Source organism: Streptomyces sp. NPDC024698 (genome assembly GCF_055559015.1).
The window spans coordinates 564,790-622,460 of sequence record NZ_JBVHLK010000002.1 but is presented as its reverse complement, the minus strand read 5'-3'; the positions used below and the strand labels follow the sequence as shown (position 1 = coordinate 622,460).

Here is a 57,671-nt window from a genome sequence, read left to right as displayed (position 1 = left end):
GAGCCGGAGCGAAGAGGAGCGGGACGTGAGCGAGACCAGCGCGGAGGCCGTCGTGAGCGCGGCCTCGGCCGCCGCCTCCGCCGGGAACTGGCGCAAGGCCTCGGTCGCCGGGGCCGCGATAGGCGTGGTCGCGGCGGGCGCCGCGGCCGGGGTCGCGATCGAGCGGCTCACGGTCGGACGGGGCATGCGCAAGAAGGCGCGGCTCGCCCTCGACTCGACCGGCCCGTACGGCACGCTGCGCGGGACGCCCGGCAAGGCGTACGCGGACGACGGCACCGAGCTGTACTACGAGGTGGACGAGGCCGAGCCGGAGTCCGCGCTCGCCCCGCGCCGGCGCCGGCTCTTCGGCCGCAAGGCCCCCGCCCCCGTGACCGTCGTCTTCAGCCACGGCTACTGCCTCAACCAGGACTCCTGGCACTTCCAGCGCGCCGCGCTGCGCGGTGTCGTGCGCACGGTGCACTGGGACCAGCGCAGCCACGGACGGTCCGGACGCGGGGTGGCCCAGCTGGAGGACCACAAGCCGGTCACGATCGACCAGCTCGGCCGCGACCTGCTCGCCGTCATCGAGGCGGCGGTGCCCGAAGGACCGATCGTGCTCGTGGGGCACTCCATGGGCGGCATGACCGTCATGGCGCTCGCCGACCACTTCCCCGAGCTGATCCGCGACCGGGTCGTCGGCGTCGCCCTGGTCGGTACGTCCTCGGGGCGGCTCGGCGAGGTCAACTTCGGGCTGCCCGTCGCGGGCGTCGCCGCCGTGCGGCGCGTGCTTCCCGGGGTGCTGAAGGCGCTCGGGCAGCAGGCGGCCCTGGTGGAGCGGGGGCGGCGGGCCACGGCGGATCTGTTCGCCGGGGTCATCAAGCGGTACTCGTTCGCGAGCCGGGACGTCGATCCGGCCGTGGAGCGGTTCGCCGAACGGATGATCGAGGGCACGCCGATCGACGTGGTCGCCGAGTTCTACCCGGCGTTCACCGAGCACGACAAGACCGCGGCACTGGCCCGTTTCGCCGGGCTCCCGGTCCTCGTCCTCGCCGGGGTCAAGGACCTGGTGACGCCGAGCGAGCACAGCGAGGCCATCGCGGACCTGCTGCCGGACGCCGAGCTGGTGCTCGTCCCCGACGCCGGACATCTGGTCATGCTGGAGCATCCCGAGGTCGTCATAGACCGCCTCGCCGACCTTCTCGTGCGCGCCGGGGCCGTGCCGGCAGGGGCTACCGTGGGCCCTTATGGAAGCACCAGCAGCAGCGCACAGCCCGGCTGAGCCCGCCCAGGACGGCGTCGGCGCGCAGATCACCGTCAACTCTCCCGGACAGATGAAGGAGTTGGGCCGCAGACTGGCCGAACTGCTGCGCGCGGGCGACCTCGTGATGCTGAACGGCGAGCTCGGCGCGGGCAAGACCACGCTGACCCGCGGACTCGGCGAGGGGCTCGGCGTGCGCGGAGCCGTCACCTCGCCGACCTTCGTCATCGCCCGCGTCCATCCCTCCCTCGGCGACGGACCGCCGCTCGTGCACGTGGACGCGTACCGCCTCGGCGGCGGGCTCGACGAGATGGAGGACCTCGATCTCGACGTCTCGCTGTCCGACTCCGTGATCGTCGTGGAGTGGGGCGAGGGCAAGGTCGAGGAGCTGACCGACGACCGGCTGCACGTGGTCGTCCACCGGGCCGTCGGCGACACCACCGACGAGGTGCGGCACGTGAGCGTCACGGGCCTCGGGCGGCGCTGGGCCGCCGTCGATCTGACGGTGCTCGCGGTCTGAGCGGGGCGGGCCGCCCTCGCCGCCGCTCTTGGGCGGGACGGGTGTCCTTCGCTCGTACATTCGGCCAACGTTTCCGACAGGTCGTCGGCAAAATATTGCGTTCCGCGTCCCCGCCGTGGTCACATGGACATCAGTACGTAGTTAGGTCTACCTAACCACGCTTGCCCCCGAAGCTCGAGGAGGCGTCCATGTCGGCAGCAGAGTCGGCTGAAGTGCCGGCTTCAGAACGTGACGTGACGGCCGCGCCGCGCACGGCGGCCGGGGTGTCGATGCGGGATCTGCTGGCGGCGTGCGCGATGGCGGAGGCCGTGTCCAGGCCGCCCGCCCCGCCCCTGGCCGAACCGGCCGCCGTCGAACACCCCCGCAGGGCCGCCTGAGCCCGAGCGGGGCCGGCGTGGCGCCCGCCGGGATCGCGGCGAGGTCAGGGCAGCGGCCGTCGGGGCCGCGGCGGGGAACCGTGGGTCACTTGATGACGACGACCTTGGCGCCCACGGTCGCGAACGCCCACATCGCGTCGCCGTCGGGGCGCGCGGTACGGATGCCGCCGAGCTTCTTCTCGGGGTCCGGCGCGTCCGTGGAGCCGTTCACGGCCGCGCTGAAGCCGATGGCGACACCGTTGACCAGGGTGAACCGCACGACGTGCTCGATCTGCGTCCCGTCGGACCCGGTGACCGCGCCCGCCCGTGTCGAGACCGCGTAGGTGCCGACCGCCGGGTCGACCGTGCCCGGGGTGACCTGGAAGGTGCGCTTCACCTTGTCGCCCGCGCCGACGAGCCACACCCGGTCGGTGCCGAGCGAGTAGACGACCCGCGCACCGGCGCCGGACGAGGCCGGCAGCGCGTTCGGGTCCTTCTTGGCCGTCTTGGACGTCTTGGGGGCGGAGGTCTTGACGGAAACGGTTCCGCTCGGCTTGCCCAGGGTGTCCGGAACGTTCGCCTGTGCCTGGAAGGCGAGGAAGCCGACTGCCGCGAGCGCCGCCACGGTGAGCCCGGCCACGATTCCCGAGCTGCTCCTAGCCACCTTGTGTGCCCACCTCTCGACCTTCGTACGTCCTTGCGTTGACGGTAGCAGCCGAGGGACGGGAGTCCCGGGCGGCCTTGCTCCGGGCTCCGGCGCCGTAGGCTGTTTGCGTGCTCTTGCTCGCTCTGGATACCGCCACCCCCGCCGTGACCGTCGCCCTGCACGACGGCACGTCCGTCATCGCCTCGTCGAGCCAGGTGGACGCGCGCCGGCACGGAGAGCTGCTGCTGCCGGCAGTCGACCGGGTGCTCACCGAGGCAGGCCTCAGGCTGGACGCCGTCACCGGCATCGTCGTGGGCGTCGGCCCCGGCCCCTACACGGGGCTGCGCGTCGGCCTCATGACCGCCGACACGTTCGCGGTCGCGCTCGGCGTGCCCGTGTACGGCGTGTGCACCCTCGACGGGCTCGCCTACGCGGCCGACGTGGAGGGACCGTTCGTCGTCGCCACGGACGCCCGGCGCAAGGAGGTCTACTGGGCGCGCTACGCCGACCGCCGCACCCGGCTCTCGGAGCCCGCTGTGGACCGCCCCGCCGAGATCGACGAGGCGATCGCCGCGCTGCCCGCCGTCGGCGCGGGCGCCGTCCTGTACCCCGACACGTTCAAGGACGCCCGCGCACCCGAGAACGTCTCGGCCGCGGCCCTCGCCTCCCTGGCCGCCGAGAGGCTGGCCGCGGGCGGGGAACTGGAGCCGCCCAGGCCGCTGTATCTGCGCCGCCCGGACGCCCAGGTGCCCAAGAACTACAAGGTGGTCACCCCCAAGTGACCGTCGTGCTGCGCGAGATGCGCTGGTGGGACATCGATCCCGTCCTGGAGCTGGAGAAGGAACTGTTCCCCGTGGACGCCTGGTCCCGGGGCATGTTCTGGTCCGAACTGGCCCATGCCCGCGGCCCGGAGGCGACCCGGCGCTATCTGGTCGCCTGCGACGGCGACCTGCTCGTCGGCTACGCCGGGCTCGCCGCCTCGGGAGACCTGGGCGACGTGCAGACCATCGCGGTGCGCCAGGACCAGTGGGGCACCGGCCTCGGCGGCCGGCTGCTCACCGAACTGCTGCGCGCCGCGAGCGACTTCGACTGCGCCGAGGTGATGCTCGAATGCCGCGTGGACAACGTGCGCGCGCAGAAGCTGTACGAGCGCTTCGGCTTCGAGCCGATCGGCTTCCGGCGCGGCTACTACCAGCCGGGGAACATCGACGCCCTGGTGATGCGGCTGCACGACCCATCGACCTCCGTACAAGGAACAGAGACCCATGGCTGACGAACCTCTCGTCCTCGGCATCGAGACCTCCTGCGACGAGACCGGTGTCGGCATCGTCCGCGGGCACACGCTGCTCGCGGACGCGATCGCGTCGAGCGTCGACGAGCACGCGCGCTTCGGCGGGGTCGTTCCCGAGGTCGCGTCCCGGGCGCACCTGGAGGCGATGGTCCCGACCATCCAGCGGGCGCTGAAGGAGGCGGGGGTGTCGGCCAGGGACCTGGACGGCATCGCGGTCACCGCCGGACCCGGTCTCGCCGGGGCGCTGCTCGTCGGGGTCTCGGCCGCGAAGGCGTACGCCTACGCGCTCGGCAAGCCGCTGTACGGCGTCAACCACCTCGCCTCCCACATCTGCGTGGACCAGCTGGAGCACGGCGCGCTGCCGGAGCCGACGATGGCCCTGCTGGTGTCCGGCGGCCACTCCTCGCTGCTGCTGTCCACCGACATCACCTCCGACGTACGGCCGATGGGCGCGACCATCGACGACGCGGCCGGCGAGGCCTTCGACAAGATCGCCCGGGTGCTGAACCTCGGCTTCCCCGGCGGCCCGGTCATCGACCGGTACGCGAAGGAGGGCGACCCGAAGGCCATCACGTTCCCGCGCGGCCTCACCGGCCCGCGCGATCCCGCCTACGACTTCTCCTTCTCCGGTCTGAAGACCGCCGTGGCCCGCTGGATCGAGGCGAAGCGGGCGGCGGGGGAGGAGGTGCCGGTGCGCGACGTGGCCGCGTCCTTCCAGGAGGCCGTGGTGGACGTGCTCACCCGCAAGGCCGTCCGCGCGTGCAAGGACGAGGGCGTCGACCACCTGATGATCGGCGGTGGCGTGGCCGCGAACTCACGGCTGCGCGTGCTCGCCCAGGAGCGGTGCGAGGCGGCAGGGATCCGGCTGCGGGTGCCGCGCCCCAAGCTGTGCACGGACAACGGCGCGATGGTCGCCGCGCTGGGCGCCGAGATGGTCGCCCGCAACCGGGCCGCCTCCGACTGGGACCTGTCGGCGGACTCCTCGCTGCCGGTCACGGACCCGCACGTGCCGGGGCGCGGGCACACGCACACGCACGATCACGTGCACGAGGTCGCCAAGGAGAACCTGTACCCGTGACCGTCGCCGTGATGTGGGAGGCCAGGGCGGCCGCCGGCCGGGGCGAGGACCTGCTCGCCTGGGTGCGGGCGCACAAGATCCCCGGGGAGCCGGTGCGCCAGGAGATCCTCCGCGCCCCCCAGGACCGGGTCCTCGTCATCACCTGGTGGGACGCCGAGTACCACGCCGAGCTTCCCGAACTGTCGGACCCTGACGATGAGTTGGTCTCCCGGGCGGTGCACAGGTGGCGTTTCGAGTCGGTGGGCTGACGGGCGGGCGTCCGGCCGATGGGTCCCGTGCGGGCACGGGGCCCCGCGCCGGAGATCACGGCCGGACGCGTCACCCGCGCGCTCCGGGGGCCGGTCGCCTCCCCTCACTCGGCGGCCGGCCCCCCGCGGCGGTCCCTCCGCCGGGTCAGGACACCTGGGCGACCTCGGTCTCGCAGCGCATGCGCCGGTCCGTGCCCAACCGCCGTACCGGACCGGTCAGGTTCAGCCGGGCCGTGTGGCGTGTGTCCGCGCTGGAGGCGGCGAGCCGCAGTTCCAGGGCCCCGGGCTCGACGATCCGGGTGCCGGTGCGGTCGGTGAACGCCGAGAGGTCCGCGTGGAAGCGGAAGGTCACCCGGCGGGCCTCGCCCGGTGCCAGTTCCAGCCGCCGGTAGCCGATCAGCCGCACGTCCGGGCGGGTCACCGAGGCCACCGGGTCGTGCAGATACAGCTGGACGACCTCGGCGCCCGCGCGCTCACCGGTGTTGCGGACGGTCACCGACACGTCGTACGAACCGTCGGTGGCGATCTCGGCCCCGGGCGTCTCGTCCGGCTCCCAGGCGAACGACGTGTAAGCGAGGCCGTGGCCGAACGGGTAGAGCGGCGTCGGGTCCAGGTTGCTGACCTCGCCCTTCAGGCCCAGCGGCGGCTGGAGGTACGTCCACGGCTGGCCGCCCGGATCGCGCGGCACGCTCACCGGCAGCCTGCCCGACGGGCCGACCCGGCCGGACAGCACGCCCGCCACCGCGGGCCCGCCCTCCTCGCCGGGGAAGAACGCCTGGACCACGCCGCCGAGACTCTCCTGCCAGCGGCCCAGCGCGTAGGGGCGGCCGGTGAGCAGTACCAGGACCACCGGCACCCCCGTGGCGACCAGGGCGTCCAGCAACTCGCCCTGCACACCCGGCAGTCCGAGGTCGGCCACGTCGCAGCCCTCGCCCGAGGTGCCCCGGCCGAACAGTCCGGCCCGGTCGCCGAGCACCGCCACGCACACATCGGCTTCGGCGGCCCGTGCCACCGCCTCCTCGAATCCGGACCGGTCCGGCTCCGAGACCCCGCAGCCCTGCGCGAACGTCACCTTGGCGTCCGGCAGTTCGGCGCGCAGCGCGTCGAGCACGGTCGGGATGTCCACGCCGGCCGGCACCTCGGGGTGGTGCGTGAGGACGTGCGAGGGGAACGAGTAGCAGCCGAGCATGGCCAGGGGGTCGTCCGCGCGCGGGCCGATCACCGCGATCCGGGTGTCCGGGGCGAGTGGCAGCACGCCGTCGACGTTGTCCAGCAGGATCACCGACTCCTCGGCGAGCCTGCGGGCGAGCGCCCGGTTGCCCGCGGAGTCCAGGTCGACGGGGTGGCCGCTCTCCGGCCGCCAGTCCTCGTCCAGCAGGCCCAGTTCGCACTTCTGGAGCAGCACCCGGCGGGCCGCCCGGTCGATCAGGGACTCGGGGACGGTGCCCGCGCGGACGGCGTCCACCAGCGGCTCGCCGTAGCACTTCAGGGTGGGCAGCTCGACGTCGATGCCGGCCTCCAGTGCCTTGTGCGCCGCCTCGGCCTCGCTGCCGGCCACCCGGTGCAGGCTCTGGAGGAAGCCGACACCGAAGTAGTCCGAGACCACCGTGCCGGTGAAGCCCCACTGGTCGCGGAGCAGTGCGGTCAGCAGATACGGGTCGGCCGAGGCAGGGACGCCGTCCGTGTCGTTGTAGGCGGCCATCACCGAACGGGCCCCGCCCTCGCGCAGCGCCATCTCGAACGGCGGCAGCGTGATGTCGGAGAGCTCGCGCACCCCCGCACGCACCGGCGCCAGGTTCCGGGCGCCGGCCGAGGCCGCGTACCCGGCGAAGTGCTTGAGCGTGGCCACGATCCCGGCCGACTCCAGGCCCCGCACATAGGCGGTGGCGACGGTGCCGACCAGGTACGGGTCCTCGCCGATCGTCTCCTCCACCCGGCCCCAGCGCAGGTCGCGGACGACGTCCAGGACCGGGGCGAGGCCCTGGTGGACGCCGACCGAGCGCAGGTCGTCGCCGATGCGCCGGCCCAGCTCCTCCACGAGCGCCGGGTCGAAGGTGGCGCCCCAGGACAGCGGGACCGGGTACGCCGTCGCCTGCCAGGCGGTGAAGCCCGCCAGGCACTCCTCGTGGGCGACCGCCGGGATGCCGAAGCGGCCCGCCTCGGCTATCCGGCGCTGGGCGCGGGCAAGGGCCTGCGCGCCCAGCGCCGGGTCCACGGGGGCGGTGCCGAAGGAGCGGGTGAGCTGGCCCAGCCCGCGGGTGATCAGCTCGTCCCAGTCGTACGAGGAGGACATCTCGCTCTGGAGCGGGGCGACTCCGCCGCCGTCCGTGGCGGCGCCCACCCATACGCCGTACAGCTGGGCGGTCTTCTCCTCCAGGGTCATCCGGGAGAGCAGGTCGTCGACGCGGTGCGCGGCGGGCAGGGCGGGGTCGCGCCAGGGAGCGGTGGTCATGGAACTCCTGTCGGGGAAGGGGGGATTCGACCGCCCCTGGTCGTACGCGTTCACTTGCCGCCCACACCCATGAGGCCGCCGACCAGCGCGCGGCGGGCCACCAGGTACACGATGAAGATCGGGACACCGGAGAGGACGACCGAGGCGAGGATCGCGGGAATGTTCACGCCGAACTCGCTCACGTAGTCGAAGAGGCCGAGGGTCAGCACCCGTGGCCCGTCGGACTGGGTGAAGATCAGCGGGAAGAGGAAGCCGTTCCAGGCCTGGAGCGCCGAGAAGATGACGACGGTGCTGATGCCGCCCTTGGCCATCGGGATGACGAGCTGGAACAGCATCCGGGTGGTGGACGCGCCGTCCAGCGCCATCGCCTCGTACATCTCCTCCGAGATGTCCCGCAGTGTGCCGGTGAGGATCAGCACCGACACCGGCATGGCGAACGCGGCCGTGGGCAGGACGATCGCGAGCAGGCTGTCGTAGAGGTTCAGCTTGGCGATCATCAGGTAGAGCGGCACCACGACGGCCTGCGCCGGGATCGCCACACCGAGGAGGAACAGCCGGAAGGCGGCCCCCGACCAGACGCTGCGGGTCCGCACGGCCACGTAGGACAGCGGGACGCACAGCACCAGGACGATCAGGACGACCCCGGCCGCCGCTAGCACGGTGTTCCACAGCAGATGGCCGAAGCCGTTGTGCAGGACGGTGTTGTAGTTGTCCAGGGTCGGACGGGACGGCGGCTTCAGGGCGCTGTGGCCCAGCGCCTCGTCCTGGTGGGTGAGCGAGGCCGAGATCATCGCGTAGATCGGGATGATCACGACCGCCAGCCAGATCAGCGCTCCGGCGCCGGCGAGCGGGTTGGCGCGCCGGGACCAGTGCCTGCGGCGGCGCGCGGGCCGCTCGGCCGCCGGGGTCGACTCCGTCCTCACGGGGCGGGGCAGTGTGTCGTGTGACATGCCGTCACATCCCTTCCCGGGTGCTGCGCATCGCGCCGAAGCCGGACAGCTTCACCATCAGCAGGGACAACGCGGTCGCGGCGAGCACCAGGAAGGAGGCGACGGCGCTCGCGTAGCCGAAGTCGTAGCTCTTGAAGCCCGCCTCGTACATCAGGTACGGCAGGATCGCCGTGTCGGTGCCGGGACCGCCCTGGGTGAGGATCAGGACCGTCTCGAAGTACGTCAGCGATCCGACGACCATCAGCACACCGGACGTCGTCGCGGTGTTGCGCAGCTGCGGCAGCGTGATCGAGAAGAACTGCCGCAGACGTCCGGCCCCGTCGATCGCCGCCGCCTGGTAGAGCACCTCGGGGATCTGCCGCGCCCCGCCCTGGTAGATCAGGGTGTGGAAGGGGATGAACTGCCAGCCGCCGACGAACACGATCGCGAGGAACGCGCCGCTGGTCGTGCCGAGGGTGTCCCGGTGGATGATGCCGAAGTTCGGGTCCAGCAGCGCGTAGAACAGCAGCGAGATCGCCGTCGACGACAGCAGGAACGGCACGAAGAAGATCGCCGACAGGATCGCGCGGTTGCGCTGCCTGCCCGCCGCCCAGACGCCCAGCAGCAGCGAGAGCACCGTCTGGAACACCCAGCTCACCACGGTCAGCGCGACGGTGACCGTCAGCGACTGGGTCAGCCGGTCGTCGCTCAGCAGCTTGCGCCAGTTGGCCAGACCGACCAACTGAGGGTCGCCCAGGCCGTTCCAGCGGGTGAACGACAGATAGAAGGCCAGGACCATCGGGGCGAGGGCGAAGAACGCGAAGAACAGGACGCCGGGGAGGGCCAGTGCCGCGCTGGGGCGGCCGGCCCTGTTGCGCCGGGCGGAGCGGGGGCGGCCCGCGGCGCTGCGCGGGCCGCCCTTGAGCTGCGTGACGCTCACTTCAGCTCCTTGAGCGCCGCCACGAACTGCTCCGGCGCGGACTTCCCCACGAACAGCTTGTTGACCTCGGTGAGCATCGGCGTCGCCACGTTCGGGTCGACCGCCTGGTCCCAGCTCAGCGTGAACGCCGGGGCCTTCTGCACCATCTCGTACTGGAACTTGGCGAACTCCGGGTTGGGCGAGGCGTCCAGGAGGGTCGCCGCGTTCGAGGTCGCCGGGACGTCGCCGTTGGCGATGAGTTCCTTGGTGTACGCCAGGGAGGCGGAGTCCCGCAGGAAGGCGATCGCCGCGTCCTTGTTGGAGGTGTGGGCGTTCACCGACCAGTAGTTGGTGGGGTTGCCGACCACGTTGCGGATGTCGCCGGCACCGCCCTCGATCTGCGGGAAGGCGCACCAGCCCAGGTTCTTCTCGGCGAAGTCCGGGAACTTGCCGAGCTGCGTGGAGTACTCCCACGAACCCATCAGATGCATCGCGGCCTTGCCCTTGGCGAAGACCGCGGGAGCGCCGCCGTTGCCGTAGCCGACCGAGCTGTAGCCCTTGCCGAAGGCGCCGTCGTCGATCAGCTGCTTGACCGTCTGGGCGGCCTTGAGGACGGCCGGGTCGCCCCAGGCGGAGGCGTCACCGTTCTTGATCTTCTCGAAGACCTGGGGGCCGCCGATCCGGTCGACCAGGTACTCCAGCCACATCAGTTCGGGCCAGATGTCCGCGCCGCCCAGGGCGAACGGGGTGACGTTCGCCTTCTTCAGCCTGGTGTTGATGTCCAGCAACTGGTCCCAGGTGGTGGGCGGCTGGAGCTTGTGCTCCGCGAAGACGGTCTTGTTGTAGAAGAGGATCACGGGCTGCATGCCGCGCATCGGCACGCCGTAGTTCTTGCCGTCCAGCCCGCCCGCCGCCAGCACCGACGGCAGGAAGCCGGACTTGAGCACCGGGTCGGACGCGATGACGTCGGTCAGGTCGACCAGCTGGCCGGCTTCCCGGTAGGCCTTGATGGAGCCGCCGCCCCAGTTGAAGAAGACGTCGGGCGCGTTGGGGGAGCCCATCGCCGTGCGCAGCTTGGCCGGGTAGTCGGTGGCGGGCACCTTCTGGAGCTTGATCGTGCCCTTGGCCTTCTTCGCGGCGGCCGAGGCGTTGAACCGATTGACGGACTTGACCTGGATCTTCGCCGCGTCGTCGCCGTAGACGAACGCGGTGAGCGTTCCGTCGGAGCCCGGGCCGCTGCCGGAGCCGCAGGCGGTGAGCCCGCCGACCGAGGCCAGGGCGGCCGTGCCCGCGCCGAGGAACCAACGTCTGCTGTGGGACTCCATAGGACGGCACCTCTCGGTAGCGCGAAGGATCGCCGATGATCCATCGCGAATGTTTCGAGTCATTTTTCGAATGTTCCGGGAACGTAAGGCGATCCGGTGGGTCCGTCAAGGGGTCGCGCAGAGATACGATCGCCGCCATGAAGCCTGGGAAGTCCGCAGAAGCACAGACGGCGACGCTGGCCGAGATCGCCCGGGAGGCCGGTGTCTCGGCTCCGACTGTTTCGAAGGTGCTCAACGGCCGCGCCGACGTAGCTCCCGCGACCCGCTCCCGCGTCGAGGAGCTGCTGCACGCGTACGGCTACCGGCGCCGCCGGGCCGAGGCTTCCCGCTCGCCGCTGATCGACCTGGTCTTCCACGAGCTGGAGAGCGCCTGGGCGATGGAGGTCATCCGGGGCGTGGAGAACGTCGCCCGGGAGGCCGGGCTGAGCGTGGTCCTCTCCGAGTCCGCGGGGCGGCTCACCCCCGGCCGGACCTGGGCCGACCAGGTCGCCGCCCGCCGTCCGCACGGCGTCGTCCTCGTCCTGTCGGGCCTCGACGACTCCCAGCGCGCCCTGCTGACCAGCAGGTCCATCCCCTTCGTGGTGATGGACCCGGCCGGCGACCCGGGCGTCGACGTGCCCTCCATCGGCGCCACCAACTGGCAGGGCGGCCTCGCCGCCACCCGCCACCTCGTCGAACTCGGCCACACCCGGATCGGCGCCATCAGCGGACCGTCGCGGATGATGTGCAGCCGTGCCCGGGTCGACGGCTACCGGGCGGCTCTGGAGACGGCCGGGCTGCCTGTCGACCCCTCCCTCATCGTCGCCGGGGACTTCCACCACGAGGCCGGCTACCGCATCGGCCTCGACCTGCTGCGCCGTCCCGACCGGCCCACGGCCGTCTTCGCCGGCAACGACCTCCAGGCGCTCGGTCTCTACGAGGCGGCCCGTGAGCTGGGGCTGCGCATTCCCGAGGACCTGAGCGTCGTCGGCTTCGACGATCTGCCGGTGGCGCGCTGGGTGGGGCCGCCGCTGACGACCGTACGGCAGCCGCTGACCGAGATGGCCGAGGCGGCGGCGAAGCTGGTGCTCGATCTGAGCCGCCAGGAACGGCCGTCGGCGGGGACGCGGATGGAGCTGGCGACGAGCCTGGTCGTGCGCAGCAGCACGGGGGCGCCTCCGGCGTGAGACCGGGTGCCTCCGGTAGCTCGCCCGTGTCGTTCGCGGTTCCCGTCCGGTGGGTGGGTCGGGGCCGTGCCGGTGCATCAGCCCGTCGCCGTCGGGTGAGGCGTGACCGTCGGTGGCGACGGGCATCGATGTACCGGCACGTCCCCTCGCGCCGAATTCCGGCTGATTTCAGCCCCTCCGGCGTTTGAGGAGCGGGGTCCGGGGCGGAGCCCCAGGGGTGGCCCGCCCTTCGGGTTCCGGGGACCAATCCAGCCCCTCCGGCGATTGAGGAGCGGGGGGCCGGGGGCGGCGCCCCCGGGTACGGGACGGGTAGGGGCGGAGGGGGCGAAAGCGGGGGGTGGGGTCGCTCGTCACCCGGGGCGGGTCGGTCCTGTGGGGCCAGGAGGCCGTATTGACGGGTGGGGCATCCCCCTCCACACTCCTGCGAAGTCAATCGGTTGTACGACCGAAACTTTCGGAGGCACCCGCCATGAGAACCTCCCGAACCCGTGTCATCAAAACCCGTCCCTTACGCCGCCGCGCCGCCGCCCTGTTCGCCGGGGCCGCGACCGTGGCCGCCCTGCTCGCGGCCGGTACGACGGCCCACGCCGCCGGCGCCCCGCTGCGCGACCTCGCCGCCGCCAAGGGCAAGGTCATCGGCACCGCCGTCACCGGCTCCAAGCTCACCGGGACGTACGGCGACATCGCCGGGGCCCAGTTCAACTCGCTGACGCCGGGCAACGCGATGAAATGGGGCACCGTCGAGCCCACCCGGGGCAGCTTCAACTGGTCCGAGGCCGACCAGATCGTCGCGTTCGCGCAGGCCCACAACCAACAGGTGCGCGGTCACACCCTGGTCTGGCACAGCCAGAACCCGAGCTGGCTGGCCAACGGCACCTGGACGACCGCCGAGCTGAGCGGTCTGCTCCAGGACCACATCACCACCGAAGTCACCCGCTACAAGGGAAAGCTGGCCGCCTGGGACGTGGTCAACGAGCCCTTCAACGAGGACGGCACCTACCGCTCGACCCTCTGGTACAACGGCCTCGGCGCCGACTACATCGCCCAGGCGCTGACCTGGGCACACGCCGCTGACCCCAGCGCCAAGCTCTACATCAACGACTACAACGTCGAGGGCGTCAACGCCAAGAGCACCGCCCTGTACAACCTGGTCAAGTCCCTGAAGGCGCGCGGTGTCCCGATCGACGGCGTCGGCCTCCAGGCCCACCTCATCGTCGGCCAGGTCCCCGGCACCCTCCAGCAGAACATCCAGCGCTTCGCCGACCTCGGCGTCGACGTCGCGGTCACGGAGCTGGACATCCGGATGCAACTCCCCTCCGACAGCACCAAGCTGGCGCAGCAGGCCGCCGACTACAGGGCGGTCTTCGACGCCTGCGTCGCCGTGACCCGCTGCTACGGCGTGACCGTCTGGGGCTTCACCGACTCCGACTCCTGGATCCCCGACGTCTTCTCGGGCTACGGCGCGGCGACCCCGTACGACGAGAACTACGCGCCCAAACCGGCCTACGACGCCATCGCGGCCTCGCTCGGCGGAGGGACCACGACCCCGCCGCCCACCGGCGCGTGCACGGCGGTGTACAGCGTCCAGACCCAGTGGAACACCGGGTTCACCGGGCAGGTGCGCATCGCGTGCTCCGGGGCGGCGCGCTCCTCGTGGAAGGTCAACTGGACGTACGGCGCTGGCCAGCGGATCACCCAGGCCTGGAACGCGAACTGCACCCAGACCGGCGCGGCGGTGAGCTGCGCCAACGCCTCCTACAACGGGACGATCCCGGACGGCGGTTCGGTGACGTTCGGGTTCAACGCCGACTGGAGCGGGAGCAATCCGTCGCCCACGGTGACGCTCGGCTGAGAAGAATGAGATTCTCCGAAGAAAGCCGTCCCGTGTCACCGTCCCTAACAGTCCCCTAATAATGCGGACTTACGTTCCTGTCCGTGATCGGACATGACGAGAACGGCGACGAGAGCGGACGGCGGGGCCGGCGGTCGCGCGTGCTGAAGGCCGCCGGCCTCACCCTGGCGGGACTGCTGGTGGTGGGCGCCGGCACCGCGGGCTGGGCGTACTGGCATCTGAACCACAACATCCGAAGCGTCGACATCGACAGCGCGCTCGGCGACGACCGGCCGGTGAAGGCGGTGGCGACGCCCTCGCCCCGGGCGTCCGCCCCGGCCTCCGCGTCCCCGCTGCCCAGCGGCGCCCTCAACATCCTGGTCCTCGGCTCCGACTCGCGCAGCGGCAAGGCGAACGCGAAGCTCGGCGGGGGAGACAGCTCCGGCGCGCGCTCCGACACGGCGATGGTCGTGCACATCGACGCGGGGCGCACCGGCGCCACGGTCGTCAGCATCCCCCGGGACACGCTGGTCACCCGTCCCTCCTGCCCGCTGCCGTCCGGGGGCTCGACGGCGGTGGCGTACGACGCGATGTTCAACAGTGCCTACGCGCTGGGCGGGCCGGTGTGCGCCGTCAAGACGGTCGAGTCGATCACGAACGTCCGGATGGACCACTACATCGAGATCGACTTCTCGGGCTTCGCGAAGCTGGTGAACGCCCTCGGCGGGGTCACCGTCACCACCGCCCAGGACATCGACGACGACAAGAGCCATCTGCACCTCACGGCGGGCACCCACCATCTGAACGGCAAGCGGGCCCTGGCCCTGGCCCGCACCCGGCACGGCATAGGCGACGGCAGTGACCTGGGCCGCATAGGACTCCAGCAGACGCTGGTGAAAGCCCTGCTGCGGCAGATCTCCTCGGCCGACCTGCTCTCCGACCCGGCCAAGCTCTACGGCGTGGCGAACGCGGTGACCGGCAGCCTGACCACGGACACGGGACTGGACTCGCTCGGCGAACTGACGAAGCTCGGCCAGAGCCTGAAGTCCCTGTCCTCCGACGAGGTCAAGACGGTGATGATGCCGGTGGTGACGGCGCCCTCGGACCACAACCGCGTGATCGCGAACGAGCCGGAGGCGAGCGACCTTTGGAACTCGCTCAAATGAAGGAAAGCGGCCTGCGGGACTTGAGCTTCGGGACCGGAAGCAGGCACATGACGACCGGAGCCGTGATCGAGAGGCCCGAGCCGGTCGGGTTCACGCCGGACACGCGGAAGCTCAAGGACTTCGCGGACCGACCCGTCCGGACCTGTTCGCGTCCGTCCGGCCCCGTCCGGGGAAAGTTCTCGAAGAAATCCGGGGACGGTGTCGAAACAGGTGTCTCCCGATCGACGCACGGGTGAGAGGCGGGAAGAAGCCCCGCCTCCGAGGCGCCGAAGACACCACAGGCACCCCAGACACGAGGAGTCACCATGCCCCGCTACCTCTCCCTCGTCCAGATCGACGAGCGCACCGCGCCCGCCGAAGGCCCCAGCCCCGAGCTGATGCAGCGGATGGGCGAGCTCATCGAGGAGATCACCAAGGCCGGCGTCATGCTGGAGACCGAGGGTCTGACGCCCAGCGCGCAGGGCAAGCGCGTCCACTACTCGGGCGGCGAGCTGTCCGTCACCGACGGGCCCTTCACCGAGTCCAAGGAGGTCGTCGGCGGTTACGCGATCATGCAGTGCAAGGACATGGCCGAGGCCGTGGAGTGGACCAAGCGGTTCCTGAAGGTGCACGAGGAGCACTGGACGGTCACCTGCGAGGTGCGGGAGATCGCCGGGGGCTGACCGCTCCTTGGCCGGACGCCGCCGTGGGTGTCTCATGGTGGGTTGTGGAACAGCAGCCCGCACCGGCACCCGACGGCGGCGTCGACACCGCCGTCGAGACCATCTTCCGTATCGAGTCCCCCCGCATCATCGCGGGCGTGGCCCGGATCGTCCGCGACGTCGGCATCGCCGAGGAACTCGCCCAGGACGCCCTGGTCGCGGCGCTCGAGCAGTGGCCGCGCGACGGTGTCCCGGACAACCCCGGCGCCTGGCTGACGGCCACGGCCAAGCACCGCGCGATCGACCTCGTACGCCGCCGGGAGCGCTACGCGCGCAAGCTATGGGAGGTCGGGCGTGACCTCTCGCTGTCCGCGCCGCACCACCTCGACGAACCCTCCGACCCGGACGACATCGACGACGACCTGCTCCGCCTGGTCTTCACCGCCTGCCACCCCGTCCTGTCCGCCGAGGCCCGCATCGCTCTCACGCTGCGGCTCCTCGGGGGTCTGACCACGTCCGAGATCGCCCGCGCCTACCTCGTCCCGGAGGCGACGGTCGCCCAGCGCATCGTGCGAGCCAAGCGGACGCTGGCCGCGAAGGGGGTCGCCTTCGAGGTCCCCTACGGACCCGAGCGCGAGGCCCGGCTCGGGTCCGTCCTCGAGGTCATCTACCTCGTCTTCAACGAGGGGTACGCGGCGACGGCCGGCGACGACCTGCTGCGCCCCGCGCTGTGCGAGGACGCGCTGCGGCTGGCCCGGGTGCTCGCCGAACTGATGCCCAAGGAGAGCGAGGTGCACGCTCTCGCCGCCCTGCTGGAACTCCAGGAGTCCCGGTCCGTCGCCCGCACCGGGCCCGGCGGCGAACCCGTCCTGCTCAAGGACCAGCAGCGGCGCCGCTGGAACCGGATGCTGATCCGCCGCGGCTACACCGCGCTGAGTCGCGCCGACGCCGTCGCCACCGGAAGCCCGGGACCGTACGTCCTCCAGGCAGCCATCGCCGCCTGTCACGCGCAGGCCTTCACCTACGAGGACACCGACTGGCGTCGGATCGCCGCCCTGTACGGCCTGCTGGCGGTCCGCTCCCCGTCCCCGGTGGTCGAGCTGAACCGTGCCGTGGCCGTCTCGATGGCCGAGGGCCCGGAGCCCGCGCTCGTCATCGTCGACGGCCTCGCCGGTGAACCCGCGCTCCGCGACTACCACCTGCTGCCCAGTGTCCGGGGGGACCTGCTGGCCCGGCTGGGGAGGACGGCGGAAGCGCGGGCGGAGTTCGAGCGCGCGGCCTCGCTCGCGCGCAACGAGCGCGAACGCGAGCTGCTGATCGCCCGGGCCCGCGCCTGCGGTTGACGCCCCGCCCGTTCGGGCACGACCCGTACGACGACGGCCTGGAGCCGGACCCGGCACCGCTCACGACGGTCCGCCGCCGGTGGACGGTGTCGCGGGTGCTCCCACCAGCATGGTCGGGGCGCCCGCCACCCGGGTCAGGAACACCGTCGCGGAGTGCGGTCCCCGCGGCTTCACCTTGCGTCGCAGTTCCTCCGGCTCGACGGCCGACCCGCGCTTCTTCACGGTCAGGACGCCGACCTCCCGCTCCCGCAGCAGCGCCTTCAGCCTCTTCAGGTTGAAGGGGAGTCGATCGGTGATCTCGTACGCGGTGGCGTACGTCGTCGGGCGCAGCTCGTCCGCGGTGACGTAGGCGATCGTCTCGTCGACGAGTCCGCCGTCCAGGTCCTCGGCCACCTCGGCGACCAGGTGCGCGCGGATGACGGCGCCGTCCGGCTCGTACAGATAGCGTCCGACCGGCCTGACCGCCGGATCCGGCAGGCCGCGGCCGCGCAGTTCGCGCGGGCCCGGCAGCAGGGTGGCGCGCACCAGGCCCGGTTCCGTGCCGAACCAGAGCACCGCCTCCTTCACGTCCCCGCCGTCCGAGATCCACTCGGCCTCCGCCGCGGCGGGGACCGCCTCGTGCGGGATGCCGGGGGCGACCTTCAGCGCGGCGAGCGGAACCTTGAGGGCGGCCCCGACCGCCCAGGACAGCGGCGGCGAGTACGCCTCCGGGTCGAAGATCCGGCCCCGGCCGCCCCGGCGCGCGGGGTCCACGAAGACCGCGTCGTACGACGCGGTGTCCACCTGCGTCACATCCGTCTCGCGCACCTCGATCAGATCCGTGAGCCCCAGCGCGTCGGCGTTGGCGCGGGCGGCGGCGGCCGTCAGCGGGTCGCGGTCGACGGCCAGGACGCGGATTCCGGCGCGGGCCAGCGCGATCGCGTCGCCCCCGATGCCGCAGCACAGGTCGGCCACGGAGCGGACCCCCAGCGCGCGCAGCCGCTCGGCGCGGTACGCGGCCACGCTCGTGCGGGTCGACTGCTCGACCCCGTTCGGGGTGAAGAACATCCGCGCGGCGTCCTCGGCGCCGAACTTCGCCACCGCCCGCTGCCGCAGCCGGGCCTGTCCGAGGGCCGCCGAGACCAGTTCGGCGGGGTGCTCGCGGCGCAGCCGGGTGGCGACGGCCAGTTCCTGTGCCGGTTCGGTGGCGCGGACCTCGTCGAGCAGGGCGCGGCCCTCGGCGGTGAGGAGGGGGGCGAAGGAGACGTCGTTCACCCGGCCATTGTGGGCCAGTCGGTGGACGGTGTGCCCGCGGTGGCGGTGTCGGGGCCCTCGCGGGGCGCTGAGCTGGGAGGATCCGGCTCCATGCGACCCGTACGACAAAATGATAAAACCGGCGCAAACGGGGCTGGTGCGCGCTGGGGAGTCGGCGTGCTCGCCCTCGTCCTGCTCGCCTCCGGCTGCGCCGGGGCCGGCTCGGCCTCCGTCCCCGCGGCCGGTGGCGCCCAAGCGGTCCGCGCCCGTGCCCACGCCCCGCGGGCCGGACTTCCCGCGGGCCCCGCCGGCGCCCTCGCCGCGTACGCCGCCCGCCTGCGCCAGGCCCAGGCGCGGCGCGCCGCGGTCGCGAGACGCTGGGGACTGGCCCGGGTGCCGCTGACACCCCCCGCGTCGCCCGCCAGGAAGCCGCGCATCGGGGCACGCAAGGGCTTCGAGGTCGACGACCAGAAGGAACTGGGGCTGCCGCCGGTCTTCACGACCGTCCCCACCAAGGACAAGGTCGTCTTCCTCACCGTCGACGACGGCTCCGAGAAGGACCCCGCGTTCCTGCGGATGATGAGCGATCTGAAGATCCCGTACACCGCGTTCCTCAGCGACTTCCTCGTCAAGGACGAATACGGGTACTTCCGCGAGATGCGCGACCGCGGCATCACCCTCAACAACCACACCCTGCACCACCCCTATCTGCCCGGACTCTCCTACGAGCGGCAGAAGCACGAGATCTGCGGCATGCAGGACGTGATGGAGAAGGAGTTCGGCAGGCGCCCGACCGTCTTCCGCCCGCCGTACGGCAACTACGACCAGGACACCCTGCGCGCCGCGAAGTCCTGCGGGATCAGGTACGCGCCCATCTGGAACGAGGAGGTCTTCGTCGACCACTGGGAGTACCGCGAGGAGGACCAGGACCTGCACCCCGGCGACATCGTCCTCACCCACTTCCAGGGCCGCGGGGAGTGGAACGGCACCATGCCCGACATGGTCCGCCGCTTCCTGAAGACCGTCACGGCCAAGGGCTACGCGGTCGCGCGCCTGGAGGACTACCTGTGAAGGTGCGGGTGCCGGTGAGGGTGCGGGTCCCGGTCGCCGGGCTGCTCGTGGCGGCGCTGCTCGGCGGCTGCGCGCAGTCCGTCGACCCCATCGAACGGCTGGGGAAGAAGGCCGCCCAGCGGGTGCACCCGACGCAGTCGGCGTACCGCCGCTGGGGGCTGGCCACTCCGCTCGCCCCGGCGCCCGAGGTGTCCGTCCGGACCACCGCGCGCACCGCGGACACCGGACTGCCCCCCGTCGTGAACCAGGTCCGCACCCGCGACAAGGTGGTCTTCCTGACGTACGACGACGGGGCCGAACGCGATCCGCGGTTCGCCGACATGGTCCGCGAACTGCGCCTGCCGGTCAGCATGTTCCTCACGGACCGGGTCGCCGGGCCCGGGTACGGGCACTTCGCGCGGCTGCGCGCGGTCGGCGCGAGCGTCCAGAACCACACCCTCGACCACGCCGTCCTGGCCGGTCTGCCCTACGCCGGCCAGCGCGCCGAGATCTGCGGACAGCAGGACAAGCTCACGCGGCGTTTCGGTGTACGGCCCCGGCTGCTGCGGCCCCCGTACGGCAGATACGACGACACCACCCTGCGCGCCGCCGCCGACTGTGGGGTCGCCGCGATCGTCCTCGGCAGAACGGCCGACGCGCACCGGCTCAGGCCCGGCGACATCCTCTCCGGCCCCGGCGAACCCGGGCTCACGGACGCCACCCTCCGGCTGATCCGGCGGATCCAGCGCGAGGGCTTCACCTTGGCGCGGCTGGAGAACTACCTCTAAGGGCTGTCCCGTAATCCCCGGCGGGCGCACGACGACAGCTACGGCACCTCGCTGCGTTGTCGGATCGCCCGAATACGCCCAGTATGAGGACGACCCTCCGCCTTGCGATGCACCGCATCTGACGCCGCGCGCTGATCCACCGGGCATTACGGGACAGCCCTTAGGGGGCCCACCGGAGGAGCGGTGCGGCGGCCTGTCGGCGAGAGGGGGAAGGGTCTTGTTCGGGAGCCGGTGAAGGGCCTGCCCGGAGACGCCCATTCGGCGTGATCCGGCACCTTCCCGCCCACGCCACGCCGACGTCTTTGGCACTCCGCTTGACCGAGTGCTAATCACAGTCATAGTGTCAGGCCTGGCACTCCCCCCTGGAGAGTGCCAACAGCGACGGGCAGGTCCGGCACCCGCGACGACGGATCGACCTGGTCGCCACCTCAGACAGTTAACCCCGTGAGATCTCCGAAGGGGGAGGTCGGATCGTGACGACCACCAGCTCCAAGGTTGCCATCAAGCCGCTCGAGGACCGCATTGTGGTCCAGCCGCTCGACGCCGAGCAGACCACGGCTTCCGGCCTGGTCATCCCGGACACCGCCAAGGAGAAGCCCCAGGAGGGCGTCGTCCTGGCCGTGGGCCCGGGCCGCATCGAGGACGGCAAGCGTGTCGAGCTCGACGTCGCCGTCGGCGACATCGTCCTCTACAGCAAGTACGGCGGCACCGAGGTGAAGTACAACGGCGAGGAGTACCTCGTCCTCTCGGCTCGCGACGTGCTCGCGATCATCGAGAAGTAATTCACCTGGTAAGGGAGTGCGGGGTTCGTCCCCGGACAACCCCGCACCAAGCATTGCAGTGAACTGCGCCCCTGGCACCCGCGATCATTCCAGCCGGGCGCCGGGGGCGCGGTTCGTTCTCCACATTTTCCGAGAGGGCTGAACCGCTTCCATGGCGAAGATCCTGAAGTTCGACGAAGACGCCCGTCGCGCCCTTGAGCGCGGCGTCAACAAGCTTGCCGACACGGTGAAGGTGACGATCGGCCCCAAGGGCCGCAACGTCGTCATCGACAAGAAGTTCGGCGCTCCCACCATCACCAACGACGGTGTGACCATCGCCCGTGAGGTCGAGGTCGAGGACCCGTTCGAGAACCTCGGCGCGCAGCTCGTGAAGGAGGTGGCGACCAAGACCAACGACATCGCGGGTGACGGTACGACCACCGCCACCGTGCTCGCCCAGGCGCTCGTGCGCGAGGGCCTGCGCAACGTCGCCGCCGGCGCGTCGCCCGCCCTCCTGAAGAAGGGCATCGACGCCGCGGTCAAGGCTGTCTCCGAGGAGCTCCTCGCGACGGCCCGCCCGATCGAGGACAAGTCCGACATCGCCGCCGTGGCCGGGCTCTCCGCCCAGGACAGCCAGGTCGGCGAGCTCATCGCCGAGGCGATGGACAAGGTCGGCAAGGACGGTGTCATCACCGTCGAGGAGTCCAACACCTTCGGCCTGGAGCTCGACTTCACCGAGGGCATGGCCTTCGACAAGGGCTACCTCTCCCCGTACATGGTGTCCGACCAGGAGCGTATGGAGGCCGTCCTCGACGACCCGTACATCCTCATCCACCAGGGCAAGATCAGCTCCATCCAGGACCTGCTGCCGCTGCTGGAGAAGGTCATCCAGGCGAACGCCTCCAAGCCGCTGCTGATCATCGCCGAGGACGTCGAGGGCGAGGCCCTGTCGACCCTGGTCGTGAACAAGATCCGCGGCACGTTCAACGCGGTCGCCGTGAAGGCCCCCGGCTTCGGTGACCGCCGCAAGGCCATGCTCGGTGACATCGCCACCCTCACCGGTGGTCAGGTCATCGCCGAGGAGGTCGGCCTCAAGCTCGACCAGATCGGCCTGGACGTGCTCGGCAGCGCCCGCCGCGTGACCGTCACCAAGGACGACACCACCATCGTCGACGGTGCCGGCAGCAGCGACGAGGTCGTCGGCCGCGTCAACCAGATCAAGGCCGAGATCGAGAACACCGACTCCGACTGGGACCGCGAGAAGCTCCAGGAGCGCCTCGCGAAGCTGGCCGGCGGCGTGTGCGTGATCAAGGTCGGCGCCGCCACCGAGGTGGAGCTCAAGGAGAAGAAGCACCGTCTGGAGGACGCCATCTCCGCGACCCGCGCCGCGGTCGAGGAGGGCATCGTCTCCGGTGGTGGCTCCGCGCTCGTCCACGCCGTCAAGGTCCTGGAGGGCAACCTCGGCAAGACCGGCGACGAGGCCACGGGTGTCGCGGTCGTGCGCCGCGCCGCCGTCGAGCCGCTGCGCTGGATCGCCGAGAACTCGGGCCTCGAGGGCTACGTCATCACCTCGAAGGTCGCCGAGCTCGACAAGGGCCAGGGCTTCAACGCCGCCACCGGCGAGTACGGCGACCTGGTCAAGGCCGGCGTCATCGACCCGGTCAAGGTCACCCGTTCCGCCCTGGAGAACGCCGCCTCCATCGCCTCGCTGCTCCTGACGACCGAGACCCTGGTCGTCGAGAAGCCGGCCGAGGACGAGGGCGACGCCGGTCACGGCGGCCACGGGCACTCCCACTGACGCCCGACGTCATGAGCGCCGCCGCGCCCGGCCGGGTGTGACGGCGTGACGAGGTCCCCGTTCCGACAGGAGCGGGGACCTCGTACGTTCTGCCCGGCTCACCCGCGCACTTCGGGGCCGGCCGGCTTCCGCTTCCCGGAGCCGGCCGTCCTCTCACGGACGTGGTCGCCTTCGCGGCGCCGGTCGCCTTCGCGGTGCGGCTTCGCGGTGCCGGTCGTCTTTTCAGAGCCGGTCGTCGCGGACCACGTCCAGGTCCGTGAAGGTCGGCATCTCGTCGCAGAGCGCCACCATCTCCTGGAAGATCCGCTCGGTCTCCGGCATCTTCGAGTTCCGCATGGCCTCTTCGTACGAGGGGAACTCCACGATCTCCACGAAGTGGTTCGTGTCTGAGCGGTCCTTGCCGATGACGCTGTGCGTCGCCGTCCGTTTCCCCTGAGTCTTCTCGACCCAGGTGTCCATCAGCTGGTTCATCTCGTCGAACCGACTGGTCTTGCAGTCGATCAGCTGTACGAAAGTCATGGCGCCGCCTCCGGCTCTCGGTCCGGTCGCATCACCCCCAATCCTCCCACCGGAGGGGCGACACCACCCACCGCGCGATCATCGCGAACCGCCCGCCGCCCCCGCGGCCCCGCTTCACTGCGGCCCGTACTTGCGCCCGGTCTTCGAGGAGATCCCGCCCAGCAGCGCACGCGGGGTCACCTTCACCACGCCCATCAGCACCTTGTAGCGCGGATCCGGGACGGACAGGGTTCTTCCGCGCGCCAGATCGGCCAGCGCCGCCGCGACCAGCTTGTCGGCGTCGAGCCACATCCAGTTCGGGATGTTGTCCGTGCCCATGCCCGCCCGTTCGTGGAACTCGGTGCGCACGAAGCCCGGGGCCAGCGCCATCAGCCGCACCCCGCTGCCCGCGAGATCCTTCGCCGCGCCCTGCGTGAACTGCACGACCCACGCCTTCGACGCCCCGTAGGTGCCGCGCGGCACGAACGCGGCCACCGACGCCACGTTGACGACACCGCCCCGGCCGCGCTCCCGCATCGCCTCGGCCGCCGCCGACGTCAGCCGGAGCACCGCCTCGCAGTGCACCTTGAGCATCTTCAGCTCGTCCGCCATCGACACGTCCAGATAGCGGCCCTTGTTGCCGAAGCCGGCGTTGTTGACCAGCAGGTCGACCGGGTTCCTGCGGTCGGAAAGACGGGCGGCGACCTCCTCGATGCCCTCGTCCGTCGCCAGGTCCGCGGTGAGCACCTCGGCCTCGACGCCGTGCCGGTCGTGCAGCTCGGTCGCCTGTTCCCGCAGCCGCTTCGTGTCCCGCGCCACCAGCACGAGGTCGTGCCCGTCCGCCGCCAGCCGCCGCGCGAACGCGGCACCGATCCCCGCGGTCGATCCCGTAATCAGAGCCGTTGTCATGGCGTCAGGGTAGTGACCGGCCGGGGCCCGCGCCGCCGCGTGCCGTCGACTGCCCGGCCCCGTTCCCCGCGTCCCTCGCGCCCGGCCTCCACGAGCCCGGACGCGCCGGCGACCTCGCCCGGGGGCGCGGCTCGGGACGCCGTCACCCGCCGTACTTCGCCACGTATTCCCGAGCCGCCGCCCGCGATTCCGGGTGCAGCGCCTCGCCCGCGGCCAACAGCCGCGGCAGCAGCTTCCGTTCGGTCGTCGCGGCGCGGAACTGGAGCGCCACGGTGACGTCGTGGTCCGGCCGGTGCACGATCTCGACGGGGTCCCCGGAGCGGATGTCGCCGGACTCGATCACCCGTAGGTACGCGCCCGGCGCACCCCGGCCCGTGAACCGTCTGACCCAGCCCTTCTCACCGAGGTGCTCCTGGAAGGTGCGGCAGGGGATCCGCCCGCTCGTGACCTCCAGGACGACGCCGGAACCTATCCGCCAGCGTTCGCCGATCAGCGCACCGGACACGTCGAGCCCCAGCGTCGTGAGGTTCTCGCCGAACACGCCGTTCGGCAGGGCCCGGCCGAGCTCGCGCTCCCAGTCGTCCAGGTCCTCGCGCGCGACCGCGTACACCGCCTGGTCGTCACCGCCGTGATGCCGCAGATGGCAGACCGCGTCCCCGGCGAGCCCGCTCCCTCCGGTCCCCTTGGGCCCCGGCGCCGTCACACGGACCGGCCCGTCGACCGGACGCTTGTCGATACCGGTCACGCCCTCGGACTGGTCCGTGTAGGCGACGGCCTGCGCCCGGCCCAGGTTCAACGACAGAAGCTGCATGCGACCACGCTAGGCGATCCACCCCAAAGCGTCGACGTGATATTCGGCGCCCCACCCAAGATGCGCTTATGCTCGAAGGGTGATCGAGGCCCGACATCTCCGTGTCCTGCGCGCCGTCGCCACCACCGGGTCCTTCTCGGCGGCGGGGCGCGAGCTGGGCTGCACCCAGCCCGCCGTGAGCCAGCAGATGAAGGCCCTGGAGTCGTCCGTGGGCACCCCGCTGCTGGTCAGGACCGGGCGCGAGATGCGCCTCACCCAGGCGGGTGAAGCCCTGGTCAAGCACGCGGCGACCATCCTGTCGGGGCTCACCGCGGCGGAGGAGGAGGTCGCCGCGATCGCCGGGCTCCGCGCGGGCCGCGTCCGTCTCGTCTCCTTCCCCAGTGGCAGTTCCACCCTGGTCCCCACGGCCCTGGCGGCGCTGCGCGCCGCCCACCCGGGCACCCGTGTCTCCCTGGAGGAGGCCGAACCGCCCGAGTCCGTCGAGAAGCTCCGCGCCGGTGACTGCGACATCGCGCTCGCGTTCCGCTACGAGGGTGCTCCGGGCGTGGAGGAATGGGACGACCTCGTCGTACGGCCCCTGCTGATGGACCGTCTGGTCGGCCTGGTTCCCGAGGGGCATCCGCTCGCGCGCTCGCGGTCCGTCGCGATCGGCGAGTTCGCCGGTGAGTCGTGGATCGCCGGCTGCCCGCGCTGCCGCGGCCAGCTCGTCGAGGTCTGCCGCGGTGCCGGGTTCGAGCCCCGCATCGACTTCGCCACCGACGACTATCCGGCCGTGGTCGGGCTCGTGGGCGCGGGACTAGGCGTCGCCGTCCTGCCGGAGCTCGCGATCGAGTCCGTACGCCCGAAGGGGGCGCGGACCGTGACGGTGGAGCCCGCCGTGCGCCGCGAGATCGTGGCCCTCACCCTCCCGGACCTCGCGGAGGTCCCGGCGGTGGCCGCGACACTGGACCGGCTGGCACGGGCGGCGGCCCGCTAGGACCCCGGCCCACGACGGACCCGGACCGGCCCGCACCGGCCGGCACGGCACGGACCCTCTCGCGGAGGCGTCCCGCAGGCGCCGTCACGCACGGCCTTCACTCATGGCCGCATGCGCGGACCTTCACGCACGGGCCGGTACTCACCCAGTTGGCAGAAACGTTCCTTCAGTTGTTCGAGGCGGAAGTGTTTCCTGTGGCCGCCGCCGAGACCAGTCGGTTGCGTGCCCGGCCCATGAGTTCTTCGCGCTCGTCCTCGGTCAGTCCGCCCCAAACGCCGTACGGTTCGCGCACCGCCAGCGCGTGTGCCGCGCACTCCGCGCGCACCGGGCATCTCATGCAGACCTCTTTGGCCGAGTTCTCACGAGCGCTCCGTGCCGCACCACGCTCGCCCTCCGGGTGGAAGAAGAGCGAGCTGTCGACCCCTCGGCAGGCCGCGAGGAGCTGCCAGTCCCAGAGGTCCGCGTTCGGACCGGGAAGGCGAGAGAAATCTGCCATTGCATGTCCCCTTGTTGCCGTTCTGGGCTGCTCTGTGCCCACCGACCGTACATCTACGATCTAAGGAGATGAAAATATGACTCATTGCGAATCTAGCCTCAGACACCAGCAAATGGGAAGAAAACAGGCTAAATGGGGCATGGGTTGTGATGAAACGTTGAGGGTCGGCGCGCATGTCTGCACCGTGTCCGCGCCCTCACGTACAGTGCCGATGACGGCCGACTGCCCCGTAACTCTTTCGAGTGACCATCGTTGAGATGGCTGAGGCGGTTGAAGGAACAAGCGCTCGGGTAGGCGGTCATATCCGCCTGCGAGTGTCGACCGCACAGGTGACGATTCGTAACAGCCTGGAGGCTCAAGGTGACGCGCATCAGCTGCGGAGGACGGTCATGACATCCGTCCTCGTCTGCGACGACTCCCCGCTTGCCCGAGAGGCGCTCCGCCGCGCGGTCGCGACCGTGCCCGGCGTCGAGCGCGTGACGACGGCGGCCAACGGCGAGGAAGTCCTCCGCCGCTGGGGAGCCGACCGTTCGGATTTGATTCTGATGGACGTACGTATGCCCGGACTGGGCGGCGTGGAGACGGTCAGGCGGCTGCTGTCCGCCGACCCCGGTGCGCGCATCATCATGCTCACCGTCGCCGAGGACCTGGACGGCGTGGCGCTCGCCGTCGCCGCCGGCGCCCGCGGCTATCTGCACAAGGACGCCTCGCGGGCCGAACTGCGCGCCACCGTGACCCAGGCGCTCGCCGACCCGACCTGGCGGCTCGCGCCGCGCAGACTGCGTTCGGCGGAGATGGGCGCCGCGCCCACGCTCACCGCGCGGGAGATCCAGGTGCTCGAGGGAATGAGCCACGGACGCTCGAACGCGGAGATCGGCCGTGAGCTGTTCCTCTCCGAGGACACGGTCAAGACCCACGCCCGGCGGCTCTTCAAGAAGCTCGGCGCCTCGGACCGGGCGCACGCGGTCGCGCTCGGATTCCGCTGGGGCCTGGTTCGCTGAGAGGTGTCCCGTGATCCCGTGTGGATCAGCGCGCGGCGCCGGACACGGCGCATCGCGCGGATGCGGGGCGGCCCCGTACGAGGCGTTCCCGGGTGATCCGGGACCGCCGCGAGGCGCCCCGGCGGTCGTCGCGCGCCCGCCGGGAGCCGTGGGGCAGCCCTTGGGCGAGCGGTGTCGCGGGTATGACCGAGGCAGTCCCTGCCCGCCGGACGGCGGGCGGGGCCGGGGCCTCACGGAGAGCCTCTTCGGTGTCCGATCCCCGTTTCCCGGCGGATGCCGCATCCTTGAGGTGTGGAGTTCCTTGGGGACAAGTCGGTCGAGCGGGAGGGGAGGGCGCAGGAGATGAGTTCCGGCGCACCTGCTCATAACGCTTCGGTGCACAACTATGGACGCGGTGCCACGGACAGGACGACGCCGAGGCACCATGGACCGATGCGTGAAGACGAGACGACGGGGATCGGTGCGCTCGTCCTTCGCGCGGTCGACGGTGACGAACAGGCCACGCACGACCTGCTCGCCCACGTACACCCGCTCGCGCTGCGCTACTGCCGCGCCCGTCTGTCCCGGCTCCCGGGGGACGCGCGGCACTTCGTGGAGGACCTGGCGCAGGAGGTCTGTGTCGCGGTGCTCCTCGCGCTGCCGCGCTACAAGGACACCGGGCGTCCCTTCGAGGCGTTTGTCTTCGCGATCGCCGCGCACAAGGTCGCCGACCTCCAGCGTGCCGCGATGCGTCATCCGGGGTCCACGGTCCTTCCGTCGGACGAGATGCCGGAGCGGCCCGACGACTCCCTGGGTCCGGAGGAGCGCGCGCTCCTCAGCAGCGACGCCGAATGGGCCAAGAAGCTCATGGCCAACCTGCCCGAGAACCAGCGTGAACTGCTCCTTCTGCGGATCGCAGTGGGTCTCACGGCTGAGGAGACGGGCCAGATGCTGGGCATGTCTCCGGGTGCCGTCCGGGTGGCCCAGCACCGTGCGCTGAGCCGGCTGCGGGCCCTCGCGGAGCAGTGACCGCGCGCTGAGGCGGTCACGTCGAGCGGGTCCCGTCGCGTCCGTCCCGTCGAGCGGGTCCCGCCGAGCCGGCCGCGGTGTTCCCGGCGCCACTCTTTCCGGTGATGCCTGTCACTCCGGTGAGGGGGCGTCGCCGTGTGCCGGGACCGCGGGGACCTTCCCCTCCGCAAATTGCAGGCAAAAGCTGACGTACTCCGGCGGCGTCGGACCTCACCGTCCGGGCGTGCCGTGCCGCGGGCGATCGCGGGCGCGGGCCGCCCGGCCGGCGTCCCCGTCCGCCGTCGCGGGCGCCCGGACCAGGCCCGCGACGCCCCCGCGGGCACGGACTGAACGGGGAGGGCCGCCATCCCGTACGAACATACGAAGCCGAAGCCCACCCGCAACCGTGGAATGAGAGAGCCATGCTTCCCGTTAGCATGGACATCCGCACCGATCAAGGCCATTTGGGGAAGGTGTCATGACTGCCAACGTCGACGGAGTGCCCGCCAAATTCGCGACACTCGGGCTGACCTACGACGACGTGCTGCTGCTGCCGGGCTCGTCGGACATGGCGCCCGACCAGATCGACACCGCCTCGCACATCTCGAAGAACGTCCGGGTCAACATCCCGCTGCTCTCCGCCGCCATGGACAAGGTCACCGAGTCGCGCATGGCGATCGCGATGGCCCGTCAGGGCGGCGTCGGTGTTCTGCACCGCAATCTGTCCATCGAGGACCAGGCCAACCAGGTCGACCTGGTGAAGCGCTCCGAGTCCGGCATGGTCACCGACCCGATCACCGTGCGCCCGGACGCCACGCTCGTCGAGGCCGACGCGATCTGCGCCAAGTTCCGGATCTCCGGTGTGCCGGTCACCGACGGCGGCGGCAAGCTGCTCGGCATCGTCACCAACCGCGACATGGCCTTCGAGACCGACCGCTCGCAGCAGGTACGCGACGTCATGACGCCGATGCCGCTGGTCACCGGCAAGGTCGGCATCTCGGGCCACGACGCGATGCAGCTGCTGCGCCGTCACAAGATCGAGAAGCTTCCGCTGGTCGACGAGTCGGGCGTCCTCAAGGGCCTCATCACGGTCAAGGACTTCGTCAAGGCCGAGAAGTACCCGAACGCCGCCAAGGACTCCGAGGGACGTCTGCTGGTCGGCGCGGCCGTCGGTGTCGCGGGTGACGCCTTCGAGCGCGCCCAGGCCCTGATCGAGGCGGGCGTCGACTTCATCGTCGTCGACACCGCGCACGGCCACTCCCGGCTGGTCGGCGACATGGTCGCCAAGATCAAGTCGAACTCCTCGGGCGTCGACGTCATCGGCGGCAACATCGCCACCCGTGACGGCGCCCAGGCCCTGATCGACGCGGGCGTCGACGGCATCAAGGTCGGTGTCGGCCCCGGTTCCATCTGCACCACCCGCGTCGTCGCCGGCATCGGCGTCCCGCAGGTCACCGCCATCTACGAGGCGTCGCTCGCCGCCAAGGCGGCCGGTGTCCCGGTCATCGGCGACGGCGGCCTCCAGTACTCGGGCGACATCGCCAAGGCCCTGGTCGCGGGCGCCGACACGGTGATGCTCGGCTCGCTGCTCGCGGGCTGCGAGGAGTCCCCGGGCGAGCTGCTGTTCATCAACGGCAAGCAGTTCAAGTCGTACCGCGGCATGGGCTCCCTGGGTGCCATGCAGTCCCGTGGCGAGCAGCGCTCCTTCTCCAAGGACCGCTACTTCCAGGAGGGCGTCGCCTCCGACGAGAAGCTCGTCCCCGAGGGCATCGAGGGCCAGGTGCCCTACCGCGGCCCGCTCTCCGCGGTCGTCCACCAGCTGGTCGGCGGTCTGCGCCAGTCGATGTTCTACGTCGGCGGCCGCACCGTGCCCGAGCTCCAGGAGCACGGCCGGTTCGTCCGTATCACCTCGGCGGGCCTCAAGGAGAGCCACCCGCACGACATCCAGATGACGGTCGAGGCGCCGAACTACAGCCGTCTCAAGTAGTCCCCGTACACCTGAAGAGGCCTCACACGCGCGCGTGGAGGCCCGCCACGAGGGCGGTCCCGGAGGTTGCGGGGCCGCCCTTGTCGTGGGCGTCGGGGATACTGGGAGGCGCAGAAGCGAAGAGGGAAAGGCCACAACGTGACTGAGATCGAGATCGGGCGCGGCAAGCGCGGCCGCCGGGCGTACGCCTTCGACGACATCGCCGTCGTCCCGAGCCGCCGTACGCGGGACCCGAAGGAGGTCTCGATCGCCTGGCAGATCGACGCGTACCGCTTCGAGCTGCCCTTCCTGGCCGCCCCCATGGACTCGGTCGTCTCCCCGGCCACCGCGATCCGTATCGGCGAGCTGGGGGGCCTCGGCGTCCTGAACCTGGAAGGCCTCTGGACGCGGTACGACGACCCGCAGCCGCTGCTCGACGAGATCGCCGGGCTGGACGCGGAGCGCGCGACCCGCCGGCTCCAGGAGATCTACGCGGCTCCCATCAAGGAGGAGCTGATCGGGCAGCGCATCAAGGAGGTGCGCGACTCCGGGGTCGTCACCGCCGCCGCCCTCTCCCCGCAGCGCACGGCGCAGTTCTCCAAGGCCGTCGTCGACGCGGGCGTGGACATCTTCGTCATCCGCGGTACGACGGTGTCGGCCGAGCACGTCTCGGGTGCCGCCGAACCGCTGAACCTGAAGCAGTTCATCTACGAGCTCGACGTCCCGGTGATCGTCGGCGGCTGCGCCACGTACACCGCGGCCCTGCACCTGATGCGCACCGGCGCGGCCGGTGTGCTGGTCGGATTCGGCGGCGGTGCCGCGCACACCACGCGCAACGTGCTGGGCATCCAGGTCCCGATGGCGACCGCCGTCGCGGACGTCGCCGCGGCCCGCCGCGACTACATGGACGAGTCCGGCGGCCGGTACGTGCACGTCATCGCCGACGGCGGTGTCGGCTGGTCGGGCGACCTCCCCAAGGCGATCGCCTGCGGCGCCGACTCCGTGATGATGGGTTCCCCGCTCGCGCGCGCCACCGACGCGCCCGGCCGCGGCCACCACTGGGGCATGGAGGCGGTGAACGAGGAGCTGCCGCGCGGCAAGAAGGTCGACCTCGGCACCGTCGGCACCATCGAGGAGATCCTCACCGGTCCGTCGCACATCCCGGACGGCTCGATGAACATCTTCGGCGCCCTGCGCCGCGCCATGGCGACCACGGGCTACAGCGAGCTCAAGGAGTTCCAGCGCGTCGAGGTGACGGTCGCGGACGCGCAGCACAAGCGCTGACCACCGCGCAGCACAAGCGCTGACCACCCGAAGCCGGGTTCGGCGATGTCGTCTCCAGGTCCGGGCCGCTCGCGAGCGGCCCGGACCTGCGCGTGCGGTGTCCGGGTCCCTCGCGGGGGCAAGGCTCAGATGTTGATCAAATCGGGCCCGACCCGCCCGGGAGTCCCTGGCGGCTGGGATAGCGTCCCCTGAAGCTACCGACCGGTAGCGAAACGAGGGGAACAGTTTTGCGATCGATCACACCACCTGCTGTCCGCATCGGACTCAACTCGGGTGTAGCCCTTGCCGTGCTCGTCGGGGTGATGGGTATGGGCGGCGAGGCGCAGGCCTCCCACATGACGTCGTGCGTGAGTCACATCACCGACGACCTGGGCCGCGTGCACGAGCACAACTGGTGCAACATCAAGGGCGTCAAGTACGTCGGCGTGAAGCAGGGCAAGAGCGCGGTCGCGCTGGTGAAGGGGCGCGGGCCGATCACGCTCACGCTGACCAACAGCGAGACGGTCTCCAACAGCAGGAGCGCCACGATCACCGTGACGGCCGGATCGGTGTCGGCCGCGGTGGGCTTCGACGTGACCAAGTCGCGCACGAAGACCATGGCGGCGAGCTGGGCCGTCCCGAGGGGCAAGATGGGCACCCTGAAGGCGTACCCCCTGTACAAGACGTACACGTTCAAGGCCTACAGCAAGCTGGACGGTTCCTACGTGGGCAAGGGAACCGCCCGCCAGGCCATCGGCTACAAGTACACGCACTCCGCCGTCTGACGGATCGGGTCACGGGGTGGTGCGTCCGTCGGCGTACCACCCCGCCCGCGTCGTACGGGGGTGGGTCGGCCGGGCCCGGCTCAGAGCCGGTGCGCCGCCCCCGTCGGGGTCGCTCCCCTTGTGTCCAGGAGGAGTTGGGCCTTCACGGACAGTCCTTGCAGGTCGTACGTGCGGTGTTGCTGGAGCAGGATCGTCAGGTCGGCGTCGGCCGCGGCCTCGTAGAGGGAGTCCGCGCGCGGTACGGGCCGCCCGAGGACGCTCCAGGCCGGTACGTGCGGGTCGTGATAGCTGACCGAGGCGCCCAGTTCCATCAGCCGTACGGCGATCTCGTGGGCGGGAGCGCCCTGTTGGTCGGCGCTGTCGGCCTTGTAGGTGACACCGAGGAGCAGTACCCGCGCGGCACGGGCGGACTTCCCGTGCTCGTTGAGCAGCGCGGCGGCGCGCTGGATGACGTACTGCGGCATGTGGTCGTTGACCTGCCGGGCCAGTTCGACCATCCGCAGCGGGCGCCCGGAGGGGCCGCCGAGGTCCTGCGCGAGTCCGTGGCCGCCGACTCCCGGGCCCGGACGGAACGCCTGGAACCCGAACGGCTTGGTCTCCGCGCAGCGGATGACGTCCCACAGGTCGACGCCCAGATCGTGGCAGAGCACCGCCATCTCGTTGACGAGGGCGATGTTGACGTGCCGGAAGTTGGTCTCCAGGACCTGCACGGTCTCCGCCTCGCGGGGTCCGCGCGCGCGGACGACCTTGTCGGTGAGCCGTCCGTAGAAGGCGGCGGCCGACTCGGTGCAGGCGGGGGTGAGGCCGCCGATGACCTTCGGTGTTCCGGCGGGGGTGAAGTCGCGGTTGCCGGGGTCGACCCGGCTGGGCGAGTAGGCGAGGTGGAAATCGCGCCCCGCGCGAAGTCCGGAGCCGGTTTCGAGGAGCGGGCGCAGGAATCCCTCGGTGGTGCCGGGGTGCACGGGGGACTCCAGGATCACCGTGGTGTGCGGGCGCAGCCGTGCGGCCAGGGTGCGGGCCGCCGACTCCACCTGGCCGAGGTCCAGGGCGCCGTCCGCGCCCCGCGGGGTCGGCGCGCAGATGACGGCGGTGCGGACGCGGCCCAGCTCGGCCGGGTTGGTGGCCGGGCGGAAGCCGCCCGCGAGCATCCGGCGCAGTTCGGCGGCGGTGAGGGAGCCGCCTTCCGGGCCGGTTCTGTAGCCGAGGGTGGGGATGCCGGCGGCGACGGCGGCCTGGGCCAGGGGCAGGCCGAGGTGACCGAGTCCGATGACGGCGAGGTCTGCGGGCATGGAGTGGGCCGTCCTTCCCAGTAACCGAAGCGGGACAGGTGCGCAAGCCCTGTGGACAGGATGGGCGAGAGCAATGTCAGACTAGGAGTAAATATGACCGATTTGCGGGATTGATCGATCAAGATTCCTTGCGCGTCGCCCAGAGTTGTCCACAGGCTGCGGACGGACGGTGGCCGATGAGGGGAGAGACGGTCAGACTTTGGGCAGGGGGGATGTGAGCCGGGCGTCGCCGGACAGGTGCGGTGCGGCCAGCACGACCTACAGCGGGAGGCAGCGGTGAGGACAGCGACACTGGGGCCGGCGGAGCGTGCCGAGTCACTGGCGGAAATGGCCGAGCGTGAGCTGGACGTGCTGGTCGTGGGCGCGGGTGTGGTCGGCGCGGGCACCGCGCTGGACGCCGTGACCCGCGGCCTGTCCACCGGGCTGGTCGAGGCGCGCGACTGGGCCTCGGGCACGTCGAGCAGATCCAGCAAGCTGATCCACGGCGGTCTGCGGTATCTGGAGATGCTCGACTTCACGCTCGTCCGCGAGGCGCTCAAGGAGCGCGGACTGCTCCTGGAACGGCTCGCCCCGCACCTGGTCAAGCCCGTCCCGTTCCTCTACCCCCTTCAGCACAAGGGCTGGGAGCGGCTGTACGCGGGCTCCGGCGTCGCTCTGTACGACGCCATGTCGATGGCCCGCGGCCACGGCCGTGGCCTGCCCGGCCACCGCCATCTCAGCCGCCGCCACGCCCTGCGCGTGGCACCGGCCCTGAAGAAGGACGCGCTGATCGGCGCCCTCCAGTACTACGACGCGCAGATGGACGACGCCCGCTATGTGGCGACCCTGGTGCGCACGGCGGCCTCGTACGGCGCGAAGGTCGCCAACCGCGCGCGGGTCACCGGGTTCCTGCGCGAGGGCGAACGGGTGGTCGGGGCCCGGGTGCGCGACGTCGAGGGCGGCGGCGAGTACAAGGTCCGCGCCCGCCAGATCGTCAACGCCACGGGCGTGTGGACCGACGACACCCAGGCCATGGTGGGGGAGCGGGGCCAGTTCCACGTCCGCGCGTCCAAGGGCATCCATCTGGTCGTGCCGAAGGACCGGATCAACTCCTCCACGGGTCTGATCCTGCGCACCGAGAAGTCCGTGCTGTTCGTGATCCCGTGGGGCCGCCACTGGATCATCGGTACCACCGACACCGACTGGGACCTCGACAAGGCCCACCCGGCGGCCTCCAGCGCCGACATCGACTATCTGCTGGAGCACGTGAACTCGGTGCTCTCCGTCCCGCTCTCCCGCGACGACGTCGAGGGGGTGTACGCGGGGCTGCGGCCGCTGCTGGCCGGGGAGTCGGACGCCACCAGCAAGCTGTCGCGCGAGCACACCGTCGCCCACCCGGTGCCCGGACTCGTGGTCGTGGCGGGCGGCAAGTACACGACCTACCGCGTGATGGCCAAGGACGCGGTGGACGAGGCGGTGCACGGCATCGACCAGCGCGTCGCCGAATGCGTCACCGAGGACGTGCCGCTGCTCGGCGCCGAGGGGTACCGCGCGCTGTGGAACGCGCGAGCGCGGATCGCGGCCCGCACCGGCATCCATGTGGTGCGGGTGGAGCACCTGCTGAACCGGTACGGATCGCTCGCCGAGGAGCTCCTCGACCTCATCGCGGCGGACCCCTCCCTCGGCGAGCCCCTGCCGGCCGCCGAGGACTACCTCCGCGCCGAGATCGTCTACGCCGCCTCGCACGAGGGCGCTCGCCACCTGGACGACATCCTCACCCGGCGCACGCGGATCTCCATCGAGACCTTCGACCGGGGCACCCGCAGCGCCCGCGAGGCCGCCGAACTGGTGGCGCCGGTCCTCGGCTGGGACAAGGACCAGATCGAGCGCGAGGTCGAGCACTACGAGAAGCGGGTCGAGGCCGAACGGGAGTCCCAGCGCCAGCCGGACGACCTGACGGCGGACGCGGCCCGGCTGGGGGCTCCGGACATCGTGCAGTTCTGACCCGCCGTCGCCCGCCGTCACCGCCGTCGTCCGCCGATGTCACTCGAACGGGTGTGGCGGGCCGGGATCTCTGTTCGCGGCCCGGCCGTTCTACCGGGTGCGGGGACAGAACTCGGCGGCGAGCAGGGCCGGTTCGAGCGTCGAGTCCGTGACCCCGTCCGTGTTCACGCGGAAGGTGAGGACATGACGACCGTCGGCGGTGGCCGCGCTGCGCACGTAGCTGCCGGCGATGCGGCCGTTGTGTCCCCACACCGTGGTCCCGCACGGCAGCTTCACCGGGAACAGCCCTGTGCCGTACGTGCCATGTGCGGCCCGGGTGCCGAGCATCTCGCGCAGCCAGTGCGGGGGCAGCAGTCCGCCGCCGAGCAGGGCCGCGTAGAAGCGGTTCAGGTCGGCCAGCGTGCTCACCAGCTCACCCGCCGCGCCGGCCACGCGCGGGTCGAGCTCGGTGACGTCGGAACCGTCGGCGGCGTAGGCGCGGCCGTGCGGCTCGGGCAGCGACGCCCGCTCGCCGGGGAACGAAGTGCCGGTCAGACGGAGGGGGATGATGACGCGCCGCTCGGTCTCGGCGGCGTACGAGCGGCCGGTGACCTGCTCGATGATCATGCCGAGCACCACGTAGTTGGTGTTCGAGTAGACGAAACGACCACGTGGGGAAGGGGGATGGGCGAGGGCGATGCGCAGGGCCTGAAGAGGAGTCAGGGGGACGGTGCCCCGGGTCGTCGAGGTGAAGTCGTAGAGGCCGCTGGTGTGCTGGAGCAGGGCGCGCAGGGTGATGCCGCGGCCGTCGTTGCCGGCGCCGCGCACCAGGCCGGGCAGATGGTCGTCGACGGAGTCGGACAGGGACAGCCGGTGCTCGGCGGCGAGTTGCAGGACGACCGTCGCGATGAACGACTTGGTGACGCTTCCGGCGCGGAAGTGATCGGAACGGCCAATTCCGTTTCCTGCGCTCGCGAAGACCGGTCCGGACCCGTCGTCGGCGAGCAGGGCGGCGGCGGGAGCGCCGCCGCGGGTCACGAGGCGGGTGAGCGCGGCCCGCGCGGTGCGGGCGACGGGCGTTCGCGCGGCCACCGGGACCTGCCCCGCCAGACCGCTCTGGACCACGGCGAGCAACGTCAGGGACACGGGTATGGCCAGAAGTGTCGGGGGTGTCCTGAGCCGTCGCATCGCGGGGTCCCTCCTTGTCGCGGCCCATCATGAGGTACGTCCCTGTGCCTGGGAACGGGGTGCGTCCAGGCCGTGGACCGGGCACGACGGAGCCGCCGGAACGTGGTCGCGGGCCGGCCGGCGGACCCGGGGCGCGGTCGCGGGCGGGCCGCCGGCGGGGTCCGCGCGTCTCACTGGCCGAGCTGTTGCGGTTCCAGGGGCCCCCTGGGCGCCGGGCACTTGTCGGGTGAGGGACAATGAAGGCTCTGTCAGGGCGGGTTGCATGAGGGGACGCATGTCGGAGGCGGAGCGGGCGGGAGCATCCCGTCAGGACAAGAGCGAACGTCTCCTCGCCGGTCGGTACCGGTTGGGGGACGTTCTCGGCCGCGGCGGCATGGGCACCGTGTGGCGCGCCGAGGACGAGACCCTGGGCCGCACGGTCGCCGTGAAGGAGCTGCGGTTCCCTTCGGCCATCGACGAGGACGAGAAGCGCCGGCTGATCACGCGCACGCTGCGGGAGGCCAAGGCCATCGCGCGGATCCGCAACAACGGCGCGGTGACGGTCTTCGACGTGGTCGACGAGGACAACCGGCCGTGGATCGTCATGGAGCTCATCGAGGGCAAGTCCCTCGCCGAGGCCATCCGCGAGGACGGACTGCTCACGCCCCGGCGCGCCGCCGAGGTGGGTCTGGCCATCCTCGACGTGTTGCAGGCGGCGCACCGTGAGGGCATCCTGCACCGGGACGTGAAGCCCTCGAACGTGCTGATCTCCGGCGACGACGGCCGGGTCGTGCTCACCGACTTCGGCATCGCCCAGGTGGAGGGCGACCCGTCCATCACCTCGACCGGCATGCTCGTCGGCGCGCCCTCCTACATCTCGCCCGAGCGGGCACGCGGCCACAAGCCAGGACCTGCGGCAGACCTGTGGTCGCTGGGCGGTCTGCTGTACGCGGCGGTCGAAGGCGTTCCGCCGTACGACAAGGGCTCCGCGATCGCGACGCTCACCGCGGTGATGACCGAGCCCGTCGAACAGCCCAAGAACGCGGGCCCGCTGGAGAACGTGATCTACGGCCTGCTCGCCAAGGATCCCGAGCAGCGGCTCGACGACGCGGGCGCGCGGGCCATGCTCGTCGAGGTGCTGCGCAACGCGGGGCCCGAGAAGAGCGGGCCGGAGCCGCAGGACGCGACACGGGTCGTGGCCATGCCCCCGCTGCCGGAGGAACCGGCACGGCGGGGCGCGGGCGGCTCGGCCTCAGGCGGCAAGAAGGGCGAGGAACCCGCGGAGCGGCTGCGCGGGGCCCTGCGGTCGGTGCGCAAGGCCGCGACCGCGGCCGGGGCCGCCACGGCGGCGGCCACCTCGGCGGCGACGGCCCGCGCCAAGTCGACGGGCGGCGCGGCTCCGTCCGGGGGGGAGGGAGCCGCGGCGACGGCCTCCCCGAGCGTGGGCGCGGGGTCCGGCACGGATGCCGGTACGGCCGGCGGGACCTCCGCGCCGGCCACCGCAGCGCATCCCTCGGCGCCGGGACGTACGAGCGGTTCCGACGGCAAGCGCGGTGGCGCGGGGTCCGGATGGCCGGTGGCGCCCGAGCGTCCGGCGCGCCCGGTCCCGAAGGCCTCGCTGACCGATGTCGTGCCACTGCGGACCCTGGTGATCATCGCGGTCGTCCTGGCGCTGGCCGTGGTCGGCACCGTGCTGGCCATCACGATCGGCGGCGGGGGCGACAACGGCGCCAAGGGCGGCACCGGTGGCGGCGCCAAGGCGACCGCCTCCGCCGGAGCGAGCTCCGGGAGCGGCAAGAGCGGTGGCGGCAAGAGCGGCGGCGACAAGGGCAAGAGCGACGCCGCCCACACCGACAGTGGCGACAAGTCGGGGTCGAGCTCCGGATCGGACGACTCCTCGAACGCCTCGTCGGGCTCGGACACGAGCACGTCGGACGGTTCGGGCGGCGACGGCAAGGAGACGGGCTCGGATGCGGGTTCCGCCGCCGTGAAGACGTACGAGAGCGGTCAGGGCTTCTCGATCGGGCTGCCGAAGGGGTGGAAGTACCAGTCCCAGGACGCCGCGGGAGCCCGGTTCACCGGACCCGACGGGCAGAAGCTCCTGGTGGGCTGGACGTCGACGCCCAAGGACGACCCGGTCGCGGACTGGAAGAACCAGGAGCGCTATATGACGCGCTCCCAGTACACGAAGATCCGCATAGAGAGCGTGGACTACCGCGGCTGGAACACGGCCGACTGGGAGTTCACCTCCGTGGACGGCGGCACCACGTTCCACACCATCGACCGCGGATTCGTCGTGAACTCCCATCAGGGGTACGCGCTGATGTACACGGCGAAGGACTCCGCCTGGGACAGCGCGCTGCGCAAGAGCACCTGGGCGACGCTGAGCGGGACGTTCCAGCCGAAGAAGTGACACGGCGCTCGCCGAGGGGTGTCGTACGGACCGGCCGGGGTGGTGGACCCGGACCGATCCGGACGGCACCCCTCAGGTGACGTTCCGCGACGAACGGGGCCCGAGATCTCGCATCCCCGCTCTGCGGATTGCCTCAGGCACGTATCGTGAGTGGTTGCGGACCGAACGAAGCCACAACGGAACGCACGGCGAACGGAATTGACCAACCGGTCGGCTGGGGGAGCATCGTGGACGACTACGCGGGACGGGTACTCGCCGACCGCTACCGCCTGCCCCTGCCGCCCGCCGACGCGTTCGAACTCGCCGAGAGCCGGGCCTTCGACACCTACAGCGGGCAGGAAGTCCTGGTACGGCAGGTGCCGTTGCCCGAGGTCGTCGAGGCCGAGGTGCTCGACGCGGACGGGCTGCCCGACGGGTTCGTCGCCAGGGACGGCGGCGTGCGGCGGGCCTCGGCCCGTACCACCCGGCGGCCCACCGAACCGGCGGTCCTGCGCGCGATCGACGCGGCACAGGCGGCCGCGCGGATCCCCGACCACCCCCGGCTCGACCAGGTCTTCGACGTGTTCGCCGAGGGCGGCTCGCTGTGGATCGTGAGCGAGCTGGTGCCCGCCAGGCCGCTGGCCGCCCTGCTCGCCGAGAGGCCGCTCACCCCCTACCGCGCCGCCGAGGTCGCCGCCGACGTCCTGACCGCGCTGCGGGTCCTGCACGCGCACGGCTGGGTGCACCGGAACATCACCGCGCGCACGGTCCTCGTCTGCGACGACGGACGCGTCCTGCTCACCGGACTGGCGGCCGGGGCCGCCGAGGAGGCGCTGTGCGGGTACGACCCGGTACCGGCGCCCGAGGACGACTTCACGACCGGCGCCGGGACCGGCCCCGGTGGGCAGCCCCGTGACGGAGGTCGGGCCGGGGCGGGCGCTCCTCAGGGTGCCGCCGGAGGCGGGAGGGGTCCCGTCGGCGGGACCGGATTCGGCGGTGCCCCCCGCGGGGTCGCCGTGGCGGCCACGAGCGGCGCCGACGCCGAAGCGGCCCGGCGGGCGGCGATCGAGGCCCGCGCCGAGCAGGGCACGCCCGTTCCCGGGGTACCGGTCCCCGGCGCGCCCGTGGCGGGCCGGGCACCGCGTGCGCTGGAGACCGGCGGTCCTGCGGGCCGGGGCCGGCCGACGGGAGCGTACGGACCGGACGGCGGAGCGGAGCCGGGCGGCGGACCGGAGGAGGCCGGGGACGACATCCGCGCCGCGCGCGCCGGAGCCATCGCCGCGTACCGGGCCGGAGCGCGTGCCGCCGCTCGCGTCCAGGGAGAGCGTCGGGGCGACCCGTTCGCCCTTCCGGCGCCCCGCCCCTCGGCGCCCGGCGAGCAGACCGCCCAGGACGGCCGCTACGGCGCCTCACCGCACTCCCCGGAGACCCGGGCCACCTCCCCGCACCCGTCCGGCCAGGGCGAACGGCAGCACCCCCACGGCTCGCCCCCGGGCCAGATAGCCGACCCGTACGGAGTCGGCGGCACCGGTGCGTACGGAGTCCGGCCGCGGACCGGCGGGGACGACGGCCGGGCGCGCCCCTCCCTCGCCGCGGGAGCCGGACCGGACGGCAGGCCGGCGCGGGACGACCCGGGACACGGCCCTTCGGCGCTCGCGCCGGGACAGGCGCCCCAGGGCACGGGAGACGGCGGCCGACCCGGTGTTCCCGCTCCCGGCCGGACCGTGGGCGGGGACCGGGCCGCGTACGACGGCCGCCCCGCCGGCGGATTCCAGGACCCGGGCGGCGGCCACGTGACCGTGCCTCCCGGCGGATTCACCGACCCCGGACACGGCCGTCCGACCGGCGCGTTCCCGGCCACCGGCCCCACCCGGGTGCCCTCGCAGCATCCCGCCCCCGCCCCGCACGATCCCGGTCGCACCGGCGCCGGTTGGGGCGACCTGGTCGCCGGGACGCCGCCGCGCCGGGGCCCGGCCACCGCGCTCGCGGCCGAGCGGGCCCGGCAGGCACGGATGGCGGTGGTCGGACCGGTCACCGAGCGCTGGGCGCCCGAGCAGGCCGGACCGGTGCACGAGAACTGGCAGTTGGCGGCCCCGATCGGACCGGCGACCGACCTGTGGGCGCTCGGCGCGCTGCTCTTCCGCGCCGTGCAGGGACACGCCCCGTACCCGGAGGAGAACACCGCCGAGCTGGTCCAGCTGGTGTGCGCGGAACCGCCCGCCTTCGCCGAGGAGTGCGGGCCGCTGCGGCCCGTCGTCGAGTCGCTGCTGCGCCAGGACCCCACCGAGCGGCTCGACTTCGAGGAACTGCGCGGCTGGCTGCGGTCGTTGGTGCGCTCCGCGCCCGAGCCCGAGGCCGGGACGCATGTCGTGTCCGTGCCGCCCGCCGACCCGAGCCGGCTGCCGATCGTGCGGCGCCGGGGCGAACTCGTGCGCAGGCGCCGGGCCGCTCTGCCGGCGACCAGCCCGCACGCCCGCCACAAGCGCGCCAGGCGGGAGAACGCCCCGCCCCGCAGGCTGGGCCGCAACCTGCTCCTGCTGGTCCTGCTCCTGCTGGTCGCGGCGGTCGCGTACGCGGTCGCCTTCATGCCCAAGGCGGACCGTGGCGGCACCGGTGGGGAGCGGACCGGCGCCGCCGGGCAGGCAGGTCCCGCCACACCCTCCGGCGCCGACCCGACGGCCGGCGGCACACCCACCTCGGGGCAGACCTCGCCGGACCCCGGCAAGAGCCCTTCGGGGAAGTCGAGTTCGACCTCCTCGCACACCACCCCCGACCCCGGTGTCGCCCAGGGCTTCACTCTCCGCAAGGACCCCGAGGGATTCCAGGTCGCCGTGGCGAGCGGCTGGACCAGGTCGCCGAAGAACGGCAGCGGCCAGATCGTCTACTCCCAGGGGGACTTCGAGCTCATCGTCGTCCCCGGACGCGACGGCACGGCCACGTACGGCGGCGACCCGATGACCTATCAGCGGGAGAACGAGAAGGAGTTGCAGCCCTTCCGGGACTCGACCTGGGCCACCTCCAGCGGGATGCGCCGGATCGACGTGGGCGGCAAGGCCATGGCCGAAGGCCAGTTCACCTGGCAGGACACCGCGGGGCACTCGCTCTATGTGCGCAACCTCGCGATCCTCGTCGCCGGGCACTACCACGTGGTGCAGGTACGTGGCCCGGACGCCGAACGCGACGAGGTGACCCGGCTGTACGAACAGGCCTCGTCCACGTACCAGATCACCCGCTGAGCAACTCTTCCGCACATCGGCGCAACGTTTCGGCAGGCAGAGGCGTCTGAACATCGGACGGTTCACTCCCGTACAGGGAAGGGACAACCGTCACAGTGCGGTCTCCGTACGACCCCGCTTGTTCCCAGGGTGGGTACCGCTCTTTAGTCTGACCCTGTCAAGACCAAAGCGGGGAAACGTGAATCAGATGCAGGGCCTGCTCCTCGCGGGCCGCTACCGGCTTGTCGAATCCATCGGCAGCGGTGGCATGGGCCGGGTTTGGCGCGCCCACGACGAGGTGCTGCACCGGACGGTCGCGGTCAAGGAACTGACCGCCGCGCTCTACGTCGCCGAGAGCGATCTGGCCCGGCTGCTCGCCCGGACCCACGCCGAGGCGCGGGCCGCGGCCAGGATCAACCACTCGGCCGTCGTGACCATCCACGACGTCCTTGAGCACGACAACCGGCCGTGGATCGTCATGGAGCTGGTCGAGGGCAACTCGCTGGCCGACGAGGTCAAGGAGCGGGGGCGTATCGAGCCGGCCGAGGCGGCACGGATCGGACTGTGGGTGCTGCGCGCGCTGCGCGCCGCGCACGCGGCCGGGGTGCTCCACCGCGACGTGAAGCCGGGCAACGTCCTGCTCTCGCCCGACCGCCGGGTCCTGCTCACCGACTTCGGCATCGCGCAGGTCGAGGGCGACACGACGATCACGCGCACCGGCGAGATCGTCGGCTCCGTCGACTACCTCGCGCCCGAGCGGGTCCGCGGCCACGACCCCGGCCCGTCCTCCGACCTGTGGGCCCTCGGAGCGACGCTGTACACGGCGGTGGAGGGCAGATCGCCGTTCCGCCGCACCTCCCCCATCGGCACCATGCAGGCCGTCGTGGAGGAGGAACCCGCCCCGCCCGTCAACGCGGGAGCGCTGGGGCCCGTCCTCGCCGCCCTGCTCCGCAAGGACCCGGCCGAGCGGCCCGGCGCGGCGCAGGCCGAGCAGATGCTCGCCGAGGTGGCGGCGGGACAACTGCCGAGTGCGGCGCAGCCGTACGCGACGACGGGGCAGCCGGGGTACGACACCGCGGAGACCGGCAACGGCATCGGCACCCGCGCGCAGACGAACGGCATCGGCACCCGCGCGCAGACGGCCGTCGCCACGCCGTATCCGCCGGTGACGTCCGGGACCGTGGCGACGCCGGCTAAGCGGCACCGTCTGCGTACGTTCGCCCTGGTCGTCGCCCTCGCGACGATCGTCGGCGGGGGAGTCGCGGTCGGCCTCCAGCAGTTCGGCCCGGGCGGCCACGGCGACCCCGGCGGCTCCGCCACCGGATCGTCGACCCCGAAGGCAGGCGACACCCCGGGCGGCGGGCCCGGTCAGGGGGCGGTTCCCGCCGGTTGGGAGCGGCTCAAGGACCCGGTGGGCTTCAGCATCTCCCTGCCCAAGGGGTGGGTGCGGTCCGTCTCCATCGACCAGGACGGCCTCCGGCAGGTCGACTACTCGCCCGACAAGGGCAAGCACCTCGTACGGGTCGCCGTCGACACCGCGCCGGACTTCCGCACCTCGTACGAGCACATGAGCAACCTGGAACAGGCGGTCTCACGGCGGCTGGTGGACTACAGGAAGCTGACCTTCAAGAAGGGCGTCTTCCGCGACCTGCCGGACGTGCGCTGGGAGTACTCCTGGAACGCGCTGGCCAAGGACCCGCCGCACTACTTCCCGGGGCCGTACCACGCGATCGACGTCGGCTACATGAACAACGCCGGCACCGAGTACGCCCTGTACTCGGCCTCGCCGGCCGACGACTGGGCCACCACCAGCAAGCAGTTCGACTGGATCCTGCGGAGCTTCCAGGAGAGCTGACCCGAGCGGAGCGGATGATTCGGCTCTGATGCCGCCGGAGTGTGCCGGACGCTGTCCTGGAGTGGCGGCACACTGGCCGGTCGCCGCCACGGAAGACGTTCGTCCGGTGCGGCATGATGGGGCGTATGGGGACCGAGGGGGAGAACGCCCGGGTGATCGCGGGCCGTTACCGGCTGGAGACCAGAATCGGCCGGGGCGGCATGGGCGTCGTCTGGCGCGCCACCGACCAACTGCTCGGCCGCAGGGTCGCGGTGAAGGAGCTCGCCCTCGACGACTCGCTCTCGGCCGAGGAGTCCCGGCTCCAGCGCGACCGCACCCTGCGCGAGGCACGGGCCGTCGCCCAGCTGCACCACCCGCACATCATCGTCGTCCACGACGTCGTCGAGGACGACGAACGCCCTTACATCGTCATGGAGTTGATCGACGGCGGCTCGCTGGCCGAACGGATCTCCGCGAACGGCCCGGTCGACGCCCGCGAGGCCGCCCGGATCGGCATCGACCTGCTCGGAGCGCTGCGCCGCGCGCACGAGGCGGGCGTCCTGCACCGCGATCTCAAGCCCGCCAACGTCCTCGTCGAGGCGGGCACCGACCGTGTCGTGCTCACCGACTTCGGGATCGCCCAGGTCGCGGGCGCGACGACACTCACCGAGACCGGCGCGTTCGTCGGCTCGCCCGAGTACACCGCGCCCGAGCGGATGGCCGGGGCACGGACCGGCCCCGAGTCCGACCTGTGGTCGCTCGGCGTGCTGCTGTGCGCGGTGCTGAGCGGGGCGTCGCCCTTCCGCCGCGACTCGCTCGGCGGCATCCTGCACGCGGTCGTCGTCGACGAGATCCGTCCGCCGGCCCAGGCCGCCCCCCTGCTGCCCGTCGTACGAGGGCTGCTGGAGCGCGATCCCGAGCGGCGGCTCGACGCGGCGGAGGCGGAGCGGATGCTGCGCGCCTTCCGGGACACCGGCCGTACTCCGCGGCTGCTCGTCCCGTACACGCCGACCCGGCGGGACATCCCCAAGGTGTCCCTGCGCAGGCCCGCGCCGGAGCCGTCGCAGGCCTCCGCCGTCGTGGCGGGCCAGTCACCCCGGCAGTCCACGCGCGGCCTCCTCGCCGCCGCCGCCCTGGTCGCCGCCATGGCCGGCGCCGGGGTGTCCGCGGTCGCGCTGCTCATGGGCGGCGGCGGGCACGGCGAACCGGCCTCGTCGAGCACCCCGGGCACACCCCGCACCCCGAGTACGTCCTCCACCGCGCCCGGGGCCTCCGGCACGCCGTCCGTCCCGCCCGCCAAGGCCGGTCCCACCGTCACGGTGACCGGCCGCCGGACACCGCCCGCCACCCCCCGCACCGCACCCTCGGGCTACCACATGGCCTCCGACCCGAACGGCTTCTCGCTCGCCGTACCAGACGGCTTCACCCGCGATCCGCAGGGGGAGCGCATCTTCTACATGTCATCGGGGGATACCTTCCGCATCGGCGTCAAGGTGGCCGACCCCGCCGCGGGCGGCCCGCTGGGCGTGATGCGGCGCGCGGACGCCTCCGGTCCGGCCAACAACCCCGGCTACCACGACGGAACCGTCGCCCGGACGGTGCACGACGGACACACCGCCGCCCTCTGGCAGTTCACCTGGAACGGCTTCACCACGGCGGAGGGCCCCCGGCACACCTACGACCTGTGCTGGGAGCAGGACGGCCGGATGTACGACGTCTGGGTCTCCGCGCCGGTGGGCCGGGTGACGGAGGCGAAGGAGTACTTCGACGTGGCGGTGGACACCTTCGCGGTCTCGTGACGCGGAGGGATCCGTAACCGGGAGATAAGGGATGCCCGCGTCACGGGTCTGTGACCGGTGGGCGCAATGGCTGGATGACGGCGGGCCCGCCGCGATACAGATGAACGCATGAGCCACGACGGGGGAGTCCCTCACGGGGGCGACGCGACGACGAGTTTCAGTCTGCAACCGCCGAGACCCGTGACGCGGGAACCGCGAGCACAGGCCGGCGCCTCGGTGCCGGAGCCTTCGGGCGAGGGCGGCGCGGAGAGCCGGCCGGAGGAGGCCGCGGTGTACGCCCGGCAGTCCGAGATCCCGGTCGCCGTCCCGTACCCGGGCAATCCCTACGCCACGCCCGATGCCGTGTCCGATGCCGCGCCCGGAGGCTCCGGCGGCACCGCACCGGACCGGTCGCGGACCCCCGCGCCCGTGCCCGCGGGGGAACCGGGGGCGGGCCGGCTGGTCGCCGGGCGCTACCGCCTGATCGCCAAGCTGGGGCACGGCGGCATGGGCACGGTGTGGCGGGCCAGGGACGAGACCGTGGACCGCGAGGTGGCCGTCAAGGAACCCCGGGTCCCGGACCATCTTCCCGAGCGCGAACGGGCCAACGCCTACGAGCGGATGCGCCGCGAGGCGCGCGCGGCCGCGCGGCTCGACCACCCCGCCGTGGTGAACGTCCATGACGTGGCGGTCGTGGACGGACAGCCCTGGATCGTGATGGAGCTCGTCCGGGGCCGCTCGCTCGGCGACGCGCTCGGCGAGGGCACGCTCGACGGCCCGGAGGCCGCGCGCATCGGCCTGGAGGTCCTCGGCGCCCTGGAGGCCGCCCACGCGGCGGGCGTCCTGCACCGTGACGTCAAGCCCGACAACGTGCTCCTCGGCCCCCACGGCCGTGTCGTGCTCACCGACTTCGGCATCGCCCGGATCGAGGGTGACACCAGCCTGACGGACACCGGCGGCTTCGTCGGATCGCCCGAGTACGTCGCCCCGGAGCGGGTCCTCGGGGTGCGCCCGGGCCCCGCCTCCGACCTGTGGTCGCTGGGCGTGCTGCTCTACGCCGCCACCGAGGGCGTCTCGCCGTTCCGGCGCAGCAACACGCCCGCCACGCTCCAGTCCGTCCTCAACTCGGCGCCGGCCGCGCCCGCCGCGGCGAGAGGCCCGCTCGCGGAGGCGATCAACGGCCTGCTGGCCAAGGAGCCGTCCCGCCGGCCGCCGGCGGCCGAGGTCCGGCGACTCCTGGAGGAGGCGGTACGGCCGCCGGCGCCGACGCGGGTCGCGCGGTTCGAGGGCACCGGCGGCCCGGACGGCGCCCCGGCATCCGTCGGCGGGGGCGGAGGCGGGGGCGGGGGCGTCCGGATCGGCCGACGGACCCTGATCGGCCTCGCGGTGTCGGCCGCCGCCGTGGTCCTCGCGGCCGCGGCGACGGCCTACGTGGTGATCGAGGACCCGTTCGCCGGTCCGCTGCCGGACGGCTGGCGGAAGCGGCACGTGGCGGACGTCGCCGCGACGCTCGCGGTGCCCGCGGAGTACCAGATGGGGACCCCGGACCGGAAGACGGACAAGGGGCATTGGGTCACGTACACCGACTGGAGCGGGAGCATCTCGGTGTGGCTGACCCTCACCAGGAAGTCCGAGGACATCAACAAGCAGATCAAGGACTCGGCGCGGGCCGAGATGTACGCGGACGACGGCGAGTTCAAGGCGAGCGGCGCCTACCCCCTGAACATGCCGGCCGGTCCCCGGACGAAGCCGGACGCCAGGACGACGTACCGGGGCAGGGAGTCCGCCGAGAACACGGTGGTCTACAAGACCGACGACAGCCAGAACCCCCGCCCGCGCGAGGTGAGGCTCTTCTACTACAAGTCGAAGGGCGGCGACATGTACCGGCTCACGGTCAGCTATCCGGGCGACGGTGACTTCACCGCGCGGGGCCGCGAGGTCGCCGAGGCGGCGATCGCGAACCTGGATGTCGACCGACCGTGATCGCCGGACCGACAACGCCCTGATCAGCGCGTTTGCTGCCAGTGATCACTGGCAGTGTGTGAGTACTCGGTGAAAGGCCATTACCGACGGGTACCCAAAGGGAGCGAGGAGGCATACTCTGCGGCTCATGACGGACTCGCAGGCCGCGGAGCAGGCCACGGAAGACACCGGCGCCGATGAGACGGCCGCTGCCGACACGGCGGTCGGCGTGGCCGCCGCGACCGAAGCGGACCTGACGTCCGCCGCCGGCACGGACGCCGAGGACAGCGCGGGCGGCGCGGCGGACGCCGAGGGGACACCCGTCACCCCGGAGGCCGCAGCCGTGACCGAGACGCCGGCCGCAGTGGCCGAGACGCCCGCCGTCGCGGAGACGCCCGCCGTCGCGGAGACGGCCGCCGTCGCGGAGACGGCCGCCGTCGCGGAGACGGCCGCCGTCGCGGAGACGGCCGCCGTCGCGGAGACGGCCGCAGTGGCCGAGACGCTCGCAGTGGCCGAGACGCCCGCCGTGGACGAGGCGGGGGGAGCCGACCAGGCCGTAACCGCCCCCGCGTCCCTTGGCACCAACCCGCTCGCTCCCTCGCCGGCAGGCGCCCGTACCGCCGCCGACGTGGTCACCCCCGAGCTCGTCGCGCAGCTCACCAAGGGTGTCGCGGGGTCCGGACGCACCGCCAACCACACGCCGTTCACCGGCGAGAAGCTCGCCGACGTGCCCGAGTCCACCCCCGAGGACGTCGAGAAGGCCTTCGAGCGGGCCCGTACCGCCCAGAGCGCCTGGGCGGCCACTCCGGTACGGCGCCGCGCCGCCGTGCTGCTCCGCTTCCACGACCTCGTGCTCGCCCGGCAGGCCGAGGTCCTCGACCTCATCCAGCTGGAGACCGGCAAGACCCGGCTGCACGCCCACGAAGAGGTCCAGGCCGTCCTGATCGCCGCGCGGCACTACGGGCTCAAGGCGCCCTCGTATCTGCGTCCCAAGCGGCACGCGGGTGCGATGCCCACCCTCACCAAGGTCACCGAACTGCGCCACCCGCGCGGTGTCGTCGGGCAGATCGCGCCCTGGAACTACCCGCTGGAGCTGTCCGTCGGTGACGCGCTGCCGGCGTTCGTCGCGGGCAACGCGGTCGTCATGAAGCCCGACACCGAGACCTGCCTCACCGCCCTGTGGGCGCGTGACCTGCTGATCGAGGCCGGACTGCCCGCCGAGGTGTTCCAGGTCGTCATCGGCGACGGGCCGGTCGTCGGACCCGAGGTCGTCCGGCACGCCGACTACGTCTCCTTCACCGGATCGACCCGCACCGGCCGTGAGGTCGCCCAGGGCGCGGCCGCCCGTCTCGTCGGCGTCTCCCTCGAACTCGGCGGCAAGAACGCCATGGTGGTCCTGGAGGACGCCGACCTCGACAAGGCCGCCGCCGGCGCCGTCCGGGCCTGCTTCTCCTCCGCCGGCCAGCTCTGCATCTCCATCGAGCGGCTGTTCGTCCACGCCTCGATCGCCGACGCGTTCACGGAGCGGTTCGCCGCGAAGACCCGGGCCATGCGGCTCGGCACATCCCTCTCCTACGGGGCGGACATGGGCTCGCTGGTCGGGGAGCGGCAGTTGGAGACCGTGACGCGGCACGTCGAGGAGGCCGTCGCCAAGGGGGCCACGGTCGTCACCGGCGGTGTCGCCCGGCCCGACGTCGGCCCTTACTTCTACGAGCCCACCATCCTCGACGGAGTGGAGGCCCCGATGGCCGTCTGCGCCGAGGAGACCTTCGGGCCCGTCGTCTCCATCTACCGGTTCACGACCGAGGACGAGGTCGTCGAGCGCGCCAACTCCACGTCGTACGGCCTCAATTCGTCCGTCTGGACGAAGGACGGGCGGCGCGGCCGTGCGATCGCGGCCCGGCTGCGGACCGGCACGGTGAACGTCAACGAGGGTTATGCGCCCGCGTACGGCAGTGTCCAGTCGCCGATGGGCGGCATGAAGGACTCCGGCCTCGGCCGGAGGCACGGTTCCGAGGGCATCCTCAAGTACACCGAGGCGCAGACCGTCGCCCACCAGAGGCTGCTGCCGATGGCGCCTTCCCTGGGCATGGACGACGAGAAGTACGCGGCGCTCATGAGCCGGAGCCTGAAGCTGATGAAGGCGTTCCGACTGCGCTAGCACCCCGGTCCCGACCGGACCCCACGGTTCCCGAACGGTTCTTGACGGTCTCAACGAGGAGAGCGGCACGTGTCACAGGAGAGCTCTGTCCAGGAACAGCCGGACGAGGAAACGTACGACTACGACGTTCTCGTCGTCGGCTCCGGCTTCGGCGGCTCCGTCACCGCCCTGCGGCTGACGGAGAAGGGGTACCGCGTCGGTGTCCTCGAAGCCGGCCGGCGCTTCACCCGCGACACGCTGCCCAAGAACTCCTGGGACCTCAAGAACTACCTCTGGGCCCCCCGGCTCGGCATGTACGGCATCCAGCGCATCCACCTGCTGGGCAATGTGATGGTGCTCGCCGGGGCGGGGGTGGGCGGCGGCTCGCTCAACTACGCCAACACCCTCTACGTACCGCCGAAGCCGTTCTTCGAGGACCCGCAGTGGAAGGACATCACCGACTGGGAGGAGGAGCTGAAGCCGTACTACGACCAGGCCCGGCGCATGCTGGGAGTGCGGCTCAACCCCACCATGACCCCGTCGGACGTGCACCTCAAGGCCGCCGCGGAGCGGATGGGCGTCGGCGACACCTTCCACATGGCGCCCGTCGGCGTCTTCTTCGGCGACGGGCAGGACGCGGACGGCTCGGCCGGGGCGAAGCCGGGTGAGGAGGTCTCCGACCCGTACTTCGGCGGCGTCGGGCCCTCGCGCAAGGCCTGCACCGAGTGCGGCGAGTGCATGACCGGCTGCCGCCACGGCGCCAAGAACACCCTCAACGAGAACTACCTCCACCTCGCCGAGAAGGCGGGCGCCGTCGTCCATCCCATGACGACCGTCGTGTCCGTCACCGACGACTCGCGGGGCGGCTACGCCGTGCAGACCCTCCCGACGGACGACCGGCGCAAGGGGGAGGGGCGGACGTTCACCGCGCACCGGGTCGTTCTCGCGGCCGGCACCTACGGAACGCAGACGCTGCTGCACCGCATGAAGGCCGGCGGCCAGCTGCCCCATCTGTCGAAGCGGCTCGGTGAGCTGACCCGCACCAACTCCGAGGCGCTGGTGGGCGCGCAGACGGACGACCGCCGTTACCGCAAGGCGCACGGCAAGCCCCGGGCCGACTTCACCCAGGGCGTGGCCATCACGTCCTCGATCCACCCGGACGCGGACACCCACATCGAACCCGTCCGCTACGGCAAGGGCTCCAACGCGATGGGCGGCATGTCCATCCTCCAAGTCCCCTACGCCGAGGGCTCGTCGAGGGTGGCCGGATGGTTCGTCAACGCGGCCCGGCATCCGGTGCTCGTTCTCCGGTCGCTCTCCAACCGGCGCTGGTCCGAACACACCATCATCGGGCTGGTGATGCAGTCGCTCGACAACTCCCTGACGACCTATCTCAAGCCGAAGGGTGCGGGCAAGGGGCTGTTGACGGCACGTCAGGGACACGGTGCCCCCAACCCCAAGCAGATCAAGGCCGCTTCGCAGGCCGCCTCCGTACTCGCCGAGGAGATCAACGGCTTCCCGGGCAGCAACGTCGGCGAGCTGATGGGCACCCCGCTCACGGCGCACTTCCTCGGCGGCTGTCCGATCGGCGCCGGTGCGGAGGAGGGCGTCATCGACCCGTACCACCGGCTCTACGGCCACCCCGGCATCTCGGTCGTCGACGGCGCCGCCGTCTCCGCGAACCTCGGTGTCAATCCGTCGCTCACCATCACCGCGCAGGCCGAGCGGGCCATGTCGTTCTGGCCCAACAAGGGCGAGGCCGATCCGCGTCCGGCGCCGGGGGCCTCGTACGAGCGTCTCAAGGCGGTCGAGCCGCTGCGCCCCGTCGTCCCCGCCGACGCCTTCGGCGCGCTGCGGCTGCCGTTCCTGGGCATGCCGGCGATGCCGCCGAAGCCGTAGGGCCTGTCCCTCGGTCGTGGCCGCGGCCCGTCGAGGGCCCGGAGAACGAAAAGAAGGACCCGGAGAACGAAAAGAAGGACCTGCGCCCCCCTCCGAGCGCAGGTCCTTCTCCTCGTGTGTGACCGACGTGCGCGTCGGTCGTGCCGTGCGGTGTCGCGGTGTTACGCGCTCGCGCCGGACTTGCGGCGGCGGACGACGACCAGCGCGCCGGCGCCGGCGACGACGGCGATACCGCCGGCGAGGCCGATCATCGGCAGGGCGGAGCTGGAGCCCGTCGCGGCGAGGCTGCCGTCGACCTGCGGCGTGTTGCCCTTGTCGGCGGGCTTGTCCGAGACCGGGACCTTGCCGCCTTCCTGCGGCTTGGTGCCGTCGGTGTCCGTGCCGGACTTGACGATCTGGAACTTGTACGCGACCTCGCCGTAGCCGGTGCACTCCGCGTCGGCGTCGCCGTAGATGCTGGCGCCGAGGGAGAAGCCCGCGCCGGCCGGGGCGCTGGAGTGCACGTTGATACGGAGCGGGATGTCGACCTCGAAGTCGGGCTTGAGGGCGTCGGTGTAGCCGACGAAGCCCAGTGCGTAGCCCTCGGAGTCGACGTCCTCCCAGGCCTTGTCGTCCAGGTTGTACGCCTGGAGCTGGACCTTCTTGCTCTCGAAGAGGTCCTCGCCCGCCTTGTCGGAGGCCGCGCCGGCGAAGTAGCCGAGGTTGCTCAGGGTCGAGTCGGAGTTGTTCACGACGTTCAGGGAGAACTTGTGCCAGCCGCTGCCCGCCGCGATCTTGCCGGGCAGACCGGTGATGGAGACGTCGACCTTGGAGTCGGCGCACTCGGAGGGCTCGGGCTCGGGGGACTCCGACGCGGAGGCGGAGCCGCTCGGCGCGGGCGCCGACGCCGAGGCCGAGGCGGAGCCGCTCGGGGCCGGGGCGGACGCGGACGTCGAGGCGGACGCCGACGCGGTGGCCGAAGCCGAGTTGCCCGGCTCGGGGGCCGACTCGGAGGCGCTCGGCGACGCCGGCTCGGACGCGGGCTCCGACACGCTCGCACTCGGGGACGGGGGTTCCTCCGCGAACGCGGCCGGCGCCACCGACAGCAACGCGAGCGGGGCTATGACAGCCGTCGCGGCCGCAGTGGCCATGGCACGGCGAAGCTTCATGAAGACCTCGAAAGTCCAGTGCGCCCTGAACTCCGGCGCGATTACGACGTTTGGTTGGCGGGGCACCCCCGCGTGTGGGCGCGGATGTGGCCGTTGGTTCTGGAGAGGAGACCGGCGAAGCCCGAAAATGGTTGTCCTGCCTCTCACCTGATTCTTATGTGGGCTGGGTCACATCCATGCGCGTCTTGCGTACGCCCGTTCGAGACGCTTAAAAAGGGCGTCGTGTCTGATCAGCAGCCCGGGGAGACCGGGGAACCCACCGTTCCCGACGATGTGTGGGAGCGCTTCGCGCGCGACAGCGAACGCGACATCCGCTCCTCGGCCCCCAAGGAACCGTCCGCCCGGGCGCGCATGGTGACGGAACGGCTGCGGCTCCAGGACGAACGGGAGGCCGAGCGGACCGCCCGCCGCACCGCCCGCAAGAAGGAGCCGCGCCCGCCCGCGCAGCCCGAGGGCTGGCGGACGGGTCCCGCCTGGCGCGAGATGGACGGGCGCGCGGCCCGGCGGCGCAGGACGTGGGCGGTCCTCGGGGTCCCCCTCGCCGTAGCCGTGGCCGTCGTCGCGATGAAGCCGTCCCTGCTGCCCGGCGGCCTGTTCGGCTCCTCGGCCAGATCCGCCGCGGCCGGGCCCCAGTTGCCCGCGGAGACCACGGCCCCGACCGTCGCGCCCTCCGCTCCTGACCCCCTGACACCCACCAGGAAACGGCCGTTCGCCGGATCACCCGCCGAGCGGTGGGCCGCCGGCGCCGACGCGATCGTCGTCCCGAAGGCCACCCCGGTCGGCTCGCTCACCAAGGAGCAGGTGGCCACCGCGCTGCGGCAGACCAAGAAACTGCTCGTCGGGGCGAACCTCGAACCGGCGACCGTGCGCGGCGGGCGTCCGGAGACGGCCCTGTCCGTCATCGACCCCAAGCAGCCCGGGATGCTCGACGACGTCAACCGCATGCTGCGGGCGCCGGACAGGAAGCACGATCCACTGAATCTCTTCAGCCGCTTCGACCCCCGCGAGGTGGCCCTGGTCGGCGACGTGATCAAGGTGCGCGGCCGGATCGGTTTCAAGGCGGGCGAGGACGCCGCCGTCGCCGTCCACGCCGACTACACCTTCGTCTACGCGGTGTCCCCGGTGCACGGGAACAAGGGCGAGGTGACCCGCACCATCGTCCGGCGCGTCCTGGACGTGGCGTTCTCCGATCCGAGGAAGTTCCAGGTCACCCCCGGCAAGCTGGTGATCCGCCACTACGACGAGAGCATCGGCAACTCCGCGTGCGACGTCTACGACGGCTTCCTGCACCCGCAGTTCGTGTCGGCCACGTCCACCGCCTCCCCGTCCGGCAGCGCGTCGGCGACCGGCCCGGCCGTGGACCCGTACGACCGCAGACGTGATCTGCGGGACGCCTCGACGGCCGGCTGCGGCACGGTGTCCCGAACCTGACGGCGCCCGTGCCCCGGGCACGGTGAAGGGCCCCGCGGGACACATGTCCGCGGGGCCCTTCTTCCGACAGCACCGGCGTCAGGGCGGGCCGGTGCCTCGAAGCGGCGTCGGGGGATGCGCCGCTGTTCACGGGAGCGTCCGGGCGGCGCGCCGCGTCCCATGAGGCGCGCGCCCGACGACGGCCCGAGCAGGTTCCGTCGGACGGCCCCGGGCGTCCCCGGGGCCGACCGTTCTCTTGAGCGACCGGGCTGCTGTCCCCTGCCGTCCGGTCGCACGACCTGGAGCGAGGTCCCACGACGTACGGCACGATCCGTACGTCTCATCGCTCCAGTGAAGCCACGCGTGGTTCTTTCGGGCCCGCCCCTGGCTGACACGGACACCTGAAGAAACGAAGTCCGCAGCACCCCGGATACGCGCCGTACGGGTGAGAGGCGATGCGTACGTGCGTACGCCGGGTACGCGGCCCGCACCCCCGCCGCACGGCTCAGATCCGGCCGCGGCACAGTTCGAGCAGGATCATGGCCAGCGAGGTGCCCGGCTTGCCGAGCGCGTCCCGGTAGTGACCGAGGATCTCCATCTCGCGGGAGAGGTTCACCCGGCGGCCGCCGGAGGTGATCCGCGCCTCCTGGATCACGGCCGAGACGGCCATCCGTTCCTGCACGAGACCGATGATCCGGTCGTCGAGGGCGTCGATGCGCTCACGGGCACCGGTGATCACATCGGCGGCCTCGTCGGTGCGGGCGCCGGTCTTGTCGAGTACGTCGGCCATGGTGGGGCTCCTCGGTGGAAGGGGTGCCCCGGAGCGACCCGGCCCGGAAACGGCAGACGCCCCGGGCCTTGTCGGCCCGGGGCGCCTGGGAAGTCGCTTGTCAGTTGCTCAAGCGGCACGACCATGGCAGCCGGTGGGCCGGTTGCCATAGGTAAACAGGAAGGTCGTGTGCGTGAGCATGACGGCAGTATGCACGCCCGCGGCGGTGCCGGCCAAGGCGGTTCGGATGGTGAGACCGGCGTCCGGAACCCCGTGGGCGCCGGGCCCCCGCGGCCCTCGAAACCCCGTGGGGGCCGGGCCCGCCCCGGCCCCCGGTAGAATCGGCCGTACACACCCTTTTGCTCACCGCCGGAAGGCAGACCGTGCCAGAAGCGTCCCCCGCCGCCACCGACACCGTCCTGGTCGTCGACTTCGGTGCGCAGTACGCCCAGCTCATCGCCCGTCGCGTCCGTGAGGCCCGGGTCTACAGCGAGATCGTGCCGAGCACCATGCCCGTCCGGGAGATGCTCGCCAAGAACCCGGCCGCGATCATCCTCTCCGGCGGTCCCTCGTCGGTCTACGCGGAGGGCGCACCGCGCCTGGACCGCGAGCTCTTCGAGGCCGGAGTCCCCGTCTTCGGCATGTGCTACGGCTTCCAGCTGATGGCCACGACCCTCGGCGGCACGGTGGACAACACCGGCGCCCGCGAGTACGGCCGCACCCCGCTGCACGTCTCGAAGTCCGGCTCCACCCTGTTCGAGGGCACCCCGGACGAGCAGCCGGTGTGGATGTCGCACGGCGACGCCTGCTCCGCCGCCCCCGAGGGCTTCACCGTCACGGCCTCCACGGACGTCGTCCCCGTCGCCGCCTTCGAGAACGACGAGAAGAGGCTCTACGGCGTCCAGTACCACCCCGAGGTCATGCACTCCACGCACGGCCAGCAGGTCCTGGAGCACTTCCTGTACCGCGGCGCGGGTCTCACCCCGTCCTGGACGACCGGCAACGTCATCGACGAGCAGGTCGCCCTGATCCGCGAGCAGGTCGGCACCAAGCGCGCGATCTGCGGTCTGTCCGGCGGCGTGGACTCCGCGGTCGCCGCGGCCCTCGTGCAGAAGGCCATCGGCTCCCAGCTCACCTGTGTGTACGTCGATCACGGTCTGATGCGCCAGGGCGAGACCGAGCAGGTCGAGAAGGACTTCGTCGCCGCGACCGGTGTGCAGCTGAAGGTCGTGGACGCGGAGGAGCGCTTCCTCACCGCGCTCAAGGGCGTCTCGGACCCCGAGGAGAAGCGGAAGATCATCGGGCGCGAGTTCATCCGCGTCTTCGAGCAGGCCCAGGCGGAGATCATCGCCGAGGCCGCCGCGGGCGAGGACGTCGCGTTCCTGGTCCAGGGCACGCTCTACCCGGACGTGGTCGAGTCCGGCGGCGGTACCGGCACCGCGAACATCAAGTCCCACCACAACGTGGGCGGCCTCCCCGAGGACCTGGAGTTCCAGCTCGTCGAACCGCTGCGCAAGCTGTTCAAGGACGAGGTCCGCATGGTCGGCCAGGAGCTCGGCCTGCCTGAGGAGATCGTCCAGCGCCAGCCGTTCCCCGGCCCCGGCCTCGGCATCCGGATCGTCGGCGAGGTGAACAAGGAGCGTCTGGACCTGCTCCGCCAGGCCGACGCCATCGCCCGCGAGGAACTCACCGCCGCCGGTCTCGACCGCGAGATCTGGCAGTGCCCGGTGGTCCTGCTCGCGGACGTGCGCAGCGTGGGCGTGCAGGGCGACGGCCGGACCTACGGCCACCCGATCGTGCTCCGTCCGGTGTCCAGCGAGGACGCCATGACGGCCGACTGGTCGCGGCTGCCCTACGAGGTCCTCGCCAAGATCTCGACCCGCATCACGAACGAGGTCGCGGACGTCAACCGCGTCGTGCTCGACGTGACGAGCAAGCCCCCGGGCACCATCGAGTGGGAGTAGTCCCCGCGGGGGAGTGACCCTCCCCCTCAGGTCCGCTTGAGCGTGCGCACCGGCGCGCCGGGCTTCCAGACCTGGACGACGAGATACGTCTCGTCCTCGACATGGGTCCGCGTGACCTCCGTCAGTTCGGTGCGGAAGAGGTGGAACGGCTCCGGCGGTTCCACCTCTTTCACGTACGCGGCCTTGGCGGGGACGCCGTCACCGACCTCGACGGCCCGCCCGCCGATCCGCACGTCGCCGCCGCCCATGTCCGTGCCGGCCCCCGGATTCGC

46 protein-coding genes and 1 pseudogene (1 of these 47 running past the window's edge) are annotated in these 57,671 nt (G+C 71.8%); 32 read left to right on the top strand and 15 right to left on the bottom strand.

Annotated elements, in window-relative coordinates; all coding sequences use genetic code 11:
- The first annotated feature begins 25 nt into the window (after positions 1-25).
- The 3 genes from ACZ4AA_RS07180 to ACZ4AA_RS07170 all read left to right on the top strand — a co-directional run bounded on the left by ACZ4AA_RS07180 (position 26) and on the right by ACZ4AA_RS07170 (position 2,134).
- Positions 26-1,258: an alpha/beta fold hydrolase gene (locus ACZ4AA_RS07180; RefSeq protein ID WP_467596772.1), complete on the top strand. Its 1,233-nt coding sequence runs from the start codon at positions 26-28 to the stop codon at positions 1,256-1,258.
- Positions 1,224-1,757 (top strand): tRNA (adenosine(37)-N6)-threonylcarbamoyltransferase complex ATPase subunit type 1 TsaE, encoded by a 534-nt coding sequence (gene tsaE, locus ACZ4AA_RS07175; RefSeq protein WP_467596768.1) that lies wholly within the window; start codon positions 1,224-1,226, stop codon positions 1,755-1,757. Before ACZ4AA_RS07180 ends, tsaE begins: the two co-directional genes overlap by 35 nt.
- A gap of 188 nt (positions 1,758-1,945) precedes the next feature.
- Positions 1,946-2,134, top strand: a complete 189-nt coding sequence (locus ACZ4AA_RS07170; RefSeq protein WP_467596762.1) for a hypothetical protein — start codon at positions 1,946-1,948, stop codon at positions 2,132-2,134.
- An 85-nt stretch (positions 2,135-2,219) separates the two neighbouring features.
- Here ACZ4AA_RS07170 and ACZ4AA_RS07165 read toward each other — a convergent pair whose 3' ends face one another.
- Positions 2,220-2,777, bottom strand: a complete 558-nt coding sequence (locus ACZ4AA_RS07165; protein WP_467596759.1) for a hypothetical protein — start codon at positions 2,775-2,777, stop codon at positions 2,220-2,222.
- 110 nt (positions 2,778-2,887) lie between these two features.
- On the opposite strand from ACZ4AA_RS07165, the gene tsaB reads away from it, so the two are divergent.
- From tsaB to ACZ4AA_RS07145, 4 genes are read left to right on the top strand one after another with little or no spacing between them, the layout of a single operon-like run.
- Complete coding sequence (tsaB, locus tag ACZ4AA_RS07160; RefSeq protein WP_467596755.1) at positions 2,888-3,541, top strand: tRNA (adenosine(37)-N6)-threonylcarbamoyltransferase complex dimerization subunit type 1 TsaB; 654 nt, start codon at positions 2,888-2,890, stop codon at positions 3,539-3,541.
- Between the two features lie 17 nt (positions 3,542-3,558).
- Positions 3,559-4,032 (top strand): ribosomal protein S18-alanine N-acetyltransferase, encoded by a 474-nt coding sequence (gene rimI / locus ACZ4AA_RS07155; RefSeq protein ID WP_467597123.1) that lies wholly within the window; start codon positions 3,559-3,561, stop codon positions 4,030-4,032.
- Complete coding sequence (tsaD, locus tag ACZ4AA_RS07150; protein WP_467596753.1) at positions 4,025-5,128, top strand: tRNA (adenosine(37)-N6)-threonylcarbamoyltransferase complex transferase subunit TsaD; 1,104 nt, start codon at positions 4,025-4,027, stop codon at positions 5,126-5,128. The genes rimI and tsaD overlap by 8 nt, the downstream gene beginning before the upstream one ends.
- Positions 5,125-5,376, top strand: a complete 252-nt coding sequence (locus tag ACZ4AA_RS07145) for a hypothetical protein (RefSeq protein ID WP_467596750.1) — start codon at positions 5,125-5,127, stop codon at positions 5,374-5,376. The genes tsaD and ACZ4AA_RS07145 overlap by 4 nt, the downstream gene beginning before the upstream one ends.
- Before the next feature lie 145 nt (positions 5,377-5,521).
- On the opposite strand, the gene ACZ4AA_RS07140 is transcribed toward ACZ4AA_RS07145, so the two are convergent.
- Genes ACZ4AA_RS07140 through ACZ4AA_RS07125 form a run of 4 tightly spaced genes read right to left on the bottom strand, consistent with a single transcriptional unit; the run spans position 5,522 to position 11,001 of the window.
- Positions 5,522-7,828, bottom strand: coding sequence for a beta-xylosidase/alpha-l-arabinosidase (locus tag ACZ4AA_RS07140; protein WP_467596746.1), 2,307 nt, complete (start codon positions 7,826-7,828; stop codon positions 5,522-5,524).
- A 50-nt stretch (positions 7,829-7,878) separates the two neighbouring features.
- Entirely contained in the window at positions 7,879-8,778 is a 900-nt protein-coding gene (locus ACZ4AA_RS07135; RefSeq protein ID WP_467596743.1) for a carbohydrate ABC transporter permease, read from the bottom strand.
- Positions 8,779-8,782: 4 nt separating this feature from the next.
- Positions 8,783-9,697, bottom strand: coding sequence for a carbohydrate ABC transporter permease (locus ACZ4AA_RS07130; protein WP_467596740.1), 915 nt, complete (start codon positions 9,695-9,697; stop codon positions 8,783-8,785).
- A complete protein-coding gene (locus ACZ4AA_RS07125; protein WP_467596737.1) occupies positions 9,694-11,001 on the bottom strand; it encodes an ABC transporter substrate-binding protein in 1,308 nt (435 codons plus the stop codon). Before ACZ4AA_RS07125 ends, ACZ4AA_RS07130 begins: the two co-directional genes overlap by 4 nt.
- A 137-nt stretch (positions 11,002-11,138) precedes the next feature.
- On the opposite strand from ACZ4AA_RS07125, the gene ACZ4AA_RS07120 reads away from it, so the two are divergent.
- The 5 genes from ACZ4AA_RS07120 to ACZ4AA_RS07100 all read left to right on the top strand — a co-directional run bounded on the left by ACZ4AA_RS07120 (position 11,139) and on the right by ACZ4AA_RS07100 (position 17,148).
- On the top strand, positions 11,139-12,167 hold the full coding sequence (locus ACZ4AA_RS07120) for a LacI family DNA-binding transcriptional regulator (protein WP_467596733.1): 1,029 nt from the start codon (positions 11,139-11,141) through the stop codon (positions 12,165-12,167).
- Between the two features lie 469 nt (positions 12,168-12,636).
- Positions 12,637-14,019, top strand: coding sequence for a glycoside hydrolase family 10 protein (locus tag ACZ4AA_RS07115; protein ID WP_467596730.1), 1,383 nt, complete (start codon positions 12,637-12,639; stop codon positions 14,017-14,019).
- 83 nt (positions 14,020-14,102) lie between these two features.
- Positions 14,103-15,164, top strand: a complete 1,062-nt coding sequence (locus ACZ4AA_RS07110; RefSeq protein WP_467596727.1) for an LCP family protein — start codon at positions 14,103-14,105, stop codon at positions 15,162-15,164.
- A 305-nt stretch (positions 15,165-15,469) separates the two neighbouring features.
- Positions 15,470-15,826, top strand: a complete 357-nt coding sequence (locus ACZ4AA_RS07105) for a YciI family protein (RefSeq protein WP_339130971.1) — start codon at positions 15,470-15,472, stop codon at positions 15,824-15,826.
- 44 nt (positions 15,827-15,870) lie between these two features.
- A complete protein-coding gene (locus ACZ4AA_RS07100) occupies positions 15,871-17,148 on the top strand; it encodes an RNA polymerase sigma factor (protein ID WP_467596723.1) in 1,278 nt (425 codons plus the stop codon).
- Between the two features lie 60 nt (positions 17,149-17,208).
- Here the strand turns inward: ACZ4AA_RS07100 and ACZ4AA_RS07095 are convergent, their stop codons facing one another.
- Positions 17,209-18,402 (bottom strand): THUMP-like domain-containing protein, encoded by a 1,194-nt coding sequence (locus ACZ4AA_RS07095; RefSeq protein WP_467596720.1) that lies wholly within the window; start codon positions 18,400-18,402, stop codon positions 17,209-17,211.
- 90 nt (positions 18,403-18,492) lie between these two features.
- On the opposite strand from ACZ4AA_RS07095, the gene ACZ4AA_RS07090 reads away from it, so the two are divergent.
- The 4 genes from ACZ4AA_RS07090 to groL all read left to right on the top strand — a co-directional run bounded on the left by ACZ4AA_RS07090 (position 18,493) and on the right by groL (position 22,778).
- The gene (locus tag ACZ4AA_RS07090) at positions 18,493-19,452 is read left to right on the top strand and encodes a polysaccharide deacetylase family protein (RefSeq protein ID WP_467596717.1); all 960 of its coding nucleotides are present in this window, start codon (positions 18,493-18,495) and stop codon (positions 19,450-19,452) included.
- A gap of 14 nt (positions 19,453-19,466) precedes the next feature.
- Complete coding sequence (locus ACZ4AA_RS07085) at positions 19,467-20,219, top strand: polysaccharide deacetylase family protein (protein ID WP_467596714.1); 753 nt, start codon at positions 19,467-19,469, stop codon at positions 20,217-20,219.
- Between the two features lie 473 nt (positions 20,220-20,692).
- Positions 20,693-21,001 carry a co-chaperone GroES gene (groES, locus tag ACZ4AA_RS07080; protein ID WP_266761820.1) on the top strand — a complete coding sequence of 103 codons (309 nt, stop codon included), beginning with the start codon at positions 20,693-20,695 and terminating at the stop codon, positions 20,999-21,001.
- A 151-nt stretch (positions 21,002-21,152) separates the two neighbouring features.
- On the top strand, positions 21,153-22,778 hold the full coding sequence (gene groL / locus ACZ4AA_RS07075) for a chaperonin GroEL (protein WP_467596707.1): 1,626 nt from the start codon (positions 21,153-21,155) through the stop codon (positions 22,776-22,778).
- Positions 22,779-23,003: 225 nt separating this feature from the next.
- On the opposite strand, the pseudogene ACZ4AA_RS07070 reads toward groL, so the two are convergent.
- The 3 genes and pseudogenes from ACZ4AA_RS07070 to ACZ4AA_RS07060 form a co-directional block, all read right to left on the bottom strand.
- A pseudogene (locus ACZ4AA_RS07070) lies at positions 23,004-23,297 on the bottom strand (ester cyclase); the annotation flags it as partial.
- Between the two features lie 114 nt (positions 23,298-23,411).
- Positions 23,412-24,185 carry an SDR family NAD(P)-dependent oxidoreductase gene (locus ACZ4AA_RS07065; protein WP_467596703.1) on the bottom strand — a complete coding sequence of 258 codons (774 nt, stop codon included), beginning with the start codon at positions 24,183-24,185 and terminating at the stop codon, positions 23,412-23,414.
- A gap of 142 nt (positions 24,186-24,327) precedes the next feature.
- Positions 24,328-24,996, bottom strand: coding sequence for an MOSC domain-containing protein (locus ACZ4AA_RS07060; RefSeq protein ID WP_467596700.1), 669 nt, complete (start codon positions 24,994-24,996; stop codon positions 24,328-24,330).
- A gap of 79 nt (positions 24,997-25,075) precedes the next feature.
- Between ACZ4AA_RS07060 and ACZ4AA_RS07055 the strand changes: the two genes are divergently transcribed.
- Positions 25,076-25,972, top strand: coding sequence for a LysR family transcriptional regulator (locus ACZ4AA_RS07055; protein ID WP_467596696.1), 897 nt, complete (start codon positions 25,076-25,078; stop codon positions 25,970-25,972).
- 166 nt (positions 25,973-26,138) lie between these two features.
- Here the strand turns inward: ACZ4AA_RS07055 and ACZ4AA_RS07050 are convergent, their stop codons facing one another.
- On the bottom strand, positions 26,139-26,468 hold the full coding sequence (locus tag ACZ4AA_RS07050) for a WhiB family transcriptional regulator (protein WP_037626848.1): 330 nt from the start codon (positions 26,466-26,468) through the stop codon (positions 26,139-26,141).
- 389 nt (positions 26,469-26,857) lie between these two features.
- Here ACZ4AA_RS07050 and ACZ4AA_RS07045 point away from each other — a divergent pair, with 389 nt between their 5' ends.
- The 5 genes from ACZ4AA_RS07045 to ACZ4AA_RS07025 all read left to right on the top strand — a co-directional run bounded on the left by ACZ4AA_RS07045 (position 26,858) and on the right by ACZ4AA_RS07025 (position 32,470).
- Positions 26,858-27,469, top strand: a complete 612-nt coding sequence (locus ACZ4AA_RS07045) for a response regulator transcription factor (protein WP_003948568.1) — start codon at positions 26,858-26,860, stop codon at positions 27,467-27,469.
- A gap of 432 nt (positions 27,470-27,901) precedes the next feature.
- Positions 27,902-28,477 carry a sigma-70 family RNA polymerase sigma factor gene (locus ACZ4AA_RS07040; RefSeq protein WP_467596693.1) on the top strand — a complete coding sequence of 192 codons (576 nt, stop codon included), beginning with the start codon at positions 27,902-27,904 and terminating at the stop codon, positions 28,475-28,477.
- A gap of 457 nt (positions 28,478-28,934) precedes the next feature.
- Positions 28,935-30,443 (top strand): IMP dehydrogenase, encoded by a 1,509-nt coding sequence (gene guaB, locus ACZ4AA_RS07035; RefSeq protein WP_467596689.1) that lies wholly within the window; start codon positions 28,935-28,937, stop codon positions 30,441-30,443.
- Positions 30,444-30,581: 138 nt separating this feature from the next.
- Positions 30,582-31,706: a GuaB3 family IMP dehydrogenase-related protein gene (locus ACZ4AA_RS07030; protein ID WP_467596686.1), complete on the top strand. Its 1,125-nt coding sequence runs from the start codon at positions 30,582-30,584 to the stop codon at positions 31,704-31,706.
- Between the two features lie 347 nt (positions 31,707-32,053).
- Entirely contained in the window at positions 32,054-32,470 is a 417-nt protein-coding gene (locus ACZ4AA_RS07025) for a hypothetical protein (RefSeq protein ID WP_467596683.1), read from the top strand.
- Between the two features lie 80 nt (positions 32,471-32,550).
- Here the strand turns inward: ACZ4AA_RS07025 and ACZ4AA_RS07020 are convergent, their stop codons facing one another.
- Positions 32,551-33,759 carry a nucleotide sugar dehydrogenase gene (locus ACZ4AA_RS07020; RefSeq protein ID WP_467596680.1) on the bottom strand — a complete coding sequence of 403 codons (1,209 nt, stop codon included), beginning with the start codon at positions 33,757-33,759 and terminating at the stop codon, positions 32,551-32,553.
- Between the two features lie 276 nt (positions 33,760-34,035).
- Here ACZ4AA_RS07020 and ACZ4AA_RS07015 point away from each other — a divergent pair, with 276 nt between their 5' ends.
- A complete protein-coding gene (locus ACZ4AA_RS07015) occupies positions 34,036-35,742 on the top strand; it encodes a glycerol-3-phosphate dehydrogenase/oxidase (protein ID WP_467596677.1) in 1,707 nt (568 codons plus the stop codon).
- 90 nt (positions 35,743-35,832) lie between these two features.
- Here the strand turns inward: ACZ4AA_RS07015 and ACZ4AA_RS07010 are convergent, their stop codons facing one another.
- Complete coding sequence (locus ACZ4AA_RS07010; protein ID WP_467596673.1) at positions 35,833-36,909, bottom strand: serine hydrolase domain-containing protein; 1,077 nt, start codon at positions 36,907-36,909, stop codon at positions 35,833-35,835.
- 274 nt (positions 36,910-37,183) lie between these two features.
- Here ACZ4AA_RS07010 and ACZ4AA_RS07005 point away from each other — a divergent pair, with 274 nt between their 5' ends.
- From ACZ4AA_RS07005 to ACZ4AA_RS06975, 7 genes are all read left to right on the top strand, one after another.
- Positions 37,184-39,301 carry a serine/threonine-protein kinase gene (locus ACZ4AA_RS07005; protein ID WP_467597119.1) on the top strand — a complete coding sequence of 706 codons (2,118 nt, stop codon included), beginning with the start codon at positions 37,184-37,186 and terminating at the stop codon, positions 39,299-39,301.
- A 227-nt stretch (positions 39,302-39,528) separates the two neighbouring features.
- Positions 39,529-42,516, top strand: coding sequence for a protein kinase (locus ACZ4AA_RS07000; protein WP_467596670.1), 2,988 nt, complete (start codon positions 39,529-39,531; stop codon positions 42,514-42,516).
- 187 nt (positions 42,517-42,703) lie between these two features.
- On the top strand, positions 42,704-44,350 hold the full coding sequence (locus ACZ4AA_RS06995; protein ID WP_467597116.1) for a serine/threonine-protein kinase: 1,647 nt from the start codon (positions 42,704-42,706) through the stop codon (positions 44,348-44,350).
- Between the two features lie 125 nt (positions 44,351-44,475).
- Positions 44,476-46,128 carry a serine/threonine-protein kinase gene (locus tag ACZ4AA_RS06990; protein ID WP_467596665.1) on the top strand — a complete coding sequence of 551 codons (1,653 nt, stop codon included), beginning with the start codon at positions 44,476-44,478 and terminating at the stop codon, positions 46,126-46,128.
- A gap of 108 nt (positions 46,129-46,236) precedes the next feature.
- Positions 46,237-48,090: a serine/threonine-protein kinase gene (locus ACZ4AA_RS06985; protein ID WP_467596662.1), complete on the top strand. Its 1,854-nt coding sequence runs from the start codon at positions 46,237-46,239 to the stop codon at positions 48,088-48,090.
- 127 nt (positions 48,091-48,217) lie between these two features.
- On the top strand, positions 48,218-50,230 hold the full coding sequence (locus tag ACZ4AA_RS06980; protein WP_467596659.1) for a succinic semialdehyde dehydrogenase: 2,013 nt from the start codon (positions 48,218-48,220) through the stop codon (positions 50,228-50,230).
- A gap of 69 nt (positions 50,231-50,299) precedes the next feature.
- Positions 50,300-52,108 carry a GMC family oxidoreductase N-terminal domain-containing protein gene (locus tag ACZ4AA_RS06975; RefSeq protein WP_467596655.1) on the top strand — a complete coding sequence of 603 codons (1,809 nt, stop codon included), beginning with the start codon at positions 50,300-50,302 and terminating at the stop codon, positions 52,106-52,108.
- 161 nt (positions 52,109-52,269) lie between these two features.
- On the opposite strand, the gene ACZ4AA_RS06970 is transcribed toward ACZ4AA_RS06975, so the two are convergent.
- Entirely contained in the window at positions 52,270-53,238 is a 969-nt protein-coding gene (locus ACZ4AA_RS06970) for an LPXTG cell wall anchor domain-containing protein (protein ID WP_467596652.1), read from the bottom strand.
- A 240-nt stretch (positions 53,239-53,478) separates the two neighbouring features.
- On the opposite strand from ACZ4AA_RS06970, the gene ACZ4AA_RS06965 reads away from it, so the two are divergent.
- Positions 53,479-54,687, top strand: coding sequence for a hypothetical protein (locus ACZ4AA_RS06965; protein ID WP_467596649.1), 1,209 nt, complete (start codon positions 53,479-53,481; stop codon positions 54,685-54,687).
- A gap of 484 nt (positions 54,688-55,171) precedes the next feature.
- Here the strand turns inward: ACZ4AA_RS06965 and ACZ4AA_RS06960 are convergent, their stop codons facing one another.
- On the bottom strand, positions 55,172-55,456 hold the full coding sequence (locus tag ACZ4AA_RS06960; RefSeq protein ID WP_326785978.1) for a chorismate mutase: 285 nt from the start codon (positions 55,454-55,456) through the stop codon (positions 55,172-55,174).
- 362 nt (positions 55,457-55,818) lie between these two features.
- Between ACZ4AA_RS06960 and guaA the strand changes: the two genes are divergently transcribed.
- Positions 55,819-57,399, top strand: coding sequence for a glutamine-hydrolyzing GMP synthase (gene guaA, locus ACZ4AA_RS06955; RefSeq protein WP_467596645.1), 1,581 nt, complete (start codon positions 55,819-55,821; stop codon positions 57,397-57,399).
- Positions 57,400-57,425: 26 nt separating this feature from the next.
- Here guaA and ACZ4AA_RS06950 read toward each other — a convergent pair whose 3' ends face one another.
- Positions 57,426-57,671, bottom strand: the 3' portion of a protein-coding gene (locus tag ACZ4AA_RS06950; protein WP_467596642.1) for a pyridoxamine 5'-phosphate oxidase family protein. Its footprint extends 225 nt past the window's final position; only the last 246 of its 471 coding nucleotides appear in the window; its start codon lies off the right edge, out of view — the gene reads right to left on this strand; it ends in the stop codon at positions 57,426-57,428.

What these genes read in the sequence shown, in the direction of transcription:
- tsaE (WP_467596768.1), top strand. Translation starts at nt 1,224, where the DNA reads ATGGAAGCACCAGCAGCAGCGCACAGCCCGGCTGAGCCCGCCCAGGAC.
- ACZ4AA_RS07170 (WP_467596762.1), top strand. Translation starts at nt 1,946, where the DNA reads ATGTCGGCAGCAGAGTCGGCTGAAGTGCCGGCTTCAGAACGTGACGTG.
- rimI (WP_467597123.1), top strand. Translation starts at nt 3,559, where the DNA reads ATGCGCTGGTGGGACATCGATCCCGTCCTGGAGCTGGAGAAGGAACTG.
- tsaD (WP_467596753.1), top strand. Translation starts at nt 4,025, where the DNA reads ATGGCTGACGAACCTCTCGTCCTCGGCATCGAGACCTCCTGCGACGAG.
- ACZ4AA_RS07140 (WP_467596746.1), bottom strand. Translation starts at nt 7,828, where the DNA reads ATGACCACCGCTCCCTGGCGCGACCCCGCCCTGCCCGCCGCGCACCGC.
- ACZ4AA_RS07135 (WP_467596743.1), bottom strand. Translation starts at nt 8,778, where the DNA reads ATGTCACACGACACACTGCCCCGCCCCGTGAGGACGGAGTCGACCCCG.
- ACZ4AA_RS07125 (WP_467596737.1), bottom strand. Translation starts at nt 11,001, where the DNA reads ATGGAGTCCCACAGCAGACGTTGGTTCCTCGGCGCGGGCACGGCCGCC.
- ACZ4AA_RS07120 (WP_467596733.1), top strand. Translation starts at nt 11,139, where the DNA reads ATGAAGCCTGGGAAGTCCGCAGAAGCACAGACGGCGACGCTGGCCGAG.
- ACZ4AA_RS07115 (WP_467596730.1), top strand. Translation starts at nt 12,637, where the DNA reads ATGAGAACCTCCCGAACCCGTGTCATCAAAACCCGTCCCTTACGCCGC.
- ACZ4AA_RS07105 (WP_339130971.1), top strand. Translation starts at nt 15,470, where the DNA reads ATGCCCCGCTACCTCTCCCTCGTCCAGATCGACGAGCGCACCGCGCCC.
- ACZ4AA_RS07090 (WP_467596717.1), top strand. Translation starts at nt 18,493, where the DNA reads ATGCGACCCGTACGACAAAATGATAAAACCGGCGCAAACGGGGCTGGT.
- groL (WP_467596707.1), top strand. Translation starts at nt 21,153, where the DNA reads ATGGCGAAGATCCTGAAGTTCGACGAAGACGCCCGTCGCGCCCTTGAG.
- ACZ4AA_RS07065 (WP_467596703.1), bottom strand. Translation starts at nt 24,185, where the DNA reads ATGACAACGGCTCTGATTACGGGATCGACCGCGGGGATCGGTGCCGCG.
- ACZ4AA_RS07060 (WP_467596700.1), bottom strand. Translation starts at nt 24,996, where the DNA reads ATGCAGCTTCTGTCGTTGAACCTGGGCCGGGCGCAGGCCGTCGCCTAC.
- ACZ4AA_RS07050 (WP_037626848.1), bottom strand. Translation starts at nt 26,468, where the DNA reads ATGGCAGATTTCTCTCGCCTTCCCGGTCCGAACGCGGACCTCTGGGAC.
- ACZ4AA_RS07045 (WP_003948568.1), top strand. Translation starts at nt 26,858, where the DNA reads ATGACATCCGTCCTCGTCTGCGACGACTCCCCGCTTGCCCGAGAGGCG.
- ACZ4AA_RS07040 (WP_467596693.1), top strand. Translation starts at nt 27,902, where the DNA reads ATGCGTGAAGACGAGACGACGGGGATCGGTGCGCTCGTCCTTCGCGCG.
- guaB (WP_467596689.1), top strand. Translation starts at nt 28,935, where the DNA reads ATGACTGCCAACGTCGACGGAGTGCCCGCCAAATTCGCGACACTCGGG.
- ACZ4AA_RS07020 (WP_467596680.1), bottom strand. Translation starts at nt 33,759, where the DNA reads ATGCCCGCAGACCTCGCCGTCATCGGACTCGGTCACCTCGGCCTGCCC.
- ACZ4AA_RS07010 (WP_467596673.1), bottom strand. Translation starts at nt 36,909, where the DNA reads ATGCGACGGCTCAGGACACCCCCGACACTTCTGGCCATACCCGTGTCC.
- ACZ4AA_RS07005 (WP_467597119.1), top strand. Translation starts at nt 37,184, where the DNA reads ATGTCGGAGGCGGAGCGGGCGGGAGCATCCCGTCAGGACAAGAGCGAA.
- ACZ4AA_RS06995 (WP_467597116.1), top strand. Translation starts at nt 42,704, where the DNA reads ATGCAGGGCCTGCTCCTCGCGGGCCGCTACCGGCTTGTCGAATCCATC.
- ACZ4AA_RS06990 (WP_467596665.1), top strand. Translation starts at nt 44,476, where the DNA reads ATGGGGACCGAGGGGGAGAACGCCCGGGTGATCGCGGGCCGTTACCGG.
- ACZ4AA_RS06985 (WP_467596662.1), top strand. Translation starts at nt 46,237, where the DNA reads ATGAGCCACGACGGGGGAGTCCCTCACGGGGGCGACGCGACGACGAGT.
- ACZ4AA_RS06980 (WP_467596659.1), top strand. Translation starts at nt 48,218, where the DNA reads ATGACGGACTCGCAGGCCGCGGAGCAGGCCACGGAAGACACCGGCGCC.
- ACZ4AA_RS06970 (WP_467596652.1), bottom strand. Translation starts at nt 53,238, where the DNA reads ATGGCCACTGCGGCCGCGACGGCTGTCATAGCCCCGCTCGCGTTGCTG.
- ACZ4AA_RS06960 (WP_326785978.1), bottom strand. Translation starts at nt 55,456, where the DNA reads ATGGCCGACGTACTCGACAAGACCGGCGCCCGCACCGACGAGGCCGCC.